The sequence below is a fragment of the Oscillibacter sp. genome, from assembly GCF_032060045.1.
Classification (GTDB): domain Bacteria; phylum Bacillota; class Clostridia; order Oscillospirales; family Oscillospiraceae; genus Oscillibacter.
This window is the reverse complement of record NZ_DAMBZJ010000020.1, coordinates 11,937-56,874: the sequence shown is the minus strand read 5'-3', so window position 1 is coordinate 56,874 and position 44,938 is coordinate 11,937. Positions and strand designations below refer to the sequence as shown.

The window sequence follows — 44,938 nt, the reverse complement described above, 5'->3', positions numbered from 1 at the left end:
GAAAATCACTATGGATTTTTCTATTCAAGTGTCCAACTTCATCTTACAACCGGCCGACTAGAAATAAAGTAACAACTGTGCTATAATTTTTACAGTTAGCGGTATATAACCTTGATAACTGATTTATATAAAAATTAAGTACAGAAGGAGGCTTGCTCGTGGAGAGAAAGTTTTACATAAATTCAACAAGTGGGTATACCGCTATGCTTGGGCAATATAAAGCCATGCATGAGCAACTTGGGTGTTCCCGTTTCTTACCCAACCACGATATTAATAGAGGTATCGTTTATGATATAAAACCAGAGTATGGCAAGGGAACAATACAAATGTATAGTTTGCTTGACAATGTCATGTTACTCATATATGATTTTGTTTTTTCAGAGGATATAATAACAATATTTGATTTAGCGGCGGATTATTTTGAAATAGAGTATTGTATTGATGGCTGTATGTACATTGAAGAAGAAAAGGCAGGTGATACTTGCTTTGGTTCCAATAACTTATCCGTTTCTTTGTCACAAGACATGAAAGGAACAATAAAACGTTGTGCTGGGCAGAAATATCAAGGCGTTTCGTTTACAGCTAATAAACACGCATTGTCTTCTTATTTTGGAAGTGCAGGAATGGGAGTATGGCATGATACGATAGAAAAATTAGGGGATCAACTTCGTTCTGAATATTACCTTGGTTTAAACACTCCACCAGAGATAGCCAATATTTTTTTGCAAATATTTAACTGCCGACTTCCCGTAAAATCACGCACCTTGTTTTATGAAAGTAAGATCATGGAAGTATTTTCGTTAATCGTTTCAGATGAAGTGGTTAAGCGCGAAAGATGCGAGATAATTCCACTAAGCCCATACGAATTGCGAAAGATTAAAGAAATCCCGCAAATGCTGTTGGAGCTGCCATTTGAACGGCCAAATCTACTTACGTTAGCGGAGAAGCTGGTCATCAATCCTAAAAAACTAACAAAGGGTTTCAAACTGGTTTATGGAGATACCATTTTCAGCTATCATAGAAAGTTTTCTTTACAACGGGCATCCGCTATGTTGCTGGATACAGAAAAATCAATTAACGAAATTTCCTATGAGGTAGGTTATTCAAGTCCCAGTAATTTCTGTGCAGCATTTAAAAGGCAATACAGCATTACGCCATTAAAATATCGTGAATCCTCTTTGTTGCGCAATGCAGAATCAGTTTATTCATAAAATAATACGTCGTATTTGAACCACAGGTTTATGCCTGTGGTTTTTGTTATGTTTCAATAAAATCACAGTAAGTCTTTCACTCAACATAAATAGGCGCTGCAAACAGTATGAATCGGGATAGCTTATGTAGTAAAATAACAGATGTATTTAGAAGTTAGTTTCAGTTTTCTGTAGACATTAATTTATCGAAAATTGTTGCCCACAGGGAAATGTAATCAATGGAAGGGATCATTATGGGAAATCTTCCCGAAAAACCATTAGAGCAATATAGAAAACCTGAAGGCGAGATGGGAAAACTCCTCGTTTGATATGGCTTTTGCTGTGGAAACAACATATTTTTGGCCAAATTTTGAAAAGAACTTTTTGGAAGGAGACTTTGTTGAAAAAAGCCGGATTTTCAAATGTTGATACGAAAATTCGTGAGGATAAAAAAGGAATATGCTGTATGGCCATAAAATGATTCCAGTTGAGATGTAGCGTGTTATTGTGCTATTTCTCTCACCCGCTTTCCGTGGGTTCCTCAAAACATCTTTTGCCTCGCAATTATAACTGATATTGCGAGGTATATTTCAACAGCGAAGTTAGCTACAACTAACCAATTAAAATAACAAGGAGGAATTTATATGTTAAAAAAAGTAACATCTATTTTATTGGCAATTTCATTATGTTTCATCGCATTAACTGCTTGCTCTCAAGGAACAGGCGAAACAAGTGAAGCATCGGATAATAAGTCAGAATTGCAGTCCGACTCATCTCAAACAAGCCATTATCCCTTGACCTTATCAATTTATGATGACAAAGGCAATGAAATACAGCAGACTATTGAAAAAGAACCGGAACGAATTGTTGTAATGGGACAAGGCTTCGCAGAACTGATGCTTGCCTTTGGAGAAGAGAAAAAAATAGTGGGGTTAGCATATCTAGACAATTCTGGCTCAGAGTATGAAGAACAAATACGACAGCTTCCAATTATTACGGATACGTGGCCTTCGAAGGAATCAATTTTAGAGTTACAGCCGGATTTGATTATTTCAATGTCTGCAGCATTTCAGGAAGACCGACTAGGGGATATTTCGTTTTGGAATGAGAGAGGAGTTCCAGTGCTTACTGGCATTAACTATACAACTGGACGTACTATTAATAGTTTTTTTGAAGACATCACAAATTTAGGGACAGTACTTGATATTGAAGATAAAACAAATACATTTGTGGAAGATCAGAAAGCACAAATTAGTGAAATCCAGAAAAAAGTGGCACAGGCAACGGATAAGCCTAGAGTTCTATTGCTAGGCATTAGTGGAGACACAATTTATTATTATGGACCGTCTCTTTGTTTAATTGATGAGATGATAGAAGGTGTGGGTGCCGAGTATATAAAAGTAACAGATGATACTTATGTAGAGATGTCTGATGAATCAATACTTTCGGTTAATCCTGATAAAATCATTATTACTGGGTTCCAAGAATCCGAAAGTGAGTCATTAAAAAATAAATATCTTCTAAATCCAAGTTTGCAAAATGCTACTGCCATCAAAACAGGAAATGTAATGGTTGTCGAATATACAAATGCCGTCCGTGGTAGTTTTGGGCTTGCTGATATGTATGAGCATGTTGCCGAATTCATTTACCCTGAATTGTTTGAGGAGGAATAAGCATGACTCCACCGCAAAAAAGAGAACAAAAAAGTGGATCACAAAATTTTGAAAAAATGATAAAAAAGAGTTCAGTATTTTCAGGCATATTCATATTCCTCTTTGCTGCGGTTGCTGTTTCTGTTGTGATGTCGGTATCCATTGGACAAGTATCTATTCCATTTCATCAGTCCTTTGCGATACTGGTGCGCCAATTGACTGGACTGCAAATAGGTAACAACAGCGATATTTTAAGCGGAATGTTTGTAGATGTCATCTGGCAAATCCGTTTTCCAAGAGTTTTGCTGGCAATGACTACAGGTGCGGGGTTGGCACTTTGCGGAACAGTTATGCAAGCGTCTGTGCAAAATCCCTTGGCAGACCCATACATATTAGGAATTTCTTCTGGAGCATCTTTGGGAGCAACCTTTTCTATTATGCTTGGTTTTGGGGCGATAGGAATTATGGGCAAATTTGGGATTGCTTCGTGGGCATTTATGGGTGCGATGGGAGCCACAGCTCTTGTTTTAGGGCTGTCCAGCTTTGGCGGAAAGACATCCTCTGTTAAGCTGGTTTTAGCGGGAACGGTTATTAATGCTCTGTGTAGTGCTGCTTCTAACTTCATTATTTATTTTGCAAAGAGTGCAGAGGGTATCCGTTCTGTAAGTTTCTGGACGATGGGAAGCTTGGTATCAGCGCAATGGGATAAACTTCCGCTCATTACAGTAGTGGTAGCTGCAGTGTTGCTATTTTTTTTATCTCAGTCAAGAGTGATGAACGCGATGCTGATGGGAGAAGAGACCGCGGTTACCTTGGGCGTTAATTTGAATTTTTACAGACGGCTGTATATGGTTATTTCAGCTGTGGTCACAGGTGTTCTTGTTTCCACTTGCGGGATTATCGGATTTGTAGGGCTCATTGTTCCACATATTGTACGAAGTGTCGTAGGATCAGATCATAAACGGCTGGTTCCCGCCTCTATTCTATTTGGATCTTTGTTCATGATATGGACAGATGTTTTCGCACGGATGGTGGTACCAAATGGAGAACTACCAATTGGAATTGTTACATCTCTTCTAGGTGCACCTGTATTTATGTATATGTTGGTTAAAAAAAGCTACGGGTTTGGAGGGAAGTAAAATGGATTTAAAAACAGAACACATATCTGTCACGCTGTCGGGGGCAGATATTGTTAAAGATATTAGCATTCATGTCGAAGCCAATAAATTTGTTGGAATTATTGGTCCCAATGGATGTGGAAAATCAACCTTGTTAAAGAGCATTTATAAGGTTGTTAAGCCACAAAAAGGGACTGTGTTTTTAGGGGACAAGAATGTTTTAAAATCGTCAGCCCATGTTATATCAAAAGATATAGGTGTAGTCGGCCAGTTCAATGACCTAAGCTTTGATTTTACAGTGCAAGAAATGGTGCTGATGGGAAGAACGCCACATAAACACTTAATGGAATCGGATAACGTTGAGGATTATAAAATAGTGGCTGATGCTTTGGAAAGAGTGGATTTGACAGCTTATGCAGACAGAAGTTATTTAACACTTTCGGGTGGCGAAAAACAACGTGTGATACTGGCAAGAGCAATTGCTCAGAAACCTAAATTTCTAATCCTCGATGAACCAACAAACCATTTGGATATTAAATACCAGATCCAAATCCTGTCCGTTGTCAAATCACTAAAAATGGGCGTTCTTGCAGCCTTACATGATCTTCCAATGGCTTCTAGTTACTGTGATTATCTCTATGTGCTCAAAGATGGTCAGATTATCGCTTCCGGAAGTCCAAAGAAAATTTTAACGAAAGAACTCATAAAGCGGGTTTATGAAATAGATTGTGAGGTCTACACCAATCCAATTACAGGCGAGATGGCAATCGCATATCTTCCGTTCAATCAAAATAAGTACCATGAGGAGGTCAAAGAATGGAACTTGATATGACAAAAGGTAATCCTTCGCGGATTATTTTGAAGTTTTTTATTCCGTTGTTTATCGGAGATTTGTTTCAGCAACTCTATAGCATCATTGATGCAATTATAATAGGAAAATTTGTTGGTACAGCTGCGTTTGCAGCAGTTGGATCTTCAAGTGCTGTAACTGTTTTTATAACTTCTATCTTGCTAGGTCTTGCTATGGGCGCTTCGGCAATTTTTTCCCAGCTCTACGGTGGCAAGAAATCCGATGAACTGAAAAAAACAATTTCTACCGCGCTTATATTTTTATTTTGTGTAAGCGTGTTAATTACGGTTGTAACATTAGTCTTTTTGCCACAGATTATCTCACTTTATCAAATGCCAAAAGAAACTGCTGTTTATGCTTCTGATTATTTAAAGTATGTTTTTGGAGGCTTTGTTTTTGTCGGTATGTATAATGCCTTTGCTTTTTTATTACGGGCATTTGGAGACTCTAAAACGCCGTTATATTTTTTAGTTGCTTCGTGTATATCAAATCTCCTTTTAGACCTGCTCTTTGTAGTTGCATTTCACATGGGAACTGCTGGTGCAGCGATTGCCACGCTTTTCACGCAGGGCGTTGCCGCCGTAGGCTGTGGTATTTATACTGTAAAGCGAATGGGATTTTTGCAATTTAAAAGAAAAGAATTTGTATTCAGCACCTCAGCGTTTCAAAATATTGCCGTTTATTCCGTGTTGACAGCACTGCAACAGTCTATTTCAAGCTTTGGGATGATGCTTATTCAGGGGTTGGTGAATACATTTGGCACAACTGTTATGGCTGCATTTGCAGCATGCTCTAAAATAGATTCGGTTGCAAATTCACCTTTGCAAGATTTGGGCAACGCTTTTTCCACCTATACTGCTCAGAATAAAGGTGCTGGAGAAACTAAAAGAATTCGAGAAGGGTTCCGCGTAACTTCTAGGATAATTATAGTGCTATCAGCAGTAATCAGCATTGTTGCATTTGTTTTTGCACCGAATCTAATAACACTTTTTGTAAATAAAGATGCGACTGAGGTAATCGCTGTTGGGGTTAGCTATCTTAGAATTGTTTCCGTATTTTATGTACTGCTTGGTTTTATCGTTATGTTTTATGGATTTTTCAGAGGACTCGGAGAGATTAAAATATCAATCTTAATGACCATAGTGTCACAAGGCTTAAGATTATTGTTAGCTTATTCATTCGCACCAATAAAGGGGTTTTCGGGGGTTTGTTGGGCTATTGTTATTGGATGGCTCTTGTCTGACCTCTTGGGCTTCATCATGTACAAAAAGGTTATGCTCAAAAAAGACAGCGAATCCAAGTGATTCACATTTGAATAAAATCCAAGGATATACTCACCAAATAAAAAAACGTGAGTTTGGGCGGGGCATTTCCTATGCAAAAATTATTGAACCCTCCAAACCCGTAAAGTTTGGAGGGGTGCTTTATGTGTTGTTCAATAATGACTGCGCTGCTGCGGATTCCTTGCAGCGACATTGAATCGCTTACATAATAAGAAGTAGCCTTATAGGTACTTTCTTAAAAAAAGCCTGTACTTCTCATTGGAGAGCTAAGGCTATCAACACGAACTGTCGGAACATGTAGAGTGCGAACTGAAACATGAGAGTGTACAAAAGGACAAATATGTCTGTAGGTACGCTCTTTTTTTGTTATACGGAATTACTGCAAGATGTCGATCACCACCGCTTGTCCTTCGTTTTCATCTCAATTTTGAAAATCAGGAGGACAAGCATATGTCAGAAAATAAGAAATATACAATCGTTGTTAAAAGTAACCGCGTGGAAGTCAGCGAGACTGTCTACCGTACAGATCATAAAGAGCGTGAAGCGGAGCGTTATCAAAACAAGCTTATTCATCAATTTGAGCTTTAATTGGATCGATTCCAAGACGAGGGCGTTAATGTGGAGTTTTTAATTACTCGTTTTCAGCGGAGTATAGAGGACATGCGGATTGAGCAGGAACAGTTTCTGAAACTACATATAGCACTTGATGCTTTAACGGTTGAAGAACGGCTGTTGATCTATGAATTATTTTTCAATGGTAAAAGTGAGCGAATATTAGCTTCAAAAACCGGAATATCTAACATGACTATTCACGATCGAAAATGCAGAATTCTAAAAAAGCTAAAAAACTGATTGAAATTTAAAATAATTCGGTGCAGCTCCCTTACTTTTTTCTTTATAGAAGTGAGGGATCTTTTTGTTCTCTGTCGCTCTTTGAAAATTGAATATCCAGCAGTTTAGATACGTTAGCTATTTAAGCGTGATGAGCGAAAGCGGCATTGGAGAACACGCCATGACCACCTGCAGACAGATTAGCTGTCTGTAAAAACGATAGCATCAAAGGTGCAGGGCGATAAATGTTCGTCCATAAAACGATCCGTGGTGGATCGTACCGCCAAGATCTGAACAGCCTGCAATGATACTTCCGCATAGCCACAGACATCGCGATGGGCGCGGCAGCCGGAGAACCCGGCTGGGGTGAGATTCCCATGACAGCCCAAACCTTGGCTGGTCTAAATTGACTGCCCTATAAATCCAATTGGCTTTTGCTCTGGGAAGTAGTGTCGAATAAGAGCAGCGGAAAACGAAGAAGAAGTATGGCAATTTGATGTCAAATACTATGAGGACAGCAGACTGCCGGTTGCTCAGGTGTGCATGTCATGCTCATTGAACCTAAGGAAACCTTAAACACGGGGAATGTCAAAAACGACAGAACTGTCGAGAGCCCTGAGAAGATATAAAAAGAAATCATATGATCTTTGTTGAAATAACGCACCCTACTTCAAGAAACGATAATTTCTTATCAGGTTCAAGCGCCAGATCTTTGACCGCTCAAGGCACGGATCGCAGGGACCTGCAAAGGAGAATATTATATCCGTTAAAAATCAAGAGGCTAAGTTTGCAGGTCGATGTTCATGACCTGCAAACTTAGCCTCTTTTTTATTGTTAATCAACCTGTAAGTAGACACAGGTAAGCATTCATCGCTTTCCGGAGAATAGGAATTATGCGTGTGCGGTCATGGAACAGGTGATCTCTTTTCCGTTGTCCCTGAGATAATCCGCGCCCCATGCGTACATGGTTTCCAAAATTGGCCGCAGACTCTTCCCAAATTCGGTTAGTCTATACTCGACCTTAGGCGGTACAACTGGGTATACCGTACGCGTGATGAGATTGGCTTCTTCTAATTCCCGAAGCTGCTGAGTCAGCATTTTTGGGGTTGCCTGTGAAATAATCTTATGAAGCTCACCAAAGCGCAGTGTGGTGTCAATTAAGTGCCACAGGATCAGTGCTTTATATTTTCCACCGATTAAATCAATCGTAGCTCCCACAGGACAGTTATATTCGGCGTGGCTGCCGTTCATAATAGTTCCTCCCTTAGTATCCTTTTTGATGCTATATTACATTTAAGTGCATACTTGTCAAAATGTTAATTGATATTATAATAATAGCAATAGGATAAATAGATGTCAAGAGCCGGCCGTATGATACAGGGAGACTGAGGCGAGGAAGAAGCATTAGTATCATTTAGGGTACTATATTACAATATAGTGCATACTTGCTCAAATTAAATTTAAGACTATAATAAAAGTATAATTAAAAGAAGTTCTTACCAGCTTCACTGGCAGACGTGGGAAATTAGAGAGGTGATTCAATATGAATAATCAGGTTCTTAGTATTCGGGGAATGACCTGTGCCGCTTGTGCACAGAGAATTGAAAAGACAGTCAAAAAGCTGCCGGGGATTGGGCAGGCCAGTGTGAACCTGGCCAGCGAAAAGCTGTTCGTGGAATATGACGAAAGCAAACTGCCTCTTTCCACAATCAAAGAAGCGGTCGCAAAAATCGGCTATGAGGTTGTTGAAAAGAGCGCCGACAGCAAGGTGACCATTCCCATTGGAGGGATGACTTGCGCCGCCTGTGCCCAGCGGGTGGAAAAAGCGATCGGCAAGCTGGAGGGCGTCGAAAGTGCATCCGTCAATATTGCCACCGAAAAGGCAACTGTCTCCTATAATCCACATGTTGTGCGGCTCTCTGCCATCAAGGAGGCAATCCAGAAGGCGGGATATCAGGCCCTGGAGGTGAACAGCGCAGACGCAGCAGATGAAGACAGGGCGCGCAAGCAGAAAGAAATTAAAACGCTTTGGACCAAATTTACGATTTCTGCAATATTCTCCATACCCTTGCTGTATATCGCCATGGCCCCCATGATTACGGCGGTAAAATTACCGTTCCCATCCGGGCTTGCGCCTATGAACTATCCATTTATATATGCGTTGGCGGAGCTGCTGTTGGTGATTCCCGTGATTGGTGTGGGCTATAAATTCTATACGGTGGGCTTCAAAGCCCTTTGGAACCGAAGCCCCAACATGGATTCCTTAATCGCAATCGGCACAACCGCCGCCGTGCTGTACAGCATCTACAATACCTGGCAGATATGGACGGGACATTTTATGGCGGTGGATGCGCTGTACTATGAGTCGGCAGGCGTGATTATCACGCTGATTTTGCTGGGCAAGTCTCTTGAATCCGTTTCCAAGGGCCGGACCAGTGAAGCGATTAAAAAGCTGATGGGCCTTGCACCGAAGACGGCTCTCGTTATTGAAAACGGTGTGGAAAAGGAAATCCCCATTGAAGAGGTTGAGATCGGAGACATTATCATTGTTAAGCCCGGTGCGAAAATCCCGGTGGACGGCTCGGTGACCGAGGGACACACCTCCATCGACGAGTCCATGCTGACGGGTGAGAGTATGCCCGTGGATAAAAAGGCCGGTGACGTGGTGTATGCCGCCTCCCTCAACACGACAGGAACGATTCAGTTCAAGGCCGAAAAAGTCGGAAGTGACACGGCTTTGGCGCAGATTATCAAGCTCGTTGAGGATGCCCAGGGCAGCAAAGCCCCCATTGCGGCCATGGCGGATAAGGTTTCCGGTATCTTTGTCCCCATCGTATGCATCATTGCATTGGTGGCTGGCGTAGCATGGTACTTCGGAAGCGGCGGCGATATTAAATTTGCGCTGACTATCTTTATTTCCGTGCTGGTGATTGCCTGCCCCTGTGCGTTGGGCTTGGCGACCCCCACGGCGATTATGGTTGGTACTGGCAAGGGCGCGGAAAACGGAATTTTGATCAAGGGCGGCGAAGCCCTTGAAACGGCCCATAAAATCAATACCATTGTGTTTGATAAGACAGGAACCATTACCGAGGGCAAGCCAACCGTCACCGATGTGCTTACCACAGAGGGGGTGGATGCAGACCATCTGTTAGAAATGACCGCTTCTGCGGAAAAAGCTTCCGAGCATCCCTTGGGGCAGGCGATTGTCGCAGGTGCGCAGGATAAGGGGCTGGAGCTTGTCAAGGTGGAGGGCTTTAACTCCATTACCGGGCGAGGCATTGAAGCAAGAATCGCCGGACAGAATATTCTGGCTGGAAACCGCAAACTGATGAACGAACGTGAAATCTCGCTCACGGCGCTGGAAAAGGACTCCGATCGCTTGGCGAGCGAGGGAAAAACACCCATGTACGTTGCCGTTGATGGTAGACTGGCGGGAATTGTTGCGGTGGCCGACGTGGTAAAGCCTTCCAGCAAAGCGGCGATAGAAAGCCTGCATAAAATGGGGATTGAAGTGGCTATGATTACCGGCGATAACCGCAAAACCGCCGATGCCATTGCAAAGCAGGTGGGAATTGACCGTGTGCTGGCCGAGGTGCTTCCTCAGGATAAATCCAATGAAGTTAAGAAGCTGCAAAGCGAAGGTCGGAAGGTAGCTATGGTCGGCGACGGGATCAACGACGCACCCGCGCTGGCACAGGCGGACATTGGAATCGCCATCGGCTCCGGCACGGACGTTGCCATGGAAAGCGCGGATATTGTTCTCATGCGCAGCCAACTGACCGACGTTCCCACCGCGATTGACCTGAGCAAGAAAACGATTCGTAATATTAAGCAAAACCTGTTTTGGGCGTTTGGTTATAACGTGATTGGAATTCCCATTGCGGCGGGCGTGCTCCACCTGTTCGGCGGGCCTTTGCTGAATCCGATGTTTGCGGCGGCGGCGATGAGCCTCAGCTCCGTGTCTGTTTTGACAAATGCCTTGCGCTTGAAAAGATTTAAGGCACCCAGTCCCGTAAGAGAAGCAACTGTGGGGAGGGAAGGTGCACCATTATGAAAAGACAACAAAGAATGATTGTGTCACCCAAGACCTGGCTGACAGCGGCGGTGGGACTGTCCATTGCCATGGACCTCACCGCTTGCGCGGGACCAAGTGCGCTGGATGTGGTGGGCAGGTAATCCATCCCCTCGTTTGAAGAAGTCATCAATACCGTTCCCGACAGGGGGGAGGCTGACGCGGAAAATGTAGGCTGGGCGCTGACCGCACCGGACGATTCGGCGCGCTTCATTTGGAGCGAGGATACCAGCAAAGCTCCGCTTTACGATGTTATGCTGGAGCTGAGTGCACAGCCCTTCCTTGATGCGGGACTTGCCCCCGAAAAGGTTGAAGGCTGGGCATACGCACAGGTTGTGGTTGAGCTGAACGGAAAAATGCAGGAGGCCTGGAAATTTCTGAAGCCCTTTGACTTGAAATAGTCTTATTTGTTAAATGGAGGTATTTGAAAAATGACAAAGACGGTTTTGAATGTGGACGGAATGTCTTGCGAGCATTGTGTGAAGGCAGTCACAAACGCGGTGAGTGCACTTCCCGGCGTATCGAATGTGGCGGTTGACCTGAAAGCAAAAACCGTGACCGTGGAGCACGCGCCGGAGCTTTCCCTTGAAAAAATCAAAAATGAAATTGAAGAACAGGGCTACGACGTTATATCGTAACGCTCACGAGGGGGAATCGCGGTGTGCGATTCCCCCTTTTGAGCATTTAGTACGAAATGGGATTTCATGTTGAAGAAACAAGCTGCATGCGAATAGATCGGCCGGATCGGCCGCGTTTGCTTCATATACGTGAAAAGCCACCCGGTTATAAGCAATCCTCCTGTGATTTTCCAGATAGTTTATATTCCTCCTCTTTCCTCTCGGCCGTAAAATCACGATACGTGCTATTCGTAATGTTAGAGAGATTATTTCCACAAGCCACAAGCATGAAACATAAAATCAAATAGCATATTCCAAAACAAGTTCTTTTCATAATGGTCTCCTTCGCGGGCAATAGCGCCTTACAGGGGATCGCTTAAAATAGTTGGATTAGCAACCATTGCATATCTGATTTCAATCTGATGTGCGGATTTTGAAATAATTCTTGACCGAATGTTCCAAAATGAGTATGGTGTAATCATCGAATAAAGCCAATCATGGCAATCATGCTAAAGAACACCCAATCTGAAGGGTGACGCTTTGGCAAAGCGCCTTCCATAGGACAACCTAGTTATTTGAGGGACTCCGGAACGCGGCGGAATCCTTCTAACTGCAAAGATATTTTGAATGTGGCGCTGGAATTTTTAGCGAAATAAGGAGTAGAGGTTACATCTATCTTAATAGGTGGTACGCCGAAGGAAGAATTATTATGAGTAGAAATAAAGAATTTGATGAAAATGTGGCTTTGCAGAAGGCCATAGAATTATTTTGGAAGCAAGGGTATGAAAAGACGTCGATGAGCGATCTGGTAGAGCATATGGGAATTCATCGCAAAAGCTTATACGATACCTTTGGGGATAAACGGGAATTGTATTTGAAAGCAATTCAGTGCTACGGGAAATCGAGCGCGGAGAGATTTCGGGCTGTAATTTCCGATGCTGCAACAGCAAAGCAAGCAATACAGGATGCCTTTGATGAAATGATTGAAGGAAATAAATGCGAACGTTCAGGTTGCTTCTTTGTGAATGCGGCAAACGAACTGGCTCCGCGTGATGGAGAAGCCGATAAAATCGTGAATCAAGCATTTCTTCAGATGGAGCAAGGGCTGTTCGATATCATTCGTAAAGGACAGGAGTCAGGCGAAATTCCCTGTCATCAGGATGCCCGGATCTGGGCGGAGTTTTTGCAAAATACCCTGATTGGAATTCGGGTCCTGGCGAGAACTTCCGCAAGCAAGGATAAGCTGTATCGCATCAAAGAGATGTTCTTGGAGCTGCTGTTCAATGGAATTGAAATTAGAAAATTTCAAACTGGCGATTTGGAAGAAATCATGAAGATATGGCTGGATACCAACATACGGGCGCATTGCTTTGTACCGGAGGATTACTGGAAAAGCAATTTTGAAATGGTCAAGGGCGCGCTTCCCTGCGCGGAAGTTTATGTCTGTGAAATAAGGGGGGAAATCAAGGCCTTCCTAGGAATAGACAGCGGATACATTGCGGGAATTTTCGTTTCCAATGAAGCGCAGTCGACGGGAATCGGAAAGCGGTTGCTTGACAAGGCAAAGGCGCTTTATCCCAAGCTGAGCTTATCCGTTTACCAAAAGAACGAAAGGGCAGTTCGCTTTTATCAGCGGGAGGGGTTTGCGATCGAGCAGGAGCAAATGGATGAAAACACCGGGGAGGCGGAGTATCGGATGGTATGGACGCAAGCATGACATTGTTTGATTTCACTGTGAGATAAGAGCCGGCAGGCGAAAAGACCTGCTGGGGCCGAAGCAGAGGGGGCGTTAGCCGTGGAAAAACTGGGCAGAGCATTTTACAGCCGGGATTCGCTTTCCGTTGCCAAGGCGCTTCTGGGCAAGGTGCTTGTCCGGGAAACCGGTGGAGAGAGAATCGCGGCGCGAATTGTGGAGACGGAAGCCTATATGGGGGTGACGGACCGGGCCGCCCACTCCTATGGCGGAAGGAGAACGCCCCGGGTGGAGGCTATGTACGGAGAGGCGGGCTTCGCCTATGTGTTTATGATTTACGGAATGCACTGCTGCTTCAACGTGGTGGTGGCTGAGAAGGAAATTCCGCAGGCGGTGTTGATCCGCGGATTAGAGCCGCTGGAGGGCTTGGAGCAGATGGCGCTGGCGCGATTTGGAAGACTTTACGACGAGCTGACGAACAGCCAGGGTCTTGGCCTGACCAACGGGCCTGGAAAACTTTGCCGCGCGCTGGGGCTGGACAGGCGGTTGAACGGCGTGGATTTATGCGGAAATATGTTGTATATAGAGGATGGGGAAAGAACCGACTTTTCCGTGGTGACGGCAAAGCGGGTGGGTGTGGACTATGCCGGAGAGGCAAAGGACTACCCGTGGAGATTCTATATAAAGGATAACAAATACGTGTCGGTTAGATGAGGAGAGGCCGGGAAAGAAATTCCGGCTTTGACGAGGAGTTTTTGCCGTTTGAGAGAGTGGCGGCACCTTGCAAGCGAGAAAGGAACATGAAAATGGAACATACAATACACAGGCTTACCGTCACAATGGCGTTTCAGGGGGTGGAGGAGACGATATATCCCACGGTACTGCAATACGGGAAGAGCACCGTTCTTGTGGACTGCGGATGGATTGGCGCGCTGCCAAATGTGGAGCGGGAATTGAAAGAAATCGGGCTGTCGGTGCAGGAATTGACAGCGCTCGTTCTCACGCATCAAGATCATGACCACATGGGCGCCGCCGCCGCGCTGCGGCGGGCGAATCCTGATATAAAGATTTACGCATCTCCTGCCGAGGAGCCGTTTATCTCTGGAAGGGAAAAGCCACTGCGGCTTCGCCAGGCGGAGGAGATGCAGGAGACATTGCCGCCGGAGATGCAGGAATTCGGACGCGCGTTTTGTGAATTGCTGCGTCGGGTAGAGCCGGTGGCGGTAGACCGGCTTTTGCAGGATGGGGACCGGATGGACTGGTGCGGAGGTTGTCGCGTCGTTGCCACCCCGGGCCACACACCTGGGCATACTTCTTTGCTTTTGGAAGATGAGTCCCTTGTGATTACCGGGGACGCCATGGCGTTGGAAAACGGTTTGCCCGTGACAGCGAACCCCCAATTTGCGCTGGACAGGGAAGCGGCGGAGGCATCGCTTGAAATGCTGCTGGCGCTGAAGGCGAGGGCGTATTATTGCTATCATGGTGGAGTGTATTTGCCGAGCTGAAGGCCGCTTCAGAAGGAATCTCGTAATTACATTATATAAATATAATAGGAGAAGACCAAAAGAGCGCCGCTATGCGGCGCTCTTTTGGATTGCGTTGGCATGCCGGAGCAAAACGAGTTCTGCCACATCAGCCCCAGAGGGCGGAGAGGGCGGGGATCACCTGCTTCTTCCGGGACATAACGTGGGGCAAGAAGACGCTGCCGTTTTCCGTCTTGGCATTGAACGCCTGCTGGATGGTCTGCTCGTCCCCTGAAAAAAAGAGGCGGCTGCCTTCCTGCAAGACATCGGTCAGCATCAAAATCGCTAGGTCATAGTGCTTTTCTATGCGCATTCGGTGCAGAGATTCCACAAGCTCCTCTTTTCGGGCGAGAAATTGCCCGGAGTCGGCGCAGGTAATCTGGGACACGCCAAGGTCGTGTCCGGCGATATGGAATTCCTTAAAGTCCGTCATCAAAAGCTCTTCCGCCGAATGGGTTTCGCCGCTGGAGACGGAAAAAATCATATGGCCCAGCTCATCCAGAGATATTTTGGCGAGACGAGCCATGCGATTTGCCATGTCGATGTCCCGCTGGGTGCAGGTGGGGGATTTGAACATAACCGTGTCGGACAGAATGGCCGCGGCCATCAGCCCTGCCATTTTTTCCGAAGGCATCAGCCCCCGGTCCTGATACATCCCAGCCACGATGGTGGTGGTGCTGCCCACCGGTTCGTTGCGCACATAGATGGGATTCCCGGTCTGGATGTCGGCCAGGCGGTGGTGGTCAATGATTTCCAAGATTTCGGCCTGTTCCAGTCCACGGACGGCCTGTGCCGCTTCGTTGTGGTCCACCAGAACCACCCGCTTGCGGGCGGGGCGCAGCAGGTGGAAGCGGGACAGGGTTCCCACCACCTTCTCTTCATCGTCCAAAATGGGATAGCAGCGGAAGCGGCTTTTCAAAACCGTTTCCCGTACGTCGTCGATATAGTCATCCAGATGAAAACAGACAAGGTCTTCTGTTTTACAAATCCGGTTTACCGGCAACGAGAGGCAGATCAGCCGCACCGTGCGGTAGGCTTCGTAGGGTGTGGAAATCAGGCACGTCTCCGTCTCCATGGTCCGCAACTCCTCACTTACCTCCGATTGGCATACGATCAGGCACTGGACCCCCAACTCCAGGGCATAGCGAATCATATCCGGCTGGTCGCCGCACACGACAATGCTGTCCTTTGCATCAAACATGAGGTTTTTGTGGGAGGAGGGCAGGGCAATGGTCACTTCGCCGGAGATGGTATCCACCCGCTCGCCGGCGTTGTTAAGCACTTTGCCTTCCAGAACGGATAGAAGATTGTACAGGGGAATGTTGTTGACGTGAGGATTGCGGACGGAGGAGATATCATAGGAGGCAATGTCTCCGGAGGAGAGCATTCCGTACAGCGTCCCGTCCTCATTGGTGACGGGGATGGCTTTGGTATTCGCGTCCTGGTGAATCGTGCGCCACGCTCGACTGACGGTGACGCCGGAGCTGAGCAGCGGCGGCGTGTCATAGGAGAGGTCGTCCACCTGAGTCCGCACGTTTCTCAGCAGCATGGGCGGCTCAAAACCAAAGCGGTCCAGCACGGCCTGTGTTTCATCGTTTACCCTGCCGAGGCATGCTGCCGTGTATTCCCGGTCTCCCAGAGAATTGCGCAGGGCGGCATAAGCCATGGCGGAGACGATGGAGTCTGTGTCGGGGTTGCGGTGCCCGGTGACATAGATGGTGTCCATGCAAATATTCCTTTCACTTTGCGGGCGGATTCGCCCGGTTGGATTAATGATGGTTTCATTGTACTATATCCCCTCTGGGGTTACAAGATAAACCGTATGCAAACCTTTACAAAGAATCTTCCCGAAAATTGCAGCAAAATATAAAATTCCACTTGACATCCGGACATATATCTTGTATCATAATTGAGCGCGTGAAAGGCGAACTATGCCTAAAACGCGCAAACTGCGATGAACCGGGAGATTGCGGGGCTTGCCTCGGTAACTTTCGGGGAGTATGTCCGATGATCGGGCGGCTGAGAAGGAATCTGCACGTTGCGTAGATCGCTGCGCCATGTTTGGGTACCGGCCGTATTGCGCCGGTATTTTTCATGAGCGAGAATGATACGCACGGATAAGCGTACAGAAAAACTTCCCGCCGTACACAGTTTTCGGAACAACAAAAAAACTATGTACGAAATTCAGGAGGAAACAACTTATGGCACAGAAGCAAATGATTCGCATTCGTCTGAAGGCCTATGACCATCAGGTCATCGACCAGAGCGCAGAGAAGATCGTCGAGACCGCAAAGCGCACCGGCGCCGAAGTCTCCGGCCCCATTCCTCTGCCCACTCGGAAAGAGGTCGTCACCATCCTGCGCGCCGTCCACAAGTACAAGGACAGTCGCGAGCAGTTTGAGCGCCGCACCCACAAGCGCCTCATCGACATCACCCGCTCCACCCCCAAGACTGTGGAAGCGCTGATGGCCCTGGAGTTGCCTGCGGGCGTTGAGATTGAGATCAAGCTGTAAGACCCTTTCCCACATTTAATTCGTTGCTCACCCATTGTCTGCCAACTTGCGGGGCGGACGGGTCATGTCGGCAGAGCAATGCGGCGCGGCCGTATCTAAGCCGACCAATAACCTTTAAGGAGGAACATACATGAAAGCAATCATCGGCAAAAAGGTCGGTATGAGCCAGATCTTTGATGAAAACGGTCACGTAATTCCCGTCACCGTGATCGAGGCCGGTCCCTGCGTGGTCACCATGAAGAAGACCACGGAGAGAGACGGCTATGAAACTGTCCAGTTGGGCTACGAGGACGTGGCTGAGCGCAAGCTCACCAAGCCTGAGATGGGCCATTTAACCAAGGCGGGCGTGAGCCCCAAGAAGCACCTGCGGGAGTTCAGCCTGGATAACGGTGTCGAGCTGAACGTGGGCGACATTGTAAAGGCCGACGTGTTCCAGACAGGCGACTTCGTGGACGTGACCGGCACCAGCAAGGGCCACGGTTTTGCCGGCGTCATCAAGCGCCACGGCGCTCACCGCACGCCCACCAGCCACGGCGGCGGCCCTGTGCACCGTCATGCGGGCTCCATGGGCTCTTCTTCTGATCCTTCCAAGATTTTTAAGGGAAAGATCGGCGCGGGCCACATGGGTGTGGAGCAGGTCACCGTGCAGAACCTGACGGTTGTGAAGGTGGATCCGGAGCTGAACATGCTGGTGGTCTGCGGCGCGATTCCCGGTCCCAAGGGCAGCCTTGTCACCGTGAAGACCACCGTGAAGACGCACCGGGCCAAGAACGCGGAGGTCGGCATTAGCCACAACCCGCAGAAGGCTTCCGGCCGCAACCCGCAGAAGGCTTCCGCGAGAAGCAAGTGAGAAAGGGGTGCTTAGAATATGCCTAATGTTGAAGTTTTGAATATGTCCGGCGCAAAAGTCGGCGAGGTCACTCTGAGCGACGCCGTCTTTGGCATCGAGCCGAATGGGGCCGTCGTCCACGAGGCCGTAAAGAATCACCTGGCCAACTGCCGGCAGGGCACCCAGAGCGCCCTGACCCGCGCCGAGGTTTCCGGCGGCGGCAGAAAGCCCTGGCGTCAGAAGGGAACCGGTCATGCCCGTCAGGGTTCCACCCGTTCTCCCCAGTGGACCCACGGCGGCATCGTGTTTGCCCCGAAGCCCCGGGATTACAGCTATGTCCTGAACAAGAAGATCAAGCGCCTGGCGCTGAAGTCCGTTTTGTCCGCCAAGGCCGCGGACGGCGAGATCATCGTGGTGGACTCCATTAAGATGGACGCCATCAAGACCGCCGATTTCCGCAAGTTCCTGGATGCCGTTAAGGCCGACGGCAAGGCCATGGTCATCGTTCCTGAGAAGGACGACGTCGTGGTCAAGAGCGCCCGGAATCTTCCCGGCGTGTCTACCACCACCGCCACCATTCTGAGCGTCTATGACATTCTCAATGCCAAGAAGCTGGTCATTGACCAGACTGCGCTCGCCAAAATCGAGGAGGTGTTCGCATAATGGCCACCAGTTACGATATTGTGATTCGCCCGATTATCACCGAGCGCGCCATGGGCGCCGTCGCCGACAAGAAATATGTCTTCGAGGTTGCCAAGGAAGCCGGTAAGATCGAGATTAAGAAGGCCGTTGAGGAGATCTTCGGCGTGAAGGTTAAAAGCGTGAACACGCTGACCGTTCCGGGCAAGGAGAAGCGCCGCGGCGCAGGCCGCCCCGGCAAGACCAAGACCTGGAAAAAGGCCTATGTCCAGCTCACCGACGAATCCAAGACCATCGAGTTCTTCGAGGGGATGGTCTAAGACCGGAACCGATATAACTGTAAGGAGTGTTAAGCGATGTCTATTAAATCTTATAAGCCGACGACGCCTTCCAGAAGACAGATGACGGTTTCCGGTTTCGACGGCCTTGACAAGAAAGCCAAGCCCGAGCCCAGCCTCACCGAGTCTCTGAAGAAGTCCTCCGGCCGCAACAGCTATGGCCGTATCACCGTCCGCCACCGCGGCGGCGGCAACAAGCGCAAATACCGCATCATCGACTTCAAGCGCGACAAGCAGGGAAGCGCCACTGTCCTGCGTCTGGAGTACGATCCCAACCGCAGCGCCAACATCGCCCTCATCCAGTATGAGGACGGCGAGAAGCGCTACATCCTGGCTCCTGTTGGCATGAAGTCCGGGCACAAAATCATGACCGGACTCGACGCCGACATTCTGCCGGGCAACGCGCTGCCCATCGAGAAGATTCCCGTGGGTACCGTTATCCACAACATTGAGCTTCATCCCGGAAACGGCGCCCAGCTGGTGCGCTCTGCCGGTACCTCCGCCCAGCTGATGGCCAAGGAGGGCAAGGACGCTCAGATTCGCATGCCCTCCGGCGAGGTGCGTATTGTGCGGATCAACTGCATGGCCACCATCGGTCAGGTGGGTAACATTGACCACGAGAACATCAACATCGGCAAGGCTGGACGCAAGCGCCACATGGGCTGGCGTCCAACGGTCCGCGGCAGCGTCATGAACCCCAACGATCACCCCCACGGCGGCGGCGAAGGCCGCGCACCTGTCGGCCGTCCTGGCCCTGTGACGCCTTGGGGCAAGCCCGCCATGGGTTACAAGACCCGTAAGGGCAAGAACCCCACCAGCAAGTTTATCGTTAAGCGCCGGAACGAGAAGTAAGGAGGCAAGTAGATTATGAGCAGATCTGTCAAAAAAGGCCCGTATGTTGCCCCTGAGCTTCTCAAGCGGGTTGAGGCAATGAACGAGAAGAACGAAAAGCAGGTGCTGAAGACCTGGAGCCGCAGCTCCACCATCTTCCCCGCTTTCGTGGGTCATACCATCGCCGTGCACGACGGGCGCAAGCATGTGCCTGTCTATGTTCAGGAGGACATGGTGGGTCACAAGCTGGGCGAGTTCGCCCCCACCCGGTCCTTCCGCGGCCACGCAAAGAAAAACTGATAAAGGAGGATGCGAAATATGGAAAACAATGAAGCAAAGGCATTCCTGCGCTATGTCCGCATCGCTCCCCGCAAAATACAGATCGTTTGCGATCTGATTCGCGGCAAGGATGTGGGCACCGCCATGGCAATTCTGATGCAGACCCCCAAGGCTGCGTCCGAGCCTCTGATGAAGCTTCTCAAGAGCGCCGCCGCCAACGCGGAGAACAACTTCGCCATGGACCCCAGCAAGCTGTACGTCAGCCAGGTCTACGCCACTCCCGGCCCCATCCTCAAGCGGATGATGCCTCGGGCACAGGGCCGCGCGTACCGCATCAACAAGAGAAGTTCTCACGTCACGCTGGCCGTGACGGAAAAGGCATAAGGGAGGAGACAGTTTTTTATGGGACAGAAAGTTAATCCCCACGGCATGCGCGTGGGCGTCATCAAAGACTGGGATTCCCGTTGGTATGCCAGTGATGAGAAGGTCGGCGACCTGATCGTTGAGGATCATAAAATCCGCAAGTACCTGAAGAAGACTCTGTATGGTGCTGGCGTTCCCAAGATTGAGATTGAGCGCAGCAACGACACCATCACCATCTTCCTGCACTGCGCCCGTCCGGGCGTGGTCATCGGCAAGGGCGGCGAGCAGATCGAGCAGTATCGTCTGACCGTTGAGAAGATGACCGGCAAGAAGGTGAAGCTGAACATTGTCGAGGTTCGCAACCCCGACATGGACGCCCAGCTTGTGGCCGAGAACATTGCCCAGCAGCTTGAAAAGCGCATCTCTCACCGCCGCGCTATGAAGAACTCCATGGCCCGCGCTATGCGCGCCGGTGCCAAGGGCATCAAGTGCTGCTGCTCCGGTCGTCTGGGCGGCCGCGAGATTGCGGGCGTTGAGCACTATCACGAGGGCACCATCCCCCTGCAAACCATCCGCGCGGACATTGATTATGGCTTCGCGGAGGCTGCCACCACCTTCGGCCGTATCGGCGTGAAGGTTTGGGTATACAAGGGAGAGGTCCTTTCTCAGACCCTGCGCACCACCCCCCGTACCATGGACACCACGAAGCCCTATCAGGAGCGTCGTGAGCGTCGGCCTCGCCGTGATGGTGACTTCCGCGGCGGCGATCGTCGGTCCGGTGGTTTCAATCGTGGTCCCGGTGGCCAGGGCGGCGGCTTCAATCGTGGCCCCGGTGGTCAAGGTGGCGGCTTCAACCGTGGTCCCGCAGGCGGTCAGGGCGGCTTCAACCGCGGCCCCGCAGGCGGCCAGGGCGGCTTTAACCGTGGCCCCGCAGGCGGTCAGGGCGGCTTTAACCGCGGCCCCGCAGGCGGCCAGGGCGGTTTCAATCGTGCCCCCGCAGGCGGCCAGGGCGGTTTCAATCGTGCCCCCGCAGGCGGCCAGGGCGGCTTCAACCGTGGCCCCGCAGGCGGCCAGGGCGGCTTCAACCGTGGCCCCGCAGGCGGTCAGGGCGGTTTCAACCGCGCACCTCAGGGTGGCTTCAACCGCACCAACACCAACACCCCTCGTCCGGCGGCTGCCCCTGCGGCCCCCGCTGAACCCAAGAAGGAAGGAGGAGCTGAATAATGCTTCTGCCCAAAAGAGTTAAATACCGCCGTGTGCATCGTGGCCGTATGACCGGCAAGGCATACCGCGGAAACACGATCACCTACGGTCAGTTCGGCCTCCAGGCTATGGAGCCCGGCTGGATCACCAGCAACCAGATTGAGGCAGCCCGTATCGCCATGACCCGCTACACCAAGCGCGGTGGTCAAGTCTGGATTAAGATTTTCCCCGACAAGCCCGTTACCAAGAAGCCCGCCGATACCCGCATGGGTTCCGGTAAAGGTTCCCCCGAGTTTTGGGTTGCAGTTGTGAAGCCCGGCCGTATCATGTTTGAGATTGCCGGCGTTCCCGAAGAAACTGCCCGCGAGGCCCTGCGTCTGGCCAGCCACAAGCTGCCCATCAAGACGAAGCTGGTTATCCGCGAGGCTGCTTCGGAGGCTCAGGAAGCAGGTGAGTAAGATGAAGGCAAGTGAAGTTCGCAAGATGAATGCCGAGCAGCTCAACGAGAAGCTGACCGGCCTGAAGAAGGATCTGTTTTTCCTGCGTATGCAGCACGCCACCAATCAGCTTGACAATCCCCTGAAGATTCGGGAAACCAAGCACGACATTGCCAGAGTCAAAACCGTGTTGAGGGAGCTTCAGGCTTCCGGAAAGCAGTAAGGAGGTAAGTGAACATGAGTGAAATGGTGAGAACTTCCTCCCGGAAGACCAGAATCGGCAAGGTTGTGTCCGACAAGATGGACAAAACCGTGGTCGTGGCTATCGAGGACCGCGTGGCCCATCCCCTGTACAAGAAAATTGTCGGCCGCACCTACAAGCTGAAGGCCCACGACGAGGAAAATGCATGCGGCATCGGCGACAAGGTGAAGGTTATGGAGACCCGCCCCCTCAGCAAGGACAAGCGGTGGCGCGTGGTCGAGATTATTGAAAAAGCGAAGTAAGGAGGTGCCGAGTTATGATCCAACAGGAAAGCTATTTGAAGGTTGCCGATAATACCGGCGCCAAAGAGATCAAGTGCATCCGCGTTCTGGGCGGCTCCACCCGTAAGTTTGGCAACATCGGCGACGTTATTGTGGCGTCTGTCCGCAAGGCCCAGCCGGGTGGCACCGTGAAAAAGGGCGAGGTGGTGAAGGCCGTCATCGTTCGTAGCGCCAAAGGTGTTCGCCGCAACGACGGCACCTATGTCCGCTTCGACGACAACGCCGCCGTCCTCATTAAGGACGACCAGAACCCCAGAGGAACCCGTATCTTTGGGCCGGTTGCACGCGAGCTGCGCGACAAGGATTACATGAAGATCCTGTCCCTGGCTCCCGAAGTGATTTGAGGAGGACGCCTGATATGTCTATGAATGTCAAAAAGGGCGACACCGTGGTCGTTCTCTCCGGCAAGGACCGGGGCAAGCAGGGCAAGGTTATGGGCAGTGTGCCCAAGACCAGCCGGGTCGTTGTGGAGGGCATCAACGTGGTGACCTGCCACGTCAAGCCCCGCAAGCAGGGTGAAACCGGCGGTATTGTCAAGCGCGAGGCGGCGATTGCCTCCTGCAAAGTGCAGGTGGTTTGCCCCAAGTGCAACAAGGGCACCCGCGTTGCCCACAAGATTGAAAACGGCAAGAGCGTCCGCGTGTGCAAGCACTGCGGCGCCGCGCTGTGAGAAAGGGGAGTAGACGAACATGGCAAAACTGAAAGAAAAATACGGCGCCGAAGTCGCTCCCGCGCTCATGAAGCAGTTTGAATATAAGAGCGTCATGCAGATTCCCCGGATCGACAAGGTTGTCGTGAACGTGGGCTGCGGCGAGGCCCGGGAAAATGCAAAGGTTTTGGAGAACGTGGTAGGTGACCTGGCCCAGATTACCGGCCAGAAGCCCATCATCACCAAGGCCCGCAAGTCCATTGCGAACTTCAAGCTCCGCGAGGAAATGCCCATCGGCGCGAAGGTCACTCTCCGCGGCGCGAAGATGTGGGAATTCCTGGACCGGCTGTTCAACGTGGCCCTGCCCCGCGTCCGCGATTTTCAGGGGATCAACCCCAACTCCTTTGACGGCCGAGGCAACTACGCCTTGGGCATTCGGGAGCAGTTGATTTTCCCGGAGATCGAGTACGATAAGGTTGACAAAATCCGCGGCATGGATGTAGTTATCTGCACCACCGCAAAAACCGATGAGGAAGCCCGCGCCCTGCTGGAGCAGGTCGGCGCTCCCTTTGCCAAGTAAGGAAGGAAGAGAATAATGGCTAAGAAGTCTATGATTTTGAAGCAGCAGGCTCCCGCGAAGTTCTCTTCCCGGAAGTACAACCGCTGCAAACTCTGCGGACGCCCCCATGCCTATCTCCGGGACTACGGCGTTTGCCGTATCTGCTTCCGTGAGCTGGCCTACAAGGGCGAGATTCCCGGCGTTCGGAAGGCGTCTTTCTAAGACCCGCCGATTTAACGTTTGTCGCTTAGGCCGAAAGCCCTGGTGGAAGGATGGCGAAAGGTCACTGTGAATCGGGCACCACGCGCGAGCGGACTGCTCCATTCATAGTGATACCTCGCTGCCTGAACGGTTCTTCGGAATCGTAACTCTAAAAATAGGAGGATTTATCCATGCATATCACAGATCCGGTTGCGGATATGCTCACCCGCATCCGCAACGCCAACAGCGCAAAGCATGACACCGTTGATGTCCCCGCCTCCAACATGAAGAAGAGCATTGCTCAAATTCTGCTGGATGAGGGCTATATCAAAAACTTCCAGATGGTGGAAGACGGCCTGCAGGGCGTGCTCCACATCACCTTGAAGTACAACGCCGGCAAGGAGAAGGTCATTACTGGTCTTCGCCGTGTCAGCAAGCCCGGCCTGCGCGTCTATGTGGGCGCCGATGAGCTGCCCCGCGTGCTTCGCGGCCTGGGCATCGCGATCATTTCCACGTCTAAGGGCGTCATGACCGACAAGAAGGCCCGCGAGGGACATGTCGGCGGCGAAGTCCTGGCGTTCGTCTGGTAAGGAGGGTACTAAATCATGTCTAGAATCGGCAGAATGCCCATTACCGTCCCCGCCGGCGTCACCGTCAACGTGGCAGAGGGTAATGTGGTTACCGTAAAGGGTCCCAAGGGCGAGCTTGCCCGGGCCCTGCGCCCCGAAATGATCATCAAGCAGGACGGCAACACGATCACCGTGGACCGTCCCTCCGAGGATAAGCAGCACAAGGCCCTGCACGGCCTGACCCGCACCCTGCTCCACAACATGGTGGAGGGCGTCGCCAATGAGTTCACCAAAGAGCTGGACGTCAACGGCGTGGGCTACCGTGTGGCTAAGGAGGGCAAGAACCTGGTGATGAACCTGGGTTTCTCCCATCAGGTGATCGTTTCCGAGATCGAGGGCATCACCATTGAGGTCCCCGCTCCCAATAAAATTATCGTGCGCGGCTGCGACAAGCAGGCTGTGGGCCAGTTTGCCGCCGAGATCCGCGAGAAGCGTCCTCCCGAGCCTTATAAGGGCAAGGGTATCAAGTATTCTGACGAGGTCATCCGCCGCAAGGTTGGTAAGACCGGCGCCAAGAAGTAAGGAGGTGTGCCGATATGATTAAAAAGCCGAATACAAATGCTCAGCGCTTGAAGCGTCACAAGAGGGTGCGCGCCAAAATCTCCGGCACCGCCGCTACCCCCCGCCTGAATGTCTTCCGCAGCGAGGCCAACATTTATGCCCAGATTATCGATGATGTGAAGGGCGAGACTTTAGCGGCCGCGTCTACTCTGGATAAAGAGATCGTCGGTTACGGCGGCAACGCCGCCGCAGCTTCGGCCGTGGGCAAGCTCATTGCCGAGCGGGCCAAGGCGAAGGGCATCGAGAACGTGGTTTTCGACCGCGGTGGTTATCTGTACCATGGCCGTGTGCAGGCACTGGCCGAAGGCGCCCGCGAGGGCGGCCTGAAGTTTTGATCGGAGGAGGTAAACAACATGCCTAGATTTGAAAGAGAGCCCAGCGAGTACGCAGAGAAGGTTGTTGCCCTCAACCGAGTTTCCAAAACCGTTAAGGGCGGCCGCGTAATGAAGTTCTCCGCCCTGGTGGTGGTGGGCGACCAGAAGGGAAAGGTCGGCTATGGCTTGGGCAAAGCCGCCGAGGTTCCCGAGGCCATCCGCAAGGGCCTGGAGTCTGCGAAGAAGAACATGATTACCGTGACGATGGCCGGGTCCACCATTCCCCACGAGGTGATCGGCGCCTCCGGCGCCGGACGCGTGCTGCTAAAGCCCGCCGCCCCCGGTACCGGTGTGATTGCCGGCGGTGCGGTCCGCGCCGTGGTGGAAGCTGCCGGAATTAAGGATATTCGTACCAAGTGCCTGCGCTCTAACAATGCCAACAACGTGGTCGCCGCCGCCTTCGAAGGACTGCGGTCCATGCGTGGGCCGGAGGAAGTGGCCCGGATCCGGGGCAAGAGCGTCAGCGAGATTATGGGTTAAGGAGGGGCTTATTATGGCAAACTTGAATATTAAGCTCGTCAAGAGCCTGAACGGTCGTCTGGAAAAGCAGATTCTGACCGCCCATTCTCTGGGTCTGCGCAAAATCGGTGACATCACCGTGCAGCCCGACAACGACCAGACCCGCGGCAAGATCGCCAAGATCGGCTATCTGCTGCAGGTCGCCGAAGTGAAATAAGGAGGCACGGAAACATGAAACTCAACGAACTGTCTCCCGCCGAAGGCTCCGTTCAGCAGCCCTACCGCAAGGGCCGGGGCGCCGGCAGCGGCAACGGCAAGACCGGCGGCCGCGGCCACAAGGGCCAGAAGGCCCGTAGCGGCGGCAAGGTCCGCGTGGGCTTCGAGGGCGGCCAGATGCCTCTGGCGCGTCGCGTTCCCAAGCGCGGATTCAACAATATCTTTGCAAAGCCCATGGAGATTATCAACCTCAGCACGCTGAATCTGTTTGAAGACGGCGAGACCGTCACTGATCAGGCACTGCTGGAAAAGGGTATTCTTTCCAAATGCACCTATGGATTTAAGGTGCTGGGCAATGGCAAGGTCACAAAAAAAGTGACGGTGCAGGCCTCTGCCTTCTCCGCATCTGCCAAGGAGGCAATCGAGGCAGCTGGCGGAAAGGCCGAGGTGAAGTAACGTGATCGCAACGATTCGCAAAGCATGGGATATTCCCGAGCTGCGGAAGAAGATCATTTTCACTTTGCTGATTTTGCTCATTTTCCGCATCGGTAACGCCATCACCGTTCCCTATGTGGACACGGCTACGCTGTCCAGCTATCTGAACAGCCAGACCACCACCATCTTAGGGCTGTATAACGTGATGAGCGGCGGAGCATTTGCGCAGGCAACTGTCTTCGCACTGAGCATCCAGCCCTATATCAACAGCTCCATTATCATTCAGTTGCTCACCGTCGCCATTCCCGCTCTGGAGCGGCTGGCCAAGGAGGGCGGCGAGGAAGGCCGGAAGAAGATTCAGTCTATCACCCGGTATGCCACAGTGGCCATTGCAATTTTGCAGGCATTCGGCTACTATATGATTATGAAGCGCTACGACATCCTCACCGACGCAGGCATCTGGCCCGCACTGGTGATTATTGTGTCTTTCATCGCTGGTTCCTCCTTCGTAATGTGGATGGGCGAGCAGGTTACCGAATTTGGCGTGGGCAACGGCATCTCCATCATCCTGTTTGCGGGTATTCTTTCTCGCGTTCCCAGTATGGTGTCCGGGATGTACGAGGGCGTGATCACTTGGTCCAGCGTGCGCAGCGGCACGCTGACGGAGCAGACGCTTCTCGATGCAGGCTACACGGCGAAAAATGCAAAGTATATGCTGGATCAGGCACTCGCTCCTTGGAGTGTGGTTCTGATGCTGGTGGGTATTCTGGCGTTGATTGTGTTCATCGTGTTTATCAACAGCGCTGAACGCCGCATTCCCGTCCAGTATGCCAAGCGGCAGGTGGGTCGGAAGATGTACGGCGGCCAGACCTCCACCCTTCCCATGAAGGTGAATATGTCCGGCGTGCTGCCCATCATCTTCGCGCAATCCATCGCCTCCCTGCCGGCTACCGTTATGGCATTCACCGGCGTGGGCGAGGAGGGAACCTTCAGCTATGCGCTTTCTCAGTTCCTGGATACGAAGTCCGCCCTCTATATGTTGGTGTATTTTATCCTGATTATCGGATTTAGCTATTTCTACTCTACCATTCAGTTCAATCCCGTGGAGATTGCCAACAACCTGAAAAAGCAGGGCGGCTTTATCCCCGGCTTCCGTCCGGGCAAACCCACGGTGGACTTTATCCGGAAGGTTTTGAACAAGGTGACGCTCTTTGGCGCCATCTATCTGGGCATCGTGGCTATGGTTCCCCTGTTGGCAGGTATGGTGATTAAACACGCGTCCCTGGGCATCGGCGGAACTTCGGTCATCATTATCGTGGGTGTGGCGCTGGAAACGGTGCGCGCGCTGGAGTCTCAGATGCTGATGCGCCAATATAAGGGCTTCCTGGAATAAGAAAGAGGCGAAATGGAATGAAACTGATCCTGTTGGGCGCACCTGGCGCCGGAAAAGGGACACAGGCTGAAATTCTGTGCAAGGAATTTTCCATTCCCACGATTTCAACCGGAAGCATCCTCCGCGCGGCCGTGAAAAACGGCACGCCCACCGGCCTGAAGGCAAAGTCCTTCATGGACGCGGGCAAGCTGGTCCCTGATGAGGTCATTATCGGCGTCATCTCGGACCGGCTGGCGGAGCCGGACTGTGCAAACGGCTATATTCTGGACGGGGTGCCTCGCACCATCGCTCAAGCCGAGGCACTGGAGAAGGCCGGTATTTACTTTGACCACGTTGTTTCCATCGAAATCTCCGATGAGGAGATTGAAGAGCGTATGGCAGGTCGGCGAGTGTGCGAACAGTGCAGCGCCAGCTTTCACGTGGTGGCGGTTCCCCCCAAGCAGGAGGGAATCTGCGACAAGTGCGGCGGAAAATTGAGCCGCCGTCACGACGACGACCCCGAGGTTGTGGAACAGCGCCTCGCGGTCTATCACAAGGAGACAGAGCCGCTGAAGGATTTTTACAAGTCCCGGGGCGTTCTGGAATATGTGGAGAACCAGCCCACTGTGGCTGCGACCTCCCAGGCAATCCTCCGCGCGTTGGGGAAATGAGGAAGGAATGATTATTCTTAAATCCCCGGAGGAGATCGACTTGATGCGCCGAGCGGGAAAACTTACCGCGGCTGCCCGTGCCTTGGCAGGGGAAATGGTAAAGCCCGGCGTTACAACCCAGGAGATCAACGACGAAGTGGAGCGATTTATCCGAAAGAACCACGCGGTGCCGTCCTTCCTGCACTATCAGGGCTATCCGGCGTCCGTCTGCATCAGCGTCAACGACGAGATTATCCACGGCATCCCCGGCAAGCGGGTGCTGCTGGAGGGTGATATCGTCAGCGTGGATGTAGGCGCATATATCGGCGGATTTCATGGGGACTGCGCGGCAACCTTTGCCTGCGGAACCGTTTCTAAGGAAGCTCAGGATCTGATCGACGTGACCAGACAGAGCTTTTTCGAGGGAATTAAGCAGGCACGTCAAGGCAACCGCACCGGGGACATCTCCGCGGCGGTGCAGACCTATGCGGAAGCTCACGGATACGGAATCGTGCGAGAATTTGTCGGCCACGGAGTGGGCGCGGATATGCACGAGTCACCGGAGATTCCAAACTACGGTCATCCCGGCCGGGGGCCCAGGCTCCTTGCGGGAATGACGATTGCGGTTGAACCCATGGTGAATGCCGGGTCCGCCTCCATTTATCAAATGAGCGATGGATGGACCGTCCGCACCGCGGATGGAAAGAACGCCGCCCACTATGAGAACACGATCCTGATTACCGACGGCGAGCCTGAAATTTTGACGGCTCCTGCGATTTGAGAGAGTGCATATGGAGATCGCAAAGTCAAATATTGTACAGTCCAACGCTGGCAGGGACCGGGGAAAGCTTTTCTGCGTGATGAGCGTGGAGGGAGAGTACCTGCTGCTGGCGGATGGAAAATCACGGAGGGTAGAGTCACCCAAGCGCAAAAAGCGCAGACATGTGCTGTTTGTCGCCGCTGACGACACCCGCCTTTCCACAAAAATTAAAGGCGAAGAAAAAGTCACGAACAGCGAGCTTCGCAGAGCCCTCGCGGAATACCGCGGGGAGGTTCATCCGGACCAGGAGGGATAAGGCTTGGCAAAATCCGATATGATCGAAGTAGAGGGCGTTGTGGTTGAATCCATGCCCAACACCAAATTTAAGGTGGACATCGGCAATGGACATACAATCCTGGCGCACATCTCCGGGAAACTCAGAATGAATTTCATCAGGATCCTGCCTGGCGACAAGGTCACGGTGGAAATGTCCCCCTATGACTTGACTCGAGGCCGGATCACCTGGCGTACAAAGTAACGAACACACTGCCTACGCCGCTTTGGCGGCTGGGAACAAAAGCTGAAAGGAATGGTTAGACAATGAAGGTAAGACCGTCCGTGAAGCCCATGTGCGAAAAGTGTAAGGTCATTCGCCGCAAAGGCCGTGTCATGGTTATTTGCGAGAACCCCAAGCACAAGCAGAGACAGGGCTAATTAAAAATGGAGGTGCTTTAAGAGTATGGCACGTATCGCCGGCATTGACCTGCCGAAGGATAAGCGAATCGAAATCGGTTTGACTTATATCTACGGAATCGGCAGAAAGAGCGCCAAGGATATCCTGGCGCAGACGGGCATCAACCCTGATACCCGCGTAAAGGATCTGACGGACGCCGAGGAGCAGCAGCTCCGCGACGCCATTGAGGCTTATTCCGTGGAAGGCGACCTGCGTCGCCAGACCGCGCTGGACATCAAGCGCCTGACGGAGATTGGCTGCTATCGCGGCCTGCGTCACCGCAGAGGTCTGCCTGTCCGCGGACAGCGCAGCAAGACCAATGCCCGCACCCGCAAAGGTCCCAAGAAGACCATTGCCAACAAGAAGAAGTAAGGAGGGAGAACGAAAATGGCTAAGACAGCAAGTTCCGGTGGAAAGAAAGTCGTCCGCCGCCGCCGTGAGAAAAAGCATATCGAGCGTGGCCAGGTCCATATCCGCTCTTCCTTCAACAACACCATGGTGACTGTTACCGATTCCCAGGGCAACGCGCTCTCCTGGGCTTCCTCCGGCGGCCTTGGCTTCCGGGGTAGCAAGAAGTCCACGCCCTTTGCGGCGCAGACCGCGGCGGAGACTGCCGCCCGCGCCGCCATGGAGCATGGACTGAAGACCGTCGAAGTTTTCGTGAAGGGACCCGGACAGGGCCGTGAGGCCGCAATCCGGGCGCTGCAGGCTGTGGGTTTGGAAGTGACGATGATCAAGGACGTCACCCCCATCCCTCACAACGGCTGCCGTCCCCCGAAGCGTCGCCGTGTCTGATTTGAAGGAGGTAAAGCTTTATGGCTAAGAATATGCAGCCCATTGCTAAGCGCTGCAAGACTCTGGGCATTTCTCCTGCCGTTATGGGTTACGCCAAGAAGGAGACCAAGCGTAATCCCGGCGGCCAGATGAGAAAGAAGAAGAGCGAGTATGCGCTTCAGATGAACGAGAAGCAGAAAGTTAAGTTTATTTACGGAATTCTCGAAAAGCAATTTCATAGCTACTATGAAAAGGCCGTGGCCACCCCGGGCAAGACCGGCGACAATTTGCTGATTTTGGTGGAGCGTCGACTGGACAACGTGGTGTACCGCATGGGCTTTGCCATGACTCGCCGCGAGGCCCGTCAGTTGGTGAACCATGGGCATTTCACCGTCAACGGCAAGAAGGTTAACATTCCTTCTTATCTGGTCAAGGCGGGAGACGTGGTTGAGGTTGCGGAATCCAGCCGCTCCTCCACAGCGTTCAAGCGCCTTGTGGGCGAGAACGCCGTGATGTTCCTGCTGCCTGCGTGGCTGGAGCGGGAGAAGAATACGCTGAAGGGCACTGTGGTGCGGATGCCCGCCCGCGAGGACATCGATCTTCCCATCGAGGAACACCTCATCGTCGAGTTGTACTCCAAGTAATCGGAGGACGCCCTCGAAGATGACAGGAACCGAACGCGGCCGGCCCTCAGGCTCTGCCGCAATGAGAAGATGAAGGAGGGTAACTGCATGATCGAAATCGAAAAGCCCCAGATCGAGTGTATCGAAGCTCCCGGCGACGTGACCTACGGCAAGTATGTGGTGGAGCCGCTGGAGCGGGGCTATGGCACCACGCTGGGCAATGCGCTTCGCCGCATTATGCTGTCCTCTCTGCCCGGCACCGCTGCGACCTCCATCAAGATCGCTGGCGTCCAGCACGAGTTTTCCACCGTTCCCGGCGTCAAGGAAGATGTGACGGAGATTGTCCTGAATGTAAAGGGCCTCCTCACCAAGCTCCACGGCGAAAGCGGGAAGACGGTTTATGTAGAGGCTGTCGGCCCCTGCGAGGTCACCGCCGGCGACATCAAGGCCGACGGCGAGGTGGAGATTCTCAACCCCGAACTTCACATCGCTTCGCTGGACAGCGGCGCGACGCTGAATATGGAAATCACACTGTCCCATGGCCGGGGCTATGTCTCTGCCGACAAGAACAAGCGTGCAATGAACCAGCAGGTTATCGGCGTGATTCCCATTGATTCGATCTATACCCCGGTGTACAAGGTCAACTATTCTGTGGAGCCCACTCGCGTGGGCACATCCAGCGATTTTGACAAGCTGACGCTGGAGGTTTGGACCGACGGTACCATCTCCGCAAGGGACGCCGTGTCCCTTGGCGCCAAAATTCTGTGTGACCACTTCACGCTCTTCACCGACCTTTCAGAGAACGTGGGCAGTAAGCCCACGGTGGTGGAGAAGGGAGAGGCTCAGCGGGATAAGGTGCTGGAGATGACCATTGAGGAGCTGGACCTGAGCGTGCGCAGCTTTAACTGCCTCAAGCGCGCCAACATCAACACCGTGGAGGACCTGATTTCCAAGACCGAAGACGAGATGATGAAGGTTCGCAATCTGGGCCGTAAGTCGCTAGAGGAAGTAATCAATAAGCTGGCGATGATGGGTCTGGCTTTGGCAGACGAAGAGAATAATTGACAGAAAGCCCGGTGGGAGACTGCCGGGAGAGAAAATTCCCGATAAGGAGGAATACCGAAATGCCCGGAACCCGTAAACTCGGTAAAACAACGGACCAGCGTAGGGCGATGCTTCGCCAACAGGTCACCGATTTCCTGGACAAAGGCGCTATGGAGACCACCGTCACCCGCGCCAAGGAGATTAAGCCCCTGGCCGAGAAGATGATCACCCTGGGGAAGAAGAACGATCTGGCCGCCTATCGGAAGGCCATGACCTTCATTACCCGCGAGGATGTTTGCAAGAAGATCTTCAAGGAGATCGCCCCCGGCTATGCGGAGCGCAATGGTGGTTACACCCGCGTCATCCGCACCGGCATTCGCCGCGGAGATGCCGCGGAGACGGCCATTATCGAGCTGGTTAAGTAAATAACCTTGAAAGCGCCCCTGCCAGTCGGCAGGGGCGCTTTTTTGATGCAATATTCTTGGCATGAAAAAGAACGTTTCCTTAAAAGAAGTGTACCTCGGAGACATACCGTTTACAAGCAAAAACGCACATGGAATGGCAGCCTTACTTATTCGTAGCAAACGGACTCTTACAACTCCTAACAAAAAAAGTCTGAAGAAATGCGCAATTCTGTGAAGATAATTGCTCAGATATTTCATTCATGAGATAAAACACGAAGGCTCAAAGAATTTTAATAATCTAGATATTTGCTTCGCAGTAGGGCAATCTCTCGCCCGTAACCAGCCACGTCCTCCTGCGGTGTTTCCAGATAAAAGGGCAGGTGTCGCAGCTTCGGGTGATTGATAATGGCGGTGAACGCGTCAAGACCGAGACTACCCTCCCCAATGCAGGCGTGGCGGTCCTTGTGGCTGGCAAAAGGATTTTTGCTGTCGTTCAGGTGAATGGCTTGCAGGCGTTCAAGACCCACCGCCCTGTCAAACGCGTCCAGCACGCCGTCCAGATCATGGACCAGATCGTACCCAGCGTCATAAACATGGCAGGTGTCCAGACACACGCCCAACAGCTCGTGATGTTCCACAAGGTCGATAATCGCCCGTAACTCCTCAAAGCTGCGGCCAACCTCGCTGCCCTTGCCGGCCATGGTTTCCAGCAGCACCTTGGGGGCCTGTCCGGGCCGCAGAACGGCGTTTAGCGTTTCGGCAATCAGTGCAATCCCCGCTTCCGGCCCCTGCTTCACATGACTTCCGGGATGGAAGTTATACAGGCTTCCTGGAAAATGCTCCAGACGGGCCAAATCGTCCGCCATGGTGTTTCTAGCGAACTCTCGGATATGGGGGTCGGCGGCGCAGCAGTTCAGAGTATAAGGTGCGTGAGCCAAAATGGGGAAAATGCGGTGTGTCTCCGCAAAGGCCCGATAGGCGGAAATATCCTCCATATCCAGCGGCCTTGCCGCCCCGCGGATTGCGGGTAAAAAATTGGAAGGTAGTGGCTCCAATTTCTGCCGCCGTTTTCCCCATGGCAAAAAAGCCTTTAGAAGAGGAGAGATGACATCCAATGTTCAGCATAAAAATCCTTTCGTAAAAGAGGGCTTACAGTGTAATCCGGTTCTCCGCCATCATGGGCCGCAGACCGCGTACCCGGGACAGGGCCGCAAGGAGAAGACCGCCCAATACATAACAGACGGCCGCCTCACCAAGGCCCAGCGTAAAGGCATTATACGCCAGCGCGGCGGGGAACGCATCCGTAAAGCCGGTTTGCTGGAAGGAGATGACTGCGCCCACGATGACCGCATTACACAAAACCGGCGGCAAAGGGGCGAACCATCTGTTGGGAGCCTTCATAGTAAGCACTGCCGCCAAAAGCGTTGCAAGAGAGCCGAAGACGATGTCCAGCATACCGTAGGGCGAGAGAAGATTTGCAACAAGACACCCCACAAACAGGCCTGGCGCAGTTGCGGGAAATAAAAAGGGCAGAACGCACAGTGCCTCCGAAAAGCGAAACTGTACCGGCCCGTAGGCCACGCCGAAGACGGAGGCAAAGTAGCTGAGGACGGCGTATAGTGCCCCCACAATGCCTGATAAAGTAATTTGTTGAACAGTGAAGCGAGATTTGGACATAGAAAAAGACCTCCTTTAAAATTCGGAGGCCGTCACAAAGCACGCGGCGCGCAAATGCGCATACCCCCATTTTTTTGTTTAGAGAACGGCAAATAATTTTGCCGAACGAACGCCGCTAGCGGCGCTTGGACAGGGAGATGGCACCTGTCGCTTGGAAGTATAGCACAGTGGGCGCGTAAAAGTCAAGGGGCCGCCTGATGGCGGCCCCTTGCGATGTTCATTTATGAGTCGGACACCACGAGGCAGTATAGCTCGGTGGTCTTGTCGGTGTTGAGCCGCAGCTCCGCTTCCACGCCCAGTTCTTCCAAAATGGCAGTCAACTCCTCCGAAGTCATGGCATAACCGGTTCCGGAACCACCGTCTTTGCCAGAGTAAGGTGTGCTCTCCCGGCCTTCCAAAAGTCCAGTGAGGCGCTCACTGGCAGGAAGAAAGACCACTCCGGCAAACACGATGTCTTCCTTTGAAGCGGCGTCGCTCTCACTGGCCTGATGGGTCATGAGGAGGGAAGGCGGGGGTTGCTGCGCAGAGTGAGTTGGGCTGTCGGCGGAGGAGGCGTCATATATCTCAGAGCGCTGAGAGGAAGGCGACCTGTAGTTCTGGGACATCGTATCCTCGCCAAAAGGTGCGTCCTCGGACTTGCCTTCTTCTTGGGTAGGGAGTGACTCCTGGCTTTCCATCCCGCTGGTTTCCGATTCGACCTTAAAAGCTGCACCACCTCCGGCCATAGGCACACTGCCGGAAAAGCGATCAAAGGGGAGCATCCGGACGGTGGCAAATACAAGAGCGGCACAGGCCGCCAAAGACGCAATCGTCTTCAGCGCGCGATGGGGCTTTTTCCGCGGCGCTGCGTTTGCCCGGATGACCGCCATCACGCCGTCGGCAAAACCGGCGGGGACCTCCGTCTCCTCAACGTCTTCAAACGCGACCCGGATGGCAAAAGCGTCCGAGACATACGCGGCACAGGCGGGACAGGCAGAAAGATGATCCCGTACCCTTCCGGCTTCCTGTTCTGGCAACTCCCCGTCTACAAAGGAATCCAGAAGGAGTGCATATTGTTCACATATTTTCATATCATCGCCTCTCCTTCTCTGCATTCTTGGACGGAGCGGCGGGTAAAAAGTTCCCGGTTTCCGTTAAAAATTCACAAAGCCGCTTTCGGCCCCGGTTGATGCGGGACTTCACAGTCCCCAAATCCACGTCCAGCGCCGCGGAAATCTCCTGATAGCTCAATTGATGAAGCTCTCGCAGCACCAGCACTGCCCGGTAGTCGTCCGGTAGGGTTTTCAGCCCGGAGCGGATGGCATCCCGCAGTTCAGACCGCTCCGCCTCCTCGTGGGGAGAGAGACGGTCATCGGGAATATTCAGGCTCAGCTCTCCATCGTTCAAAGAAACGGCCCGTTGCCGCTTTTCCCTGCGCAGAAGATCCACCGATGCGTTGGAAGTCAGACGGTACAGCCACGTTGAAAAGCTGGCCTCCCCCCGGAAGAAGGGCAGGCTTTGCCATGCGGAAAGAAGCGCTTCCTGTGCCGCCTCCTGCGCGTCCACCGGGTTTCCGCACATTCGCAGCGCCAGCGCGTAAACCCGTTTTTCGTAGCGGAGAACCAGCGTTTCAAAGGCGTCCGCATCGCCTGACCGAGCGGCTTTTACCAGTTGTTGTTCCGGTATGTCATTCATTTCAGATCCCTTTTGATCCCTTTCGTCACAGTATAAACGTCCTCAAGCGTGTTCATGCGGACGATCTGTTCCTTGTAATACCCCGCGTGGGGAATCCCCTTTAAGTACCAGCAATAGTGCCGCCGGGCCTCCAGCACGGCGGTTCGCTCGCCCCGGGCGGCGGCGGAAAGCTCAATCTGCCGCACCACGGTGTCGCACCGCTCCTTTAGTGGTGGCAGTGGCGGCAGGGGAAGCCCTTCCAAAAGGGCCTTTGCCTGTGTAAATAGCCATGGATTTCCAAAGCAGCCCCGCCCAATCATAGCCATGTCGGCACCGGTCCGTTCCAGAATGCGCACCGCGTCATCCGGCTTAAAAATATCACCGTTGGCAATGACTGGAACATGCACGGCCTCCTTGACCTCCCGGATGGAGTTCCAGTCCGCCTGCCCGCCGTACATCTGCACCCGGGTGCGCCCGTGTACCGCGATGGCGGAAACGCCCGCCTGCTCTAAAAGCCTTGCAACTTCCACGGCGTTTAGATTTCCCATGTCCCAGCCACGGCGAATTTTCGCCGTCACCGGCACGGGGCTGGACCGCACCACTGCCTCGGCAATCCGGGCGGCTTTTTCCGGGTCCTTCATCAAAGCGGAACCGTCTCCGTTTTTCACGACTTTCCCCACAGGGCAACCCATGTTAATGTCCACCACGTCCGCCCCGGACAGCTCCGCCGCAATCTGCGCTGCCTCCGCCATGCAGACGGGGTCGCTGCCAAAAATCTGCACGGCAAAGGGCCGCTCGCCCGGAAAGGGGGCCAACAGGCCTTGGGTCTTTTTGTCGCCGTAGCACAGGGCTTTTGATGATATCAGCTCGGTACAGGTATAGCCCGCCCCGTTTTCCGCGCAAATCTGGCGAAAGGCGGCGTCTGTCACCCCTGCCATGGGGGCCAGGGCCAGTTTTGATGAAATTTCCACTGTTCCAATTTTCAAAAAATGCGCTCCTTTGCGGGCATGAGGCCCAGATTGCCAATTTTTACGAAGACGCCCCAAACCGGGGCGCAATATACTTCCTCAGTCTATCACAATTCGGATCAAATGAAAAGAGGGAACCTGTCCCTTTCCTTGCTGGAGTTTAAGAACCTTCCAAAATCCGTCGGGGATGGCGGCTGCAAACCAAAAACTTTTGAACTCTCTCTTTTACCGACGGCATTTTTAAATGTTGATATGTAAAATAATGGAAAACCAACGAGGGAGGGGACAAGCCTGATGCACGGGCAGATCACTTTGGACAACGCACGGACGGTGCGTTTTTTAAACGGCGGCGTGCGCTTTTTTTTGGCGGCGGCGCTGAGCGCCGCGCAGATCACAGGGGGGAGCGCGCCTTTTGCGCTGGGCTTTTCGGCGGCTTGCGGAGCGGGAATCGATGGAATGTGCGCTTTGGCAGGGGCCGCTGTGGGCGCGCTGGTGTTTCTGGAGTTTTCAGCGGGACTTGCCCACATCGCCGTGGCAATTCTGGTGTATACGGCGGCGGCAGCTTTTCGGGGCATGAAACTGACGGACAGGCCCCTGTTCACCCCGCTGGTCGCCTCCGGAATGACGCTGGCGGTGGAGGGCATCTATGTGGCCCAGTCTCTCTCGCCATTGGCGCGGCTTACGCCATGTCTACTGACCACCGTGCTGGTGGGGGTGTCGGCCCGGTGCTGCGCGCCGTTGCTGCGGGGCGGTGAGGAAGAAAAAAAATCGGGGTCTTTGGAATTTCTGGCAGTGACGCTGTTGCTGGCGTTTTCCGATGTGGCTCCCGGAGGAATCTCTCTGGGGCGGACGGTCATCGCCTGCCTGGTTCTGTTCACCGCATGGCAGAAGGGAGCCTCTGCCGGGGCAGTCACCGGTGTGTGGGCGGGACTTTTAGCGGACCTGTGCGCAGGGGGAAATGCGCCAGTATTCACTGCCGCATACGGCTTTGCCGGGATGGCGGCAGGCTTGCGGACGAGGCACAGCCGTGTTTCCGCCGGGGCGCTGTGGCTGCTGGCGGCGTTGACAGCGCTGGCCCCCGTGACGCAGGCGCAGGGGATTTCCGCCATTGGAGAGGCGGCGCTTGCCATTCCTCTGTTTTTGCTGGTCCCTCCAAAGCTTTTGGGCGGCAAGCGGGTCAAGCAGGCTACACATCAGGAACCCGGCGCACTGCCTACTCTTCGGGAACGGTTGGAGCGGGCCGCGTCCGCCTTCCGGGACCTGTACGACAGTATGGGACGCGGCCCCATCCAGTCTGCAGAGGAAAATCCCGCCATTGTGTTCGACCGGGCGGCGGAGCGGGTTTGCCGGGGCTGCGCGCTGTGCGATTTGTGCTGGAAAAAGGAATACGGCGCGACATACAATGCCTTAAACGATGCCACACCCTATCTTCTGGAGCGGGGGCGGGTACTGGCAAAGGATTTTCCCAACCACTTTTCCTCGCGTTGTATCCATCTTCCCGAGTTTTTGGGAGCCATAAATGTGGAGCTGTCGGCTTATCTTCTGCGCAAGCAGTATCGCCGCAGAATGGATGAAACGCGGCAAGATGCAAAAGGGCAGTATGCCCGGCTCAGCGACCTGCTGGCCGCCACGGCGGCAAATTTGGAAGCGGTTCCCACGGCGGTGGGAGTGCGTTGCCGGTATCAGCTTGGCGCGGCCATCAAGCCCAAGCAGGGGGAGGTTTCCTGCGGGGACACGCTTGCCTCCTTTGAAACGGACAGCGGCTTGCTGTGCCTGCTTTTGTCTGACGGTATGGGCAGTGGCGAGGAAGCTCGGCGAGAATCCGCCCTGACCTGCCGGCTGCTGCGCCAGTTTTTGGAGGCGGGCGTGGAAGCTGAGGCTGCGCTGAACACGATGAATGCGGCCATGGCTCTGCGTGGGCAGGAGACGGGCAGCTTTTCCACCATCGACCTTTTGACCTTGCAGTTGGAAAGCGGGGAAACTGCCATTTATAAATACGGCGCGGCACCCAGCTACATCAAGCGTTTCGGAAGAGTGCGCCGCATTACCGGCGCGGCGCTACCCGCAGGACTAAAGCTGTCTCCGGCGGGGCCGGACGTGACGCGCCTGCGGCTGGAGCCGGAAAGCTTTGCCGTCCTTATCAGCGACGGAGCGGCGGACAGCAACCACGACGAGTGGCTTCAAAATTTGTTGGCAGGTTGGAACGGAACAGACCCGCAGCAGCTTGCAAATTTGATTCTGCGGGAAGCGGAAAAGCAAAACGGCCTCGCAGACGACTGTGGTGTGCAGGTGCTGTATCTGCCGTCCGAGGGACTGAAAGAAGTATAAGCCAAAGCCGAGGGGGCGTATATAGCTTTTTAGACAACCAAGCCGCGGGATTGAAAAATCCCGCGGCTTTAGCTTGCTTAAATTTTCCAAACGTAAACACACAAAAAATCTTTTCCGACGTGGGGGTATAAAAATTTCCCGGCAGTGCCAAAATGAGACTGGATTATATGCCGTTCCGGTTTGCGGAACCGACAGAAAAAAGGAGTGGATCAGAATGGTCAAGGGCATTTCTCGGCGGGTAGTGGTTGTGGACTCGCCGGACAGACGATACTTTGAGCAGGCGATTTTTATTGTGCGCAACGACGCGGCGGGAGAGGGCGTTTCCTCTCGCGAGTTGGTGGAGGAGGCCCGCCGGGTGGCGCAAGAATACGCAGGCGGCTCGGGACTGAAAAAGCGGCTCAACCAGATTCCTCCGGTGCTGTGGTCTCTGACCGGCGCGGGGGCCTGCGGACTGGCGTGGCTGCTGGTATCCGTGTTGTAAGAGAAAAAACAAAGCGGTACGCTTTCAAATTAAGAAAGCGTACCGCTTTGTTTGCGCGGCGCGGCGGTACATCCGCCGCGCCGCTCTTCGATCCGAAAAAACGACGGATCGCTCAAATAACTCAGGAATGGGGAACCAAAGGCTGCACCGTAAAGCTCAGCGCTGCCGGAGAGTGGGGATACTGCCGGGAAAAGGCCCGCACAATCCGTTCACAGACCATGCAGCTGTTTTCATAGTTGGCCTGCGGCAGCATCAGTATGTACTGGGAGACGCTGCACCGGGCCACCACGTCACCCCGACGGAGATTTCCCACGATCACGTCCTGCAAATTGTCCATACAGCAGTCCAAGCTGCGGCGGGATAGAGGTTTCGACTCGCAGCCCACGGCGGAAATCAAGGCAATGTGTACCGCGGCTCCACTGCGGGCCACAGACCGGGCCTCCGCCTGATAGATGATCCGAAAAAAATCGTAGTCGCACAAAAGCGCCCCTCTGACGCTACCGGGCTCGTCCAACTGCTCTCGCAAAAGCCCCAGATTCACTGACCGCTCATTGACGGTGCGGGCGGCTTCACGGTAAATGGCCCTGCTCTCGTCGGCGGGCATAATGCCAAAATTCGCAAAGAGCAGATCGCTCATCCGCTCATAAGTTTTTATCACGCTTTGCTGTTCACCCAATGCAAGCTGCGCCCGCATCAAAAATTGATACACTTCCTCGTCGTAAGGTTCCACAAGAATTGCCCGATCGCACAGTGCCACAATGTCGGACTGCCGCGCCTGCTCCTGCAAAAGGGGGAGGACGGAGCGCAGCATTCTGAGATAGAGATTGTGAAAATAAGTACTTTGCGGAACAATCCAGGATTCGGAGGACAGCTTGGGCAGAAAATCACCCTGATAAAGTTCCATGGCTTCCAGATACAGTTTGAGCTGGGCCTGCTCGTCCGGCTGGGCCGAAGCGGCCTGACACAAAGTCTCAAATTCTTCCACATCCACTAAGACGGGAATATCGCCGTTCCAGGCATAACTGCCGCCACGGCGGATAATCAGTGCATGTCCCGTGCCGTCGCCCAGCCCATCCAGCATGGTGCGGACCCGGTGAAACATGGTCTTTAATGCGTTCACAGGATTCACGGTTCCATCGTCGCCCCACAGCAAACTGAACAGCTCGCTTTGCGAAACAGGGCGGTTTCGGCAACAGATCATATATGCCAGCAGCAGCCACACCTTCCGGGATCGGTTGTCGCTGTCTGTTATCTCTCGGTCATTCCAATGCAGCGAGAAGCCTCCCAGCATTTGAATTTTCAAAATGGAAGACTGCTGATTTGCCAAGCAGGACGCCCCCTGTCCGTTCAAATCCGGAATACACGTGGCACCGCAGCGCCCGATACACCAAACTATAACATACCTCCTTTTTATTTGCAACTGTTACATTTTTAAAAAAGTTGAGTGAGGAAGTTTAAAAAAACGGAGTAGGCCGCGCCGAAACGCAGTGAGCCGCCTGACTTTTTGACGCACCTCTTTGACAGGCAGCTCAGATATAATATAGTAATAAAATCAGCAATTTTGCGGGACGAAGGGACAGATTCTTTGCAACGCTTGCGCAGATCGACGTTATGACGGAGACTTTGCATCGGCGGGGCGAAGGCGCAGCCGGGGAAGCAGTTTGGGAGCAAGTACGCCCACCACAATGATTTTTACCATGTCGCCGGGAAGAAACGGAATCATCCCCGCCATCAGGATTGCCGAAATGTCCATTCCCTTGCCCATGTATACGTTCAGAATTACCGCCATGTAGGGCAGACCCACGGCGTACAAAACCGCCAGTCCCGCCAAAGCTGCGGGGACCACCCGCTTCATGGACCGTCCGTCTCCCGCCAGTGTTCCAATGACCCATGCGGCGGGAATCAGCCCCAACAGAAAACCGCAGGTGGGATAGAGAAAGTACCCAAGGCCGCCGCCGGAGGTGAAAATGGGAAGGCCTGCCAATCCCAGCGCCACATAGACAAGCTGGCTCAACGCCCCATATTTTGCCCCCAGCAGTACGCCTGCCAGAGCGGTAAAGAAAAATTGCAGCGTGATGGAGGAATAGAGAAACGGAACTTTGATGAACGCGCCCACGGCGGTCAGCGCCGCGAACAGGGCGCAGAGAATCAGTGCTTTTGTTTTCATGGGGACCTCCTGTTGTAAACGTGTTGTTGATTTGTGGTTTACAGAAAGAATAGCACATTTTCTGAGAATGTCAACCTTGATTTCTTGGACGGTTTACAACTCTCGGCGGTTTACAAAGGGGGTGCAACGTGGTATGCTGACAGGGAATTTATAAGAGGAGGCAGACCCGATGAGCCGTCAAAAAATATTGGAGCTGCTGAGGAGCCGACCGGAGGATTATTTTTCCGGGGAGGAGGCCGCCGAGCGGCTGGGAATGAGCCGGGCCGCGGTCTGGAAGGCGGTGGATGCCCTGCGAAAAGAGGGCTATACAGTGGAGGCACGGACAGGACTGGGGTATCGGCTTCTTTTTGCGCCGGACGCGCTGACGGAGAAGGAAATCCGGGGCTTCTTGGGCGAGACGAAACTGGTGGGCCGGGAGCTGATGTGTTTGGACAGCGTGGATTCCACCAATACGTTTTTGAAAAAGCAGGCGCTTTCCGGCGCAGCAGAGGGCACCGTTGTGACAGCGGACTGCCAGACGGGGGGCCGAGGACGGATGGACCGTCCGTTTCAAAATCCCGGCGGGAAGCTGGTGGCTCTTTCCGTGCTGCTGAGGCCCCAAGGGGTGCCGATGACGCGGCTTGGTTGTGTCACAGCCCAGACCGCCGTGGCGCTGTGTGGCGCGGTGGAGGAGGTTTGTGGAATTCGTCCGGGTATCAAGTGGACCAACGATCTGGTGATCGGGCGGAAGAAGCTCTGCGGGATTTTGACGGAGATGGCGCTGGAGGGCGAGAGCGGCAACCTGCAATATCTGGTTATTGGCATGGGTATTAACGTCCACCAGACGGAGGCGGATTTTGGTCCGGAGCTTCGGGAAATTGCCGTGTCTCTGGACATGGCGTTGGGGAAAGCGGTATCCCGCCCCGCGCTGGCGGCGGCGGAGATTCGGGCGCTGGATCGGTTGTACGGAGACATTCTCCGAGGGGATACCGACTGGTATTTAGATACCTACCGGCGGGACTGCGTGACTCTGGGAAAGCCTGTGCAGCTCATTTCGTCAGACGGAGCGCGAGAGACGGCCAGAGCGCTGGACATTGACGACGAGTTTGGCCTTGTGGTGGAGTTGGAAGACGGAACGCGAAAGACCGTCCGCACCGGCGAGGTATCCGTCCGGGGTATGTATGGCTATGTGGACTGACGGCTTCCCAATGCGGGTGCGTCGGGGAGCCGGGAGGAATAGAGGAGGACCGGTTTGAAAAAATACTGGGAGCTGTTTGTTGCCTTCGCGAAAATTGGTGTGATGACCTTTGGCGGTGGGATGGCGATGCTGCCGATGCTGCAGCGGGAGGTAGTGGAGAACAAGGGCTGGGTCACCGAGGAAGAACTGGCGGACTATTTTGCCATCGGCCAGTGCACCCCTGGTATTATCGCGGTGAATACCGCCACCTTTGTAGGGCAAAAGCGCGGGGGCGTGCCGGGGGGCATTGCGGCGACCCTGGGCGTTGCGTTTCCGTCGGTGGTAATTATCTCCCTGCTGGCGGGAATTATCGATAACTTTAATCATCTGGCATGGGTGAAAAACGCCTTCGCCGGGATTCAGGTGTGTGTGTGCGTGCTGATTTTCAATGCAGTGGTGAAGCTGCTGAAAAAGTCGGTGGTAGACAAACGGACTCTGGTGATTTTTCTACTGGTGCTGGCAGGGAGCTTTGCGCTGGATGTTACGCCGGTGGTGTTTGTGGTGCTCTCCGCTCTGGCGGGTATCGCGCTGCGGCAGTTGGAGGCGCGAAAGGCATGATTTATCTTCAGCTTTTTTTGGAATTTTTTAAGGTGGGCCTTTTTTCGGTGGGCGGCGGGATGGCCACGCTGCCGTTTTTGGCCCACATGGGGGAAGCCACCGGGTGGTTTACGCAAAGCCAGCTCATGAACATGCTGGCGATTTCCGAGTCCACGCCGGGACCTGTGGGCATCAATATGGCCACCTACGTGGGCTTTACCGTGGCGGGAGTTCCGGGAGCGATTGTGGCCACCGTGGGAGAGGTGACCCCCTCCATCGTTGTGATTTTGATTATTGCGGCGTTGCTGCAGCAATTTCGCCGCAGTAAATACGTGGAGTTTGCCTTTTACGGGCTGCGTCCCGCTTCCACCGGGCTCATCGGCGCGGCCTGTCTGGCTGTTATTCTGGAGACACTGGTGAATTTTGCCGCCTTGTCGACCGACGGGGTGGACTGGGCCGGATTGTTTAACTGGCGGGGTCTGGCGCTGGCGGGAGTTTTGCTGGTGTTCACCACTTGGGTGAAACCCACGAAAAAGTGGCATCCCATTATCTTTATTGCAATTTCCGCCGTCGCGGGCGTGGTATTCCGCTTCGGCGGGGCATGAGGCTGGCGCGGCCCCAAGCGGGAATCAGAACGTGAAAAAAACCACCCACAATGCTATAT

59 protein-coding genes and 2 pseudogenes are annotated in these 44,938 nt (G+C 53.0%); 52 read left to right on the top strand and 9 right to left on the bottom strand.

All coding sequences use genetic code 11. The features are described from left to right. Positions 1-158 precede the first annotated feature (158 nt). The 8 genes and pseudogenes from RT018_RS09710 to RT018_RS09675 all read left to right on the top strand — a co-directional run. Positions 159-1,211: an AraC family transcriptional regulator gene (locus RT018_RS09710; protein WP_312941440.1), complete on the top strand. Its 1,053-nt coding sequence runs from the start codon at positions 159-161 to the stop codon at positions 1,209-1,211. 623 nt (positions 1,212-1,834) lie between these two features. Continuing rightward, the gene (locus RT018_RS09705) at positions 1,835-2,863 is read left to right on the top strand and encodes an ABC transporter substrate-binding protein (protein WP_312941438.1); all 1,029 of its coding nucleotides are present in this window, start codon (positions 1,835-1,837) and stop codon (positions 2,861-2,863) included. Between the two features lie 56 nt (positions 2,864-2,919). Then, on the top strand, positions 2,920-3,981 hold the full coding sequence (locus RT018_RS09700) for an iron ABC transporter permease (RefSeq protein WP_312941443.1): 1,062 nt from the start codon (positions 2,920-2,922) through the stop codon (positions 3,979-3,981). A 1-nt stretch (position 3,982) separates the two neighbouring features. Further along, a complete protein-coding gene (locus tag RT018_RS09695; protein ID WP_312941437.1) occupies positions 3,983-4,792 on the top strand; it encodes an ABC transporter ATP-binding protein in 810 nt (269 codons plus the stop codon). Continuing rightward, on the top strand, positions 4,777-6,114 hold the full coding sequence (locus tag RT018_RS09690) for an MATE family efflux transporter (protein WP_312941435.1): 1,338 nt from the start codon (positions 4,777-4,779) through the stop codon (positions 6,112-6,114). The genes RT018_RS09695 and RT018_RS09690 overlap by 16 nt, the downstream gene beginning before the upstream one ends. A 429-nt stretch (positions 6,115-6,543) precedes the next feature. Continuing rightward, positions 6,544-6,681 carry a hypothetical protein gene (locus tag RT018_RS09685; protein ID WP_312941433.1) on the top strand — a complete coding sequence of 46 codons (138 nt, stop codon included), beginning with the start codon at positions 6,544-6,546 and terminating at the stop codon, positions 6,679-6,681. Between the two features lie 30 nt (positions 6,682-6,711). After that, on the top strand, positions 6,712-6,945 hold the full coding sequence (locus RT018_RS09680) for a sigma factor-like helix-turn-helix DNA-binding protein (RefSeq protein WP_312941432.1): 234 nt from the start codon (positions 6,712-6,714) through the stop codon (positions 6,943-6,945). Positions 6,946-7,463: 518 nt separating this feature from the next. After that, a pseudogene (locus RT018_RS09675) lies at positions 7,464-7,553 on the top strand (cupin domain-containing protein); the annotation flags it as partial. A 262-nt stretch (positions 7,554-7,815) separates the two neighbouring features. Here the strand turns inward: RT018_RS09675 and RT018_RS09670 are convergent. After that, on the bottom strand, positions 7,816-8,175 hold the full coding sequence (locus RT018_RS09670; RefSeq protein ID WP_312941430.1) for a helix-turn-helix domain-containing protein: 360 nt from the start codon (positions 8,173-8,175) through the stop codon (positions 7,816-7,818). A 292-nt stretch (positions 8,176-8,467) separates the two neighbouring features. On the opposite strand from RT018_RS09670, the gene RT018_RS09665 reads away from it, so the two are divergent. The 7 genes from RT018_RS09665 (at position 8,468) to RT018_RS09635 (ending at position 14,811) form a co-directional block, all read left to right on the top strand. After that, positions 8,468-10,978, top strand: coding sequence for a heavy metal translocating P-type ATPase (locus RT018_RS09665; RefSeq protein WP_312941428.1), 2,511 nt, complete (start codon positions 8,468-8,470; stop codon positions 10,976-10,978). Next, positions 10,975-11,100 carry a hypothetical protein gene (locus RT018_RS09660; protein ID WP_312941426.1) on the top strand — a complete coding sequence of 42 codons (126 nt, stop codon included), beginning with the start codon at positions 10,975-10,977 and terminating at the stop codon, positions 11,098-11,100. Before RT018_RS09665 ends, RT018_RS09660 begins: the two co-directional genes overlap by 4 nt. A gap of 150 nt (positions 11,101-11,250) precedes the next feature. Further along, positions 11,251-11,397: a hypothetical protein gene (locus RT018_RS09655; RefSeq protein ID WP_312941424.1), complete on the top strand. Its 147-nt coding sequence runs from the start codon at positions 11,251-11,253 to the stop codon at positions 11,395-11,397. Between the two features lie 30 nt (positions 11,398-11,427). Further along, a complete protein-coding gene (locus tag RT018_RS09650) occupies positions 11,428-11,634 on the top strand; it encodes a copper ion binding protein (RefSeq protein WP_312941422.1) in 207 nt (68 codons plus the stop codon). Positions 11,635-12,322: 688 nt separating this feature from the next. Then, positions 12,323-13,330, top strand: coding sequence for a GNAT family N-acetyltransferase (locus tag RT018_RS09645; RefSeq protein WP_312941421.1), 1,008 nt, complete (start codon positions 12,323-12,325; stop codon positions 13,328-13,330). A gap of 78 nt (positions 13,331-13,408) precedes the next feature. Further along, positions 13,409-14,020, top strand: a complete 612-nt coding sequence (locus RT018_RS09640) for a DNA-3-methyladenine glycosylase (RefSeq protein ID WP_312941419.1) — start codon at positions 13,409-13,411, stop codon at positions 14,018-14,020. Between the two features lie 92 nt (positions 14,021-14,112). Continuing rightward, a complete protein-coding gene (locus tag RT018_RS09635) occupies positions 14,113-14,811 on the top strand; it encodes an MBL fold metallo-hydrolase (protein WP_312941417.1) in 699 nt (232 codons plus the stop codon). 127 nt (positions 14,812-14,938) lie between these two features. Here the strand turns inward: RT018_RS09635 and RT018_RS09630 are convergent, their stop codons facing one another. Continuing rightward, complete coding sequence (locus RT018_RS09630) at positions 14,939-16,555, bottom strand: putative manganese-dependent inorganic diphosphatase (RefSeq protein ID WP_312941414.1); 1,617 nt, start codon at positions 16,553-16,555, stop codon at positions 14,939-14,941. A 475-nt stretch (positions 16,556-17,030) separates the two neighbouring features. On the opposite strand from RT018_RS09630, the gene rpsJ reads away from it, so the two are divergent. The 32 genes from rpsJ (at position 17,031) to rplQ (ending at position 33,268) form a co-directional block, all read left to right on the top strand. Then, positions 17,031-17,342 (top strand): 30S ribosomal protein S10, encoded by a 312-nt coding sequence (gene rpsJ / locus RT018_RS09625; protein WP_014116856.1) that lies wholly within the window; start codon positions 17,031-17,033, stop codon positions 17,340-17,342. Between the two features lie 130 nt (positions 17,343-17,472). Further along, positions 17,473-18,192, top strand: a complete 720-nt coding sequence (gene rplC / locus RT018_RS09620) for a 50S ribosomal protein L3 (protein WP_312941412.1) — start codon at positions 17,473-17,475, stop codon at positions 18,190-18,192. A gap of 18 nt (positions 18,193-18,210) precedes the next feature. Further along, entirely contained in the window at positions 18,211-18,834 is a 624-nt protein-coding gene (gene rplD, locus RT018_RS09615) for a 50S ribosomal protein L4 (protein WP_312941410.1), read from the top strand. Then, positions 18,834-19,130 (top strand): 50S ribosomal protein L23, encoded by a 297-nt coding sequence (gene rplW / locus RT018_RS09610; RefSeq protein WP_294856698.1) that lies wholly within the window; start codon positions 18,834-18,836, stop codon positions 19,128-19,130. The genes rplD and rplW overlap by 1 nt, the downstream gene beginning before the upstream one ends. A gap of 36 nt (positions 19,131-19,166) precedes the next feature. After that, positions 19,167-20,000: a 50S ribosomal protein L2 gene (rplB, locus tag RT018_RS09605; RefSeq protein WP_312941407.1), complete on the top strand. Its 834-nt coding sequence runs from the start codon at positions 19,167-19,169 to the stop codon at positions 19,998-20,000. 15 nt (positions 20,001-20,015) lie between these two features. Next, positions 20,016-20,279 carry a 30S ribosomal protein S19 gene (rpsS, locus tag RT018_RS09600; RefSeq protein ID WP_312941405.1) on the top strand — a complete coding sequence of 88 codons (264 nt, stop codon included), beginning with the start codon at positions 20,016-20,018 and terminating at the stop codon, positions 20,277-20,279. Positions 20,280-20,297: 18 nt separating this feature from the next. Continuing rightward, complete coding sequence (gene rplV, locus RT018_RS09595; RefSeq protein ID WP_312941402.1) at positions 20,298-20,642, top strand: 50S ribosomal protein L22; 345 nt, start codon at positions 20,298-20,300, stop codon at positions 20,640-20,642. An 18-nt stretch (positions 20,643-20,660) separates the two neighbouring features. Then, complete coding sequence (rpsC, locus tag RT018_RS15830; protein ID WP_397360086.1) at positions 20,661-21,845, top strand: 30S ribosomal protein S3; 1,185 nt, start codon at positions 20,661-20,663, stop codon at positions 21,843-21,845. After that, entirely contained in the window at positions 21,845-22,282 is a 438-nt protein-coding gene (rplP, locus tag RT018_RS09585; RefSeq protein ID WP_293007379.1) for a 50S ribosomal protein L16, read from the top strand. Before rpsC ends, rplP begins: the two co-directional genes overlap by 1 nt. A gap of 1 nt (position 22,283) precedes the next feature. Continuing rightward, complete coding sequence (rpmC, locus tag RT018_RS09580) at positions 22,284-22,484, top strand: 50S ribosomal protein L29 (RefSeq protein WP_293007381.1); 201 nt, start codon at positions 22,284-22,286, stop codon at positions 22,482-22,484. Positions 22,485-22,507: 23 nt separating this feature from the next. After that, on the top strand, positions 22,508-22,765 hold the full coding sequence (gene rpsQ, locus RT018_RS09575) for a 30S ribosomal protein S17 (RefSeq protein WP_041615533.1): 258 nt from the start codon (positions 22,508-22,510) through the stop codon (positions 22,763-22,765). Between the two features lie 14 nt (positions 22,766-22,779). Further along, positions 22,780-23,148, top strand: a complete 369-nt coding sequence (rplN, locus tag RT018_RS09570; protein ID WP_040663505.1) for a 50S ribosomal protein L14 — start codon at positions 22,780-22,782, stop codon at positions 23,146-23,148. Positions 23,149-23,162: 14 nt separating this feature from the next. Then, complete coding sequence (rplX, locus tag RT018_RS09565; protein WP_312941397.1) at positions 23,163-23,474, top strand: 50S ribosomal protein L24; 312 nt, start codon at positions 23,163-23,165, stop codon at positions 23,472-23,474. A 19-nt stretch (positions 23,475-23,493) separates the two neighbouring features. Then, on the top strand, positions 23,494-24,033 hold the full coding sequence (rplE, locus tag RT018_RS09560) for a 50S ribosomal protein L5 (RefSeq protein WP_312941395.1): 540 nt from the start codon (positions 23,494-23,496) through the stop codon (positions 24,031-24,033). A 15-nt stretch (positions 24,034-24,048) separates the two neighbouring features. Next, complete coding sequence (locus tag RT018_RS09555; RefSeq protein WP_091127912.1) at positions 24,049-24,234, top strand: type Z 30S ribosomal protein S14; 186 nt, start codon at positions 24,049-24,051, stop codon at positions 24,232-24,234. Positions 24,235-24,404: 170 nt separating this feature from the next. Then, on the top strand, positions 24,405-24,803 hold the full coding sequence (rpsH, locus tag RT018_RS09550) for a 30S ribosomal protein S8 (protein WP_312941392.1): 399 nt from the start codon (positions 24,405-24,407) through the stop codon (positions 24,801-24,803). Positions 24,804-24,818: 15 nt separating this feature from the next. Beyond that, positions 24,819-25,364, top strand: a complete 546-nt coding sequence (gene rplF / locus RT018_RS09545; RefSeq protein WP_294856677.1) for a 50S ribosomal protein L6 — start codon at positions 24,819-24,821, stop codon at positions 25,362-25,364. A 14-nt stretch (positions 25,365-25,378) separates the two neighbouring features. Next, positions 25,379-25,738 (top strand): 50S ribosomal protein L18, encoded by a 360-nt coding sequence (gene rplR, locus RT018_RS09540; RefSeq protein WP_312941390.1) that lies wholly within the window; start codon positions 25,379-25,381, stop codon positions 25,736-25,738. An 18-nt stretch (positions 25,739-25,756) separates the two neighbouring features. Further along, positions 25,757-26,257, top strand: coding sequence for a 30S ribosomal protein S5 (gene rpsE / locus RT018_RS09535; RefSeq protein WP_312941389.1), 501 nt, complete (start codon positions 25,757-25,759; stop codon positions 26,255-26,257). A 13-nt stretch (positions 26,258-26,270) separates the two neighbouring features. After that, entirely contained in the window at positions 26,271-26,453 is a 183-nt protein-coding gene (gene rpmD, locus RT018_RS09530; protein WP_040663522.1) for a 50S ribosomal protein L30, read from the top strand. A 14-nt stretch (positions 26,454-26,467) separates the two neighbouring features. Then, positions 26,468-26,908, top strand: a complete 441-nt coding sequence (rplO, locus tag RT018_RS09525; protein ID WP_312941387.1) for a 50S ribosomal protein L15 — start codon at positions 26,468-26,470, stop codon at positions 26,906-26,908. 1 nt (position 26,909) lies between these two features. Continuing rightward, positions 26,910-28,280, top strand: coding sequence for a preprotein translocase subunit SecY (gene secY, locus RT018_RS09520; protein WP_312941386.1), 1,371 nt, complete (start codon positions 26,910-26,912; stop codon positions 28,278-28,280). A gap of 17 nt (positions 28,281-28,297) precedes the next feature. Next, positions 28,298-28,930, top strand: a complete 633-nt coding sequence (locus tag RT018_RS09515; RefSeq protein WP_312941384.1) for an adenylate kinase — start codon at positions 28,298-28,300, stop codon at positions 28,928-28,930. A 7-nt stretch (positions 28,931-28,937) separates the two neighbouring features. Continuing rightward, positions 28,938-29,690, top strand: a complete 753-nt coding sequence (map, locus tag RT018_RS09510) for a type I methionyl aminopeptidase (RefSeq protein WP_312941382.1) — start codon at positions 28,938-28,940, stop codon at positions 29,688-29,690. 10 nt (positions 29,691-29,700) lie between these two features. Continuing rightward, entirely contained in the window at positions 29,701-29,985 is a 285-nt protein-coding gene (locus RT018_RS09505; protein WP_312941380.1) for a KOW domain-containing RNA-binding protein, read from the top strand. Positions 29,986-29,988: 3 nt separating this feature from the next. Further along, the gene (infA, locus tag RT018_RS09500) at positions 29,989-30,207 is read left to right on the top strand and encodes a translation initiation factor IF-1 (protein WP_312941378.1); all 219 of its coding nucleotides are present in this window, start codon (positions 29,989-29,991) and stop codon (positions 30,205-30,207) included. A gap of 62 nt (positions 30,208-30,269) precedes the next feature. Further along, positions 30,270-30,383: a 50S ribosomal protein L36 gene (rpmJ, locus tag RT018_RS09495; protein WP_014116882.1), complete on the top strand. Its 114-nt coding sequence runs from the start codon at positions 30,270-30,272 to the stop codon at positions 30,381-30,383. 25 nt (positions 30,384-30,408) lie between these two features. Further along, a complete protein-coding gene (gene rpsM, locus RT018_RS09490; protein WP_293009145.1) occupies positions 30,409-30,774 on the top strand; it encodes a 30S ribosomal protein S13 in 366 nt (121 codons plus the stop codon). 15 nt (positions 30,775-30,789) lie between these two features. Beyond that, positions 30,790-31,197 (top strand): 30S ribosomal protein S11, encoded by a 408-nt coding sequence (gene rpsK / locus RT018_RS09485; RefSeq protein WP_293009143.1) that lies wholly within the window; start codon positions 30,790-30,792, stop codon positions 31,195-31,197. A gap of 20 nt (positions 31,198-31,217) precedes the next feature. Further along, the gene (gene rpsD, locus RT018_RS09480) at positions 31,218-31,820 is read left to right on the top strand and encodes a 30S ribosomal protein S4 (RefSeq protein ID WP_312941374.1); all 603 of its coding nucleotides are present in this window, start codon (positions 31,218-31,220) and stop codon (positions 31,818-31,820) included. An 87-nt stretch (positions 31,821-31,907) separates the two neighbouring features. After that, positions 31,908-32,864: a DNA-directed RNA polymerase subunit alpha gene (locus RT018_RS09475; protein WP_312941372.1), complete on the top strand. Its 957-nt coding sequence runs from the start codon at positions 31,908-31,910 to the stop codon at positions 32,862-32,864. 59 nt (positions 32,865-32,923) lie between these two features. Continuing rightward, positions 32,924-33,268, top strand: a complete 345-nt coding sequence (rplQ, locus tag RT018_RS09470; protein ID WP_312941370.1) for a 50S ribosomal protein L17 — start codon at positions 32,924-32,926, stop codon at positions 33,266-33,268. Positions 33,269-33,537: 269 nt separating this feature from the next. Here rplQ and RT018_RS09465 read toward each other — a convergent pair. The 5 genes and pseudogenes from RT018_RS09465 to dusB all read right to left on the bottom strand — a co-directional run bounded on the left by RT018_RS09465 (position 33,538) and on the right by dusB (position 37,563). Beyond that, positions 33,538-34,372 (bottom strand): annotated as a pseudogene (locus tag RT018_RS09465) (deoxyribonuclease IV). Between the two features lie 24 nt (positions 34,373-34,396). Next, positions 34,397-34,924: a QueT transporter family protein gene (locus RT018_RS09460; protein ID WP_312941368.1), complete on the bottom strand. Its 528-nt coding sequence runs from the start codon at positions 34,922-34,924 to the stop codon at positions 34,397-34,399. A gap of 221 nt (positions 34,925-35,145) precedes the next feature. Further along, positions 35,146-35,994, bottom strand: a complete 849-nt coding sequence (locus RT018_RS09455; protein ID WP_312941366.1) for a zf-HC2 domain-containing protein — start codon at positions 35,992-35,994, stop codon at positions 35,146-35,148. Position 35,995: 1 nt separating this feature from the next. Beyond that, complete coding sequence (locus RT018_RS09450; protein ID WP_312941363.1) at positions 35,996-36,598, bottom strand: sigma-70 family RNA polymerase sigma factor; 603 nt, start codon at positions 36,596-36,598, stop codon at positions 35,996-35,998. Beyond that, on the bottom strand, positions 36,595-37,563 hold the full coding sequence (gene dusB, locus RT018_RS09445; protein WP_312941361.1) for a tRNA dihydrouridine synthase DusB: 969 nt from the start codon (positions 37,561-37,563) through the stop codon (positions 36,595-36,597). The genes RT018_RS09450 and dusB overlap by 4 nt, the downstream gene beginning before the upstream one ends. Positions 37,564-37,839: 276 nt before the next feature. Between dusB and RT018_RS09440 the strand changes: the two genes are divergently transcribed. Together RT018_RS09440 and RT018_RS09435 are read left to right on the top strand one after the other, a co-directional pair. Further along, the gene (locus tag RT018_RS09440; protein WP_312941359.1) at positions 37,840-39,873 is read left to right on the top strand and encodes a SpoIIE family protein phosphatase; all 2,034 of its coding nucleotides are present in this window, start codon (positions 37,840-37,842) and stop codon (positions 39,871-39,873) included. Between the two features lie 214 nt (positions 39,874-40,087). Beyond that, complete coding sequence (locus tag RT018_RS09435; RefSeq protein ID WP_293008006.1) at positions 40,088-40,354, top strand: hypothetical protein; 267 nt, start codon at positions 40,088-40,090, stop codon at positions 40,352-40,354. A gap of 121 nt (positions 40,355-40,475) precedes the next feature. Here RT018_RS09435 and RT018_RS09430 read toward each other — a convergent pair whose 3' ends face one another. Next, positions 40,476-41,681 carry a BTAD domain-containing putative transcriptional regulator gene (locus RT018_RS09430; protein ID WP_312941357.1) on the bottom strand — a complete coding sequence of 402 codons (1,206 nt, stop codon included), beginning with the start codon at positions 41,679-41,681 and terminating at the stop codon, positions 40,476-40,478. A 282-nt stretch (positions 41,682-41,963) separates the two neighbouring features. Beyond that, positions 41,964-42,521: a biotin transporter BioY gene (locus RT018_RS09425; RefSeq protein ID WP_312941354.1), complete on the bottom strand. Its 558-nt coding sequence runs from the start codon at positions 42,519-42,521 to the stop codon at positions 41,964-41,966. Between the two features lie 169 nt (positions 42,522-42,690). On the opposite strand from RT018_RS09425, the gene RT018_RS09420 reads away from it, so the two are divergent. The 3 genes from RT018_RS09420 to RT018_RS09410 are packed head-to-tail and all read left to right on the top strand — an operon-like array spanning position 42,691 to position 44,879. Then, a complete protein-coding gene (locus RT018_RS09420) occupies positions 42,691-43,698 on the top strand; it encodes a biotin--[acetyl-CoA-carboxylase] ligase (RefSeq protein ID WP_312941352.1) in 1,008 nt (335 codons plus the stop codon). Between the two features lie 54 nt (positions 43,699-43,752). Then, positions 43,753-44,295: a chromate transporter gene (locus tag RT018_RS09415; RefSeq protein ID WP_312941350.1), complete on the top strand. Its 543-nt coding sequence runs from the start codon at positions 43,753-43,755 to the stop codon at positions 44,293-44,295. Continuing rightward, positions 44,292-44,879 carry a chromate transporter gene (locus tag RT018_RS09410; protein WP_312941349.1) on the top strand — a complete coding sequence of 196 codons (588 nt, stop codon included), beginning with the start codon at positions 44,292-44,294 and terminating at the stop codon, positions 44,877-44,879. The genes RT018_RS09415 and RT018_RS09410 overlap by 4 nt, the downstream gene beginning before the upstream one ends. Positions 44,880-44,938: the final 59 nt, after the last annotated feature.

What these genes read in the sequence shown, in the direction of transcription:
- RT018_RS09685 (WP_312941433.1), top strand. Translation starts at nt 6,544, where the DNA reads ATGTCAGAAAATAAGAAATATACAATCGTTGTTAAAAGTAACCGCGTG.
- rplD (WP_312941410.1), top strand. Translation starts at nt 18,211, where the DNA reads ATGCCTAATGTTGAAGTTTTGAATATGTCCGGCGCAAAAGTCGGCGAG.
- rplV (WP_312941402.1), top strand. Translation starts at nt 20,298, where the DNA reads ATGGAAAACAATGAAGCAAAGGCATTCCTGCGCTATGTCCGCATCGCT.
- RT018_RS09455 (WP_312941366.1), bottom strand. Translation starts at nt 35,994, where the DNA reads ATGAAAATATGTGAACAATATGCACTCCTTCTGGATTCCTTTGTAGAC.
- rpsJ (WP_014116856.1), top strand. Translation starts at nt 17,031, where the DNA reads ATGGCACAGAAGCAAATGATTCGCATTCGTCTGAAGGCCTATGACCAT.
- RT018_RS09635 (WP_312941417.1), top strand. Translation starts at nt 14,113, where the DNA reads ATGGAACATACAATACACAGGCTTACCGTCACAATGGCGTTTCAGGGG.
- rpsM (WP_293009145.1), top strand. Translation starts at nt 30,409, where the DNA reads ATGGCACGTATCGCCGGCATTGACCTGCCGAAGGATAAGCGAATCGAA.
- rplR (WP_312941390.1), top strand. Translation starts at nt 25,379, where the DNA reads ATGATTAAAAAGCCGAATACAAATGCTCAGCGCTTGAAGCGTCACAAG.
- RT018_RS09450 (WP_312941363.1), bottom strand. Translation starts at nt 36,598, where the DNA reads ATGAATGACATACCGGAACAACAACTGGTAAAAGCCGCTCGGTCAGGC.
- rpsE (WP_312941389.1), top strand. Translation starts at nt 25,757, where the DNA reads ATGCCTAGATTTGAAAGAGAGCCCAGCGAGTACGCAGAGAAGGTTGTT.
- RT018_RS09440 (WP_312941359.1), top strand. Translation starts at nt 37,840, where the DNA reads ATGCACGGGCAGATCACTTTGGACAACGCACGGACGGTGCGTTTTTTA.
- rplB (WP_312941407.1), top strand. Translation starts at nt 19,167, where the DNA reads ATGTCTATTAAATCTTATAAGCCGACGACGCCTTCCAGAAGACAGATG.
- rpsQ (WP_041615533.1), top strand. Translation starts at nt 22,508, where the DNA reads ATGGTGAGAACTTCCTCCCGGAAGACCAGAATCGGCAAGGTTGTGTCC.
- RT018_RS09650 (WP_312941422.1), top strand. Translation starts at nt 11,428, where the DNA reads ATGACAAAGACGGTTTTGAATGTGGACGGAATGTCTTGCGAGCATTGT.
- rpsC (WP_397360086.1), top strand. Translation starts at nt 20,661, where the DNA reads ATGGGACAGAAAGTTAATCCCCACGGCATGCGCGTGGGCGTCATCAAA.
- RT018_RS09630 (WP_312941414.1), bottom strand. Translation starts at nt 16,555, where the DNA reads ATGGACACCATCTATGTCACCGGGCACCGCAACCCCGACACAGACTCC.
- RT018_RS09695 (WP_312941437.1), top strand. Translation starts at nt 3,983, where the DNA reads ATGGATTTAAAAACAGAACACATATCTGTCACGCTGTCGGGGGCAGAT.
- rplF (WP_294856677.1), top strand. Translation starts at nt 24,819, where the DNA reads ATGTCTAGAATCGGCAGAATGCCCATTACCGTCCCCGCCGGCGTCACC.
- rplQ (WP_312941370.1), top strand. Translation starts at nt 32,924, where the DNA reads ATGCCCGGAACCCGTAAACTCGGTAAAACAACGGACCAGCGTAGGGCG.
- RT018_RS09435 (WP_293008006.1), top strand. Translation starts at nt 40,088, where the DNA reads ATGGTCAAGGGCATTTCTCGGCGGGTAGTGGTTGTGGACTCGCCGGAC.
- rpsS (WP_312941405.1), top strand. Translation starts at nt 20,016, where the DNA reads ATGAGCAGATCTGTCAAAAAAGGCCCGTATGTTGCCCCTGAGCTTCTC.
- RT018_RS09670 (WP_312941430.1), bottom strand. Translation starts at nt 8,175, where the DNA reads ATGAACGGCAGCCACGCCGAATATAACTGTCCTGTGGGAGCTACGATT.
- rplN (WP_040663505.1), top strand. Translation starts at nt 22,780, where the DNA reads ATGATCCAACAGGAAAGCTATTTGAAGGTTGCCGATAATACCGGCGCC.
- rpmC (WP_293007381.1), top strand. Translation starts at nt 22,284, where the DNA reads ATGAAGGCAAGTGAAGTTCGCAAGATGAATGCCGAGCAGCTCAACGAG.
- rplC (WP_312941412.1), top strand. Translation starts at nt 17,473, where the DNA reads ATGAAAGCAATCATCGGCAAAAAGGTCGGTATGAGCCAGATCTTTGAT.
- rplE (WP_312941395.1), top strand. Translation starts at nt 23,494, where the DNA reads ATGGCAAAACTGAAAGAAAAATACGGCGCCGAAGTCGCTCCCGCGCTC.
- RT018_RS09515 (WP_312941384.1), top strand. Translation starts at nt 28,298, where the DNA reads ATGAAACTGATCCTGTTGGGCGCACCTGGCGCCGGAAAAGGGACACAG.
- rplX (WP_312941397.1), top strand. Translation starts at nt 23,163, where the DNA reads ATGTCTATGAATGTCAAAAAGGGCGACACCGTGGTCGTTCTCTCCGGC.
- RT018_RS09645 (WP_312941421.1), top strand. Translation starts at nt 12,323, where the DNA reads ATGAGTAGAAATAAAGAATTTGATGAAAATGTGGCTTTGCAGAAGGCC.
- RT018_RS09665 (WP_312941428.1), top strand. Translation starts at nt 8,468, where the DNA reads ATGAATAATCAGGTTCTTAGTATTCGGGGAATGACCTGTGCCGCTTGT.
- rpmJ (WP_014116882.1), top strand. Translation starts at nt 30,270, where the DNA reads ATGAAGGTAAGACCGTCCGTGAAGCCCATGTGCGAAAAGTGTAAGGTC.
- rplO (WP_312941387.1), top strand. Translation starts at nt 26,468, where the DNA reads ATGAAACTCAACGAACTGTCTCCCGCCGAAGGCTCCGTTCAGCAGCCC.
- RT018_RS09705 (WP_312941438.1), top strand. Translation starts at nt 1,835, where the DNA reads ATGTTAAAAAAAGTAACATCTATTTTATTGGCAATTTCATTATGTTTC.
- RT018_RS09690 (WP_312941435.1), top strand. Translation starts at nt 4,777, where the DNA reads ATGGAACTTGATATGACAAAAGGTAATCCTTCGCGGATTATTTTGAAG.
- RT018_RS09460 (WP_312941368.1), bottom strand. Translation starts at nt 34,924, where the DNA reads ATGTCCAAATCTCGCTTCACTGTTCAACAAATTACTTTATCAGGCATT.
- rpmD (WP_040663522.1), top strand. Translation starts at nt 26,271, where the DNA reads ATGGCAAACTTGAATATTAAGCTCGTCAAGAGCCTGAACGGTCGTCTG.
- rplP (WP_293007379.1), top strand. Translation starts at nt 21,845, where the DNA reads ATGCTTCTGCCCAAAAGAGTTAAATACCGCCGTGTGCATCGTGGCCGT.
- rpsH (WP_312941392.1), top strand. Translation starts at nt 24,405, where the DNA reads ATGCATATCACAGATCCGGTTGCGGATATGCTCACCCGCATCCGCAAC.
- RT018_RS09660 (WP_312941426.1), top strand. Translation starts at nt 10,975, where the DNA reads ATGAAAAGACAACAAAGAATGATTGTGTCACCCAAGACCTGGCTGACA.
- map (WP_312941382.1), top strand. Translation starts at nt 28,938, where the DNA reads ATGATTATTCTTAAATCCCCGGAGGAGATCGACTTGATGCGCCGAGCG.
- rplW (WP_294856698.1), top strand. Translation starts at nt 18,834, where the DNA reads ATGGCCACCAGTTACGATATTGTGATTCGCCCGATTATCACCGAGCGC.
- rpsD (WP_312941374.1), top strand. Translation starts at nt 31,218, where the DNA reads ATGGCTAAGAATATGCAGCCCATTGCTAAGCGCTGCAAGACTCTGGGC.
- RT018_RS09425 (WP_312941354.1), bottom strand. Translation starts at nt 42,521, where the DNA reads ATGAAAACAAAAGCACTGATTCTCTGCGCCCTGTTCGCGGCGCTGACC.
- rpsK (WP_293009143.1), top strand. Translation starts at nt 30,790, where the DNA reads ATGGCTAAGACAGCAAGTTCCGGTGGAAAGAAAGTCGTCCGCCGCCGC.
- RT018_RS09410 (WP_312941349.1), top strand. Translation starts at nt 44,292, where the DNA reads ATGATTTATCTTCAGCTTTTTTTGGAATTTTTTAAGGTGGGCCTTTTT.
- RT018_RS09700 (WP_312941443.1), top strand. Translation starts at nt 2,920, where the DNA reads ATGATAAAAAAGAGTTCAGTATTTTCAGGCATATTCATATTCCTCTTT.
- RT018_RS09420 (WP_312941352.1), top strand. Translation starts at nt 42,691, where the DNA reads ATGAGCCGTCAAAAAATATTGGAGCTGCTGAGGAGCCGACCGGAGGAT.
- RT018_RS09475 (WP_312941372.1), top strand. Translation starts at nt 31,908, where the DNA reads ATGATCGAAATCGAAAAGCCCCAGATCGAGTGTATCGAAGCTCCCGGC.
- RT018_RS09655 (WP_312941424.1), top strand. Translation starts at nt 11,251, where the DNA reads ATGCTGGAGCTGAGTGCACAGCCCTTCCTTGATGCGGGACTTGCCCCC.
- RT018_RS09505 (WP_312941380.1), top strand. Translation starts at nt 29,701, where the DNA reads ATGGAGATCGCAAAGTCAAATATTGTACAGTCCAACGCTGGCAGGGAC.
- RT018_RS09555 (WP_091127912.1), top strand. Translation starts at nt 24,049, where the DNA reads ATGGCTAAGAAGTCTATGATTTTGAAGCAGCAGGCTCCCGCGAAGTTC.